Origin of the sequence: Bacillus sp. FSL K6-2869, from assembly GCF_040869405.1 — a bacterium.
Lineage (GTDB): Bacteria > Bacillota > Bacilli > Bacillales > Bacillaceae > Bacillus > Bacillus altitudinis.
Window position 1 is genome coordinate 805,711 of sequence record NZ_CP152035.1, and the last position, 57,671, is coordinate 863,381.

Annotated in this window: 61 protein-coding genes and 1 CRISPR repeat array (2 of these 62 only partly in view); of the genes, 41 read left to right on the top strand and 20 right to left on the bottom strand. The window is 40.0% G+C overall.

The features are described from left to right. From MHI58_RS03950 to MHI58_RS03960, 3 genes are all read right to left on the bottom strand, one after another. A protein-coding gene (locus tag MHI58_RS03950) for a DUF2716 domain-containing protein (protein WP_041506596.1) crosses the window boundary here: on the bottom strand, positions 1–287 show its 5' portion. It extends 37 nt beyond the left edge of the window; 287 of the gene's 324 nt are visible here — the first part of the coding sequence; the start codon lies at positions 285–287; its stop codon lies off the left edge, out of view. Positions 288–319: 32 nt separating this feature from the next. After that, complete coding sequence (gene corA, locus MHI58_RS03955) at positions 320–1,279, bottom strand: magnesium/cobalt transporter CorA (protein ID WP_041506595.1); 960 nt, start codon at positions 1,277–1,279, stop codon at positions 320–322. Positions 1,280–1,410: 131 nt separating this feature from the next. Continuing rightward, positions 1,411–1,917 (bottom strand): hypothetical protein, encoded by a 507-nt coding sequence (locus MHI58_RS03960; RefSeq protein ID WP_024720250.1) that lies wholly within the window; start codon positions 1,915–1,917, stop codon positions 1,411–1,413. A 433-nt stretch (positions 1,918–2,350) separates the two neighbouring features. Between MHI58_RS03960 and MHI58_RS03965 the strand changes: the two genes are divergently transcribed. Further along, positions 2,351–3,220: a DNA-3-methyladenine glycosylase gene (locus MHI58_RS03965; protein ID WP_045034482.1), complete on the top strand. Its 870-nt coding sequence runs from the start codon at positions 2,351–2,353 to the stop codon at positions 3,218–3,220. A gap of 96 nt (positions 3,221–3,316) precedes the next feature. After that, the gene (gene rlmD, locus MHI58_RS03970; RefSeq protein WP_045034519.1) at positions 3,317–4,708 is read left to right on the top strand and encodes a 23S rRNA (uracil(1939)-C(5))-methyltransferase RlmD; all 1,392 of its coding nucleotides are present in this window, start codon (positions 3,317–3,319) and stop codon (positions 4,706–4,708) included. 271 nt (positions 4,709–4,979) lie between these two features. Here the strand turns inward: rlmD and MHI58_RS03975 are convergent, their stop codons facing one another. Further along, entirely contained in the window at positions 4,980–5,342 is a 363-nt protein-coding gene (locus MHI58_RS03975; RefSeq protein WP_041506594.1) for a DUF1433 domain-containing protein, read from the bottom strand. 50 nt (positions 5,343–5,392) lie between these two features. Between MHI58_RS03975 and MHI58_RS03980 the strand changes: the two genes are divergently transcribed. From MHI58_RS03980 to MHI58_RS04025, 10 genes are all read left to right on the top strand, one after another. After that, a complete protein-coding gene (locus tag MHI58_RS03980) occupies positions 5,393–6,808 on the top strand; it encodes a hypothetical protein (RefSeq protein WP_045034483.1) in 1,416 nt (471 codons plus the stop codon). 12 nt (positions 6,809–6,820) lie between these two features. Next, positions 6,821–7,126, top strand: coding sequence for a hypothetical protein (locus tag MHI58_RS03985; RefSeq protein ID WP_045034484.1), 306 nt, complete (start codon positions 6,821–6,823; stop codon positions 7,124–7,126). Positions 7,127–7,446: 320 nt separating this feature from the next. Beyond that, the gene (locus MHI58_RS03990) at positions 7,447–7,857 is read left to right on the top strand and encodes a DUF6508 domain-containing protein (protein ID WP_082055579.1); all 411 of its coding nucleotides are present in this window, start codon (positions 7,447–7,449) and stop codon (positions 7,855–7,857) included. A 26-nt stretch (positions 7,858–7,883) separates the two neighbouring features. After that, positions 7,884–8,402 (top strand): hypothetical protein, encoded by a 519-nt coding sequence (locus MHI58_RS03995; protein ID WP_045034486.1) that lies wholly within the window; start codon positions 7,884–7,886, stop codon positions 8,400–8,402. A 134-nt stretch (positions 8,403–8,536) separates the two neighbouring features. Continuing rightward, on the top strand, positions 8,537–9,364 hold the full coding sequence (locus MHI58_RS04000; protein ID WP_045034487.1) for a MerR family transcriptional regulator: 828 nt from the start codon (positions 8,537–8,539) through the stop codon (positions 9,362–9,364). Between the two features lie 26 nt (positions 9,365–9,390). After that, positions 9,391–10,578 (top strand): MFS transporter, encoded by a 1,188-nt coding sequence (locus MHI58_RS04005; RefSeq protein ID WP_045034488.1) that lies wholly within the window; start codon positions 9,391–9,393, stop codon positions 10,576–10,578. A 190-nt stretch (positions 10,579–10,768) separates the two neighbouring features. Continuing rightward, complete coding sequence (locus MHI58_RS04010; RefSeq protein ID WP_045034489.1) at positions 10,769–11,599, top strand: DNA alkylation repair protein; 831 nt, start codon at positions 10,769–10,771, stop codon at positions 11,597–11,599. A 241-nt stretch (positions 11,600–11,840) separates the two neighbouring features. Further along, complete coding sequence (locus tag MHI58_RS04015; RefSeq protein ID WP_024720260.1) at positions 11,841–12,410, top strand: hypothetical protein; 570 nt, start codon at positions 11,841–11,843, stop codon at positions 12,408–12,410. 31 nt (positions 12,411–12,441) lie between these two features. After that, on the top strand, positions 12,442–13,716 hold the full coding sequence (locus tag MHI58_RS04020) for a hypothetical protein (protein ID WP_045034490.1): 1,275 nt from the start codon (positions 12,442–12,444) through the stop codon (positions 13,714–13,716). Positions 13,717–14,085: 369 nt separating this feature from the next. Next, complete coding sequence (locus MHI58_RS04025; protein WP_024720262.1) at positions 14,086–14,367, top strand: hypothetical protein; 282 nt, start codon at positions 14,086–14,088, stop codon at positions 14,365–14,367. Positions 14,368–14,423: 56 nt separating this feature from the next. Here MHI58_RS04025 and MHI58_RS04030 read toward each other — a convergent pair whose 3' ends face one another. Then, positions 14,424–15,932 (bottom strand): helix-turn-helix domain-containing protein, encoded by a 1,509-nt coding sequence (locus MHI58_RS04030; protein WP_045034491.1) that lies wholly within the window; start codon positions 15,930–15,932, stop codon positions 14,424–14,426. Between the two features lie 699 nt (positions 15,933–16,631). Here MHI58_RS04030 and MHI58_RS04035 point away from each other — a divergent pair. The 4 genes from MHI58_RS04035 (at position 16,632) to MHI58_RS04050 (ending at position 24,954) form a co-directional block, all read left to right on the top strand. Then, positions 16,632–22,784 carry a SpaA isopeptide-forming pilin-related protein gene (locus MHI58_RS04035; protein WP_328702477.1) on the top strand — a complete coding sequence of 2,051 codons (6,153 nt, stop codon included), beginning with the start codon at positions 16,632–16,634 and terminating at the stop codon, positions 22,782–22,784. 21 nt (positions 22,785–22,805) lie between these two features. Then, the gene (locus MHI58_RS04040) at positions 22,806–23,408 is read left to right on the top strand and encodes a class D sortase (RefSeq protein ID WP_041506702.1); all 603 of its coding nucleotides are present in this window, start codon (positions 22,806–22,808) and stop codon (positions 23,406–23,408) included. Next, positions 23,401–23,727 carry a hypothetical protein gene (locus MHI58_RS04045; protein WP_045034493.1) on the top strand — a complete coding sequence of 109 codons (327 nt, stop codon included), beginning with the start codon at positions 23,401–23,403 and terminating at the stop codon, positions 23,725–23,727. Before MHI58_RS04040 ends, MHI58_RS04045 begins: the two co-directional genes overlap by 8 nt. Before the next feature lie 414 nt (positions 23,728–24,141). Beyond that, the gene (locus MHI58_RS04050; protein ID WP_045034494.1) at positions 24,142–24,954 is read left to right on the top strand and encodes a hypothetical protein; all 813 of its coding nucleotides are present in this window, start codon (positions 24,142–24,144) and stop codon (positions 24,952–24,954) included. A gap of 40 nt (positions 24,955–24,994) precedes the next feature. Here the strand turns inward: MHI58_RS04050 and MHI58_RS04055 are convergent, their stop codons facing one another. From MHI58_RS04055 to MHI58_RS04065, 3 genes are all read right to left on the bottom strand, one after another. Further along, complete coding sequence (locus MHI58_RS04055) at positions 24,995–25,309, bottom strand: multidrug efflux SMR transporter (RefSeq protein ID WP_017358818.1); 315 nt, start codon at positions 25,307–25,309, stop codon at positions 24,995–24,997. Further along, positions 25,310–25,654 (bottom strand): multidrug efflux SMR transporter, encoded by a 345-nt coding sequence (locus MHI58_RS04060; RefSeq protein WP_003217798.1) that lies wholly within the window; start codon positions 25,652–25,654, stop codon positions 25,310–25,312. 80 nt (positions 25,655–25,734) lie between these two features. Next, positions 25,735–26,313 (bottom strand): TetR family transcriptional regulator, encoded by a 579-nt coding sequence (locus MHI58_RS04065; RefSeq protein WP_045034520.1) that lies wholly within the window; start codon positions 26,311–26,313, stop codon positions 25,735–25,737. A gap of 173 nt (positions 26,314–26,486) precedes the next feature. Here MHI58_RS04065 and MHI58_RS04070 point away from each other — a divergent pair, with 173 nt between their 5' ends. The 7 genes from MHI58_RS04070 to MHI58_RS04100 all read left to right on the top strand — a co-directional run bounded on the left by MHI58_RS04070 (position 26,487) and on the right by MHI58_RS04100 (position 33,913). Continuing rightward, positions 26,487–27,035 carry a VanZ family protein gene (locus MHI58_RS04070; RefSeq protein ID WP_045034495.1) on the top strand — a complete coding sequence of 183 codons (549 nt, stop codon included), beginning with the start codon at positions 26,487–26,489 and terminating at the stop codon, positions 27,033–27,035. Continuing rightward, a complete protein-coding gene (locus MHI58_RS04075; protein ID WP_025206957.1) occupies positions 27,032–27,496 on the top strand; it encodes a DUF6884 domain-containing protein in 465 nt (154 codons plus the stop codon). Before MHI58_RS04070 ends, MHI58_RS04075 begins: the two co-directional genes overlap by 4 nt. 150 nt (positions 27,497–27,646) lie before the next feature. Continuing rightward, a complete protein-coding gene (locus MHI58_RS04080; RefSeq protein ID WP_039167979.1) occupies positions 27,647–28,276 on the top strand; it encodes a rhamnogalacturonan acetylesterase in 630 nt (209 codons plus the stop codon). 150 nt (positions 28,277–28,426) lie between these two features. Beyond that, the gene (locus MHI58_RS04085) at positions 28,427–29,467 is read left to right on the top strand and encodes an NAD(P)/FAD-dependent oxidoreductase (protein WP_024720272.1); all 1,041 of its coding nucleotides are present in this window, start codon (positions 28,427–28,429) and stop codon (positions 29,465–29,467) included. Between the two features lie 75 nt (positions 29,468–29,542). Next, the gene (locus MHI58_RS04090) at positions 29,543–31,147 is read left to right on the top strand and encodes a helix-turn-helix domain-containing protein (protein ID WP_045034496.1); all 1,605 of its coding nucleotides are present in this window, start codon (positions 29,543–29,545) and stop codon (positions 31,145–31,147) included. Positions 31,148–31,258: 111 nt separating this feature from the next. Then, positions 31,259–32,185 (top strand): ABC transporter substrate-binding protein, encoded by a 927-nt coding sequence (locus MHI58_RS04095; RefSeq protein WP_169476138.1) that lies wholly within the window; start codon positions 31,259–31,261, stop codon positions 32,183–32,185. Between the two features lie 12 nt (positions 32,186–32,197). After that, positions 32,198–33,913, top strand: a complete 1,716-nt coding sequence (locus tag MHI58_RS04100) for an ABC transporter ATP-binding protein (RefSeq protein ID WP_045034497.1) — start codon at positions 32,198–32,200, stop codon at positions 33,911–33,913. Positions 33,914–33,968: 55 nt separating this feature from the next. On the opposite strand, the gene MHI58_RS04105 is transcribed toward MHI58_RS04100, so the two are convergent. Continuing rightward, positions 33,969–34,295, bottom strand: coding sequence for a YnfA family protein (locus MHI58_RS04105; protein ID WP_017358827.1), 327 nt, complete (start codon positions 34,293–34,295; stop codon positions 33,969–33,971). Positions 34,296–34,649: 354 nt separating this feature from the next. Here MHI58_RS04105 and MHI58_RS04110 point away from each other — a divergent pair, with 354 nt between their 5' ends. From MHI58_RS04110 to MHI58_RS04135, 6 genes are all read left to right on the top strand, one after another. Then, positions 34,650–35,216, top strand: a complete 567-nt coding sequence (locus MHI58_RS04110; protein WP_017358828.1) for an RNA polymerase sigma factor — start codon at positions 34,650–34,652, stop codon at positions 35,214–35,216. Further along, positions 35,213–35,971, top strand: coding sequence for an anti-sigma factor (locus MHI58_RS04115; RefSeq protein ID WP_041506580.1), 759 nt, complete (start codon positions 35,213–35,215; stop codon positions 35,969–35,971). The genes MHI58_RS04110 and MHI58_RS04115 overlap by 4 nt, the downstream gene beginning before the upstream one ends. 99 nt (positions 35,972–36,070) lie before the next feature. Then, a complete protein-coding gene (locus tag MHI58_RS04120) occupies positions 36,071–36,568 on the top strand; it encodes a hypothetical protein (protein ID WP_045034498.1) in 498 nt (165 codons plus the stop codon). An 89-nt stretch (positions 36,569–36,657) separates the two neighbouring features. Beyond that, positions 36,658–37,665: a zinc-binding alcohol dehydrogenase family protein gene (locus MHI58_RS04125; protein ID WP_045034499.1), complete on the top strand. Its 1,008-nt coding sequence runs from the start codon at positions 36,658–36,660 to the stop codon at positions 37,663–37,665. Between the two features lie 13 nt (positions 37,666–37,678). Beyond that, positions 37,679–38,206, top strand: a complete 528-nt coding sequence (locus MHI58_RS04130) for a YfiT family bacillithiol transferase (protein ID WP_041506578.1) — start codon at positions 37,679–37,681, stop codon at positions 38,204–38,206. A 12-nt stretch (positions 38,207–38,218) separates the two neighbouring features. Then, on the top strand, positions 38,219–38,503 hold the full coding sequence (locus MHI58_RS04135; RefSeq protein ID WP_041506577.1) for a hypothetical protein: 285 nt from the start codon (positions 38,219–38,221) through the stop codon (positions 38,501–38,503). Positions 38,504–38,520: 17 nt separating this feature from the next. On the opposite strand, the gene MHI58_RS04140 is transcribed toward MHI58_RS04135, so the two are convergent. Continuing rightward, positions 38,521–39,000 carry a MarR family transcriptional regulator gene (locus MHI58_RS04140; protein WP_008341672.1) on the bottom strand — a complete coding sequence of 160 codons (480 nt, stop codon included), beginning with the start codon at positions 38,998–39,000 and terminating at the stop codon, positions 38,521–38,523. Between the two features lie 168 nt (positions 39,001–39,168). Between MHI58_RS04140 and mprF the strand changes: the two genes are divergently transcribed. The 3 genes from mprF (at position 39,169) to MHI58_RS04155 (ending at position 43,187) form a co-directional block, all read left to right on the top strand. Beyond that, positions 39,169–41,739, top strand: a complete 2,571-nt coding sequence (gene mprF / locus MHI58_RS04145; RefSeq protein WP_045034500.1) for a bifunctional lysylphosphatidylglycerol flippase/synthetase MprF — start codon at positions 39,169–39,171, stop codon at positions 41,737–41,739. Positions 41,740–41,832: 93 nt separating this feature from the next. Further along, entirely contained in the window at positions 41,833–42,381 is a 549-nt protein-coding gene (locus tag MHI58_RS04150) for a thioredoxin family protein (protein WP_035703746.1), read from the top strand. Positions 42,382–42,719: 338 nt separating this feature from the next. Further along, on the top strand, positions 42,720–43,187 hold the full coding sequence (locus MHI58_RS04155; RefSeq protein ID WP_024720282.1) for a thiol-disulfide oxidoreductase DCC family protein: 468 nt from the start codon (positions 42,720–42,722) through the stop codon (positions 43,185–43,187). Positions 43,188–43,222: 35 nt separating this feature from the next. Here the strand turns inward: MHI58_RS04155 and MHI58_RS04160 are convergent, their stop codons facing one another. Further along, positions 43,223–44,479, bottom strand: a complete 1,257-nt coding sequence (locus MHI58_RS04160; RefSeq protein ID WP_008341668.1) for a transcriptional regulator — start codon at positions 44,477–44,479, stop codon at positions 43,223–43,225. Positions 44,480–44,749: 270 nt separating this feature from the next. Between MHI58_RS04160 and MHI58_RS04165 the strand changes: the two genes are divergently transcribed. Beyond that, the gene (locus MHI58_RS04165; RefSeq protein WP_024720283.1) at positions 44,750–45,337 is read left to right on the top strand and encodes a nitroreductase; all 588 of its coding nucleotides are present in this window, start codon (positions 44,750–44,752) and stop codon (positions 45,335–45,337) included. Positions 45,338–45,370: 33 nt separating this feature from the next. On the opposite strand, the gene MHI58_RS04170 is transcribed toward MHI58_RS04165, so the two are convergent. From MHI58_RS04170 to MHI58_RS04180, 3 genes are all read right to left on the bottom strand, one after another. Then, complete coding sequence (locus tag MHI58_RS04170; protein ID WP_008341997.1) at positions 45,371–45,526, bottom strand: YfhD family protein; 156 nt, start codon at positions 45,524–45,526, stop codon at positions 45,371–45,373. Between the two features lie 61 nt (positions 45,527–45,587). Next, positions 45,588–45,698 carry a YfhE family protein gene (locus tag MHI58_RS04175; protein ID WP_017358836.1) on the bottom strand — a complete coding sequence of 37 codons (111 nt, stop codon included), beginning with the start codon at positions 45,696–45,698 and terminating at the stop codon, positions 45,588–45,590. A gap of 52 nt (positions 45,699–45,750) precedes the next feature. Beyond that, positions 45,751–46,647: a TIGR01777 family oxidoreductase gene (locus MHI58_RS04180; RefSeq protein ID WP_024720284.1), complete on the bottom strand. Its 897-nt coding sequence runs from the start codon at positions 46,645–46,647 to the stop codon at positions 45,751–45,753. A gap of 95 nt (positions 46,648–46,742) precedes the next feature. On the opposite strand from MHI58_RS04180, the gene recX reads away from it, so the two are divergent. Beyond that, on the top strand, positions 46,743–47,534 hold the full coding sequence (gene recX / locus MHI58_RS04185; protein ID WP_017358838.1) for a recombination regulator RecX: 792 nt from the start codon (positions 46,743–46,745) through the stop codon (positions 47,532–47,534). A gap of 3 nt (positions 47,535–47,537) precedes the next feature. After that, positions 47,538–47,852, top strand: coding sequence for a YfhH family protein (locus MHI58_RS04190; protein ID WP_045034501.1), 315 nt, complete (start codon positions 47,538–47,540; stop codon positions 47,850–47,852). 226 nt (positions 47,853–48,078) lie between these two features. Here MHI58_RS04190 and MHI58_RS04195 read toward each other — a convergent pair whose 3' ends face one another. Together MHI58_RS04195 and MHI58_RS04200 are read right to left on the bottom strand one after the other, a co-directional pair. Further along, entirely contained in the window at positions 48,079–48,252 is a 174-nt protein-coding gene (locus MHI58_RS04195) for a YpzG family protein (RefSeq protein WP_003217811.1), read from the bottom strand. Positions 48,253–48,277: 25 nt separating this feature from the next. Next, positions 48,278–48,427 (bottom strand): small, acid-soluble spore protein K, encoded by a 150-nt coding sequence (locus tag MHI58_RS04200; protein WP_045034502.1) that lies wholly within the window; start codon positions 48,425–48,427, stop codon positions 48,278–48,280. Between the two features lie 116 nt (positions 48,428–48,543). Here MHI58_RS04200 and MHI58_RS04205 point away from each other — a divergent pair, with 116 nt between their 5' ends. The 3 genes from MHI58_RS04205 (at position 48,544) to MHI58_RS04215 (ending at position 52,782) form a co-directional block, all read left to right on the top strand. After that, complete coding sequence (locus tag MHI58_RS04205; RefSeq protein ID WP_017366871.1) at positions 48,544–48,816, top strand: YfhJ family protein; 273 nt, start codon at positions 48,544–48,546, stop codon at positions 48,814–48,816. A gap of 300 nt (positions 48,817–49,116) precedes the next feature. Continuing rightward, positions 49,117–50,100 (top strand): glycosyltransferase family 2 protein, encoded by a 984-nt coding sequence (locus MHI58_RS04210; RefSeq protein ID WP_008341983.1) that lies wholly within the window; start codon positions 49,117–49,119, stop codon positions 50,098–50,100. 87 nt (positions 50,101–50,187) lie between these two features. Beyond that, the gene (locus MHI58_RS04215; protein WP_045034503.1) at positions 50,188–52,782 is read left to right on the top strand and encodes a YfhO family protein; all 2,595 of its coding nucleotides are present in this window, start codon (positions 50,188–50,190) and stop codon (positions 52,780–52,782) included. Between the two features lie 23 nt (positions 52,783–52,805). Here the strand turns inward: MHI58_RS04215 and MHI58_RS04220 are convergent, their stop codons facing one another. Beyond that, entirely contained in the window at positions 52,806–53,939 is a 1,134-nt protein-coding gene (locus MHI58_RS04220; protein WP_045034504.1) for an NAD(P)/FAD-dependent oxidoreductase, read from the bottom strand. A gap of 206 nt (positions 53,940–54,145) precedes the next feature. On the opposite strand from MHI58_RS04220, the gene MHI58_RS04225 reads away from it, so the two are divergent. Further along, positions 54,146–54,613: a DinB family protein gene (locus MHI58_RS04225; RefSeq protein ID WP_025206969.1), complete on the top strand. Its 468-nt coding sequence runs from the start codon at positions 54,146–54,148 to the stop codon at positions 54,611–54,613. A gap of 4 nt (positions 54,614–54,617) precedes the next feature. On the opposite strand, the gene MHI58_RS04230 is transcribed toward MHI58_RS04225, so the two are convergent. The 3 genes from MHI58_RS04230 to MHI58_RS04240 all read right to left on the bottom strand — a co-directional run bounded on the left by MHI58_RS04230 (position 54,618) and on the right by MHI58_RS04240 (position 56,530). Continuing rightward, positions 54,618–55,040, bottom strand: coding sequence for a regulatory YrvL family protein (locus MHI58_RS04230; RefSeq protein WP_045034505.1), 423 nt, complete (start codon positions 55,038–55,040; stop codon positions 54,618–54,620). A gap of 67 nt (positions 55,041–55,107) precedes the next feature. Then, positions 55,108–56,271, bottom strand: a complete 1,164-nt coding sequence (locus tag MHI58_RS04235; RefSeq protein ID WP_045034506.1) for an oxalate decarboxylase family bicupin — start codon at positions 56,269–56,271, stop codon at positions 55,108–55,110. 94 nt (positions 56,272–56,365) lie between these two features. Continuing rightward, complete coding sequence (locus MHI58_RS04240; RefSeq protein WP_073415715.1) at positions 56,366–56,530, bottom strand: YvrJ family protein; 165 nt, start codon at positions 56,528–56,530, stop codon at positions 56,366–56,368. Positions 56,531–56,696: 166 nt separating this feature from the next. Here MHI58_RS04240 and MHI58_RS04245 point away from each other — a divergent pair, with 166 nt between their 5' ends. After that, a complete protein-coding gene (locus MHI58_RS04245; protein ID WP_045034507.1) occupies positions 56,697–57,299 on the top strand; it encodes a sigma-70 family RNA polymerase sigma factor in 603 nt (200 codons plus the stop codon). Beyond that, complete coding sequence (rsoA, locus tag MHI58_RS04250; RefSeq protein WP_038475040.1) at positions 57,247–57,468, top strand: sigma-O factor regulator RsoA; 222 nt, start codon at positions 57,247–57,249, stop codon at positions 57,466–57,468. Before MHI58_RS04245 ends, rsoA begins: the two co-directional genes overlap by 53 nt. A gap of 181 nt (positions 57,469–57,649) precedes the next feature. Next, a CRISPR array of direct repeats spans positions 57,650–57,671; the repeat unit is 32 nt (it continues 1,265 nt past the right edge of the window).

The window sequence follows — 57,671 nt, forward strand, 5'->3', positions numbered from 1 at the left end:
CGATGACGAGTAAAGGAGTCAATCAAGCCCTCACCGAAAATCGTGATGCTCTGCTCCCAAGGATGTCCTAGTAAACCCCAGGTCATCTCTTTTGATAAAAAGAAATAGTCATCTCCATTTGGGAGCACAGGAACTCTCCATTCTCCAGAGATATCATATGTGATGTAAGGAGAGGGTGCTTGAAAACCGGGAAAGCGAGAGATGCTTGGTTTAAATTTAAACTCTTGATCAAATGTCTTCCATGCGTACTTTAGTTCTTTGTCTGTCAGTGGAATCCAGTTTTCCATAGTATCTCCCTTTCAGCACTTCTCTCAAAAAACTATTTAAAAATCCTAAACCATCCTTTATGTTTAAACCACAAAAGCATCCCTGAGACAAGCAAACCCATGAAAATCAGTACGCCAAAATAGCCATATTTCCAGTGTAATTCAGGCATGTTATCAAAGTTCATCCCATACACCCCTACAATAAAGGTCAGTGGAATAAAAATCGTCGAGACAATGGTCAGTGTCATCATGATGGCATTCATTCGATTGGAATTTAGTGTTTGATAGCTGTCTCGTAAATCGGCTGTCATATCACGGTTTGACTCAACGATCTCTGTTAGTTTCAATAGATGATCATAAATATCATTAAAATATGCTTGCCGGTTTGCATCGCTTTTCATCATATTCGTGTTCACAATTCGATATAAGAGGTCCCTCATCGGGATAATGGTTCTGCGCAGTTTGAGCAAATCGGATCGAATACCGAATACTTCGTTCATTAATGTACCATACGTTTTATGCCCTTCTTCATCCTCGATTTCATTGAGCCTGTCCTCAATTTGATAAATAATAGGAAAATAATCATCGACGAGCTGGTCAATCAGCATATAAGCCATATGCTCTGGACCGCTCTTTCGTGCTTTATCAGACCCTTTGAGCTTTCGAATGACTCGATCAATGTAGGGTGCTTCCTTCAAATGAAAAGTAACGATATAGTTTTCTCCAACAAACAGGTCGACTTCTTCAGATCGAAGTGTTTTTTGATTGAGGGCATGAAGGACGAAAAATAAATACCCTTCATAAAAATCAAGCTTTGGCCGCTGTAAATAATGGAAGCAATCTTCAATCGCAAGCGGATGGAACTGAAAAAATTCCTTTAACAGTGCTGCTTCCTTTTCCGTTGGCGCATAAAAATCAATCCAATACCAGGCAATATCGGGGCTTGAAAGCTGCTGCAATGTTGCATGTTCAATCAAGTCGCCGTTTTTTGTCACTGCAAGTTTTTTCAGCATGTGCACCCCTCCAGACTTGCATTATATCATGAAGCAGCAGCGGTGAACTTATACGTTTTCACCATAAAAAAGCCGATCTCATCGCTGAGATCGGTCCAATGTGCGTGTATGATTGATGGATAAAGCGAGAATTAAGGACGACGGAAGTTGACGAAACCACCGTTACGGTCGAACCAACCTCTAAATGCCCAGTTGATATAACCGCCATCACCTTTGTTTGTGAAAGATCCATTTTCAAATACCCAAACTCCGTACGTAATGCTTCCGTATTTAACAGTAGCAAACGTTTTAACACCGTTGAAACGAGTCTCATAGCCTTGGCTTAAGTTAAAGACCATGACATTGTATTTTGCGCCAGCAGCATAGAAAGCAGACTCCATTAATCCTTTGACAAAGCCTTCACGGTTCGTGTTAGCATTTGCAGCATTAATTAATGCATTGGCAATTCCAAGTACGTCAAAGTTAATGTTAACATTTGTCGCATTTGTTGAAGCTTTACCTTCAGCAGCTTTGTTTAACACAGTTTGCTGAATAGTTGTTGAAACTGGAGCAGTTTTTTGCTCAGCAGCGTCAGCGAATACTGGTAGTGTCGAAGAAACAGCAGTGGCAAGGGCAACAGAAAGAATTGTTTTTTTCATTGGTCGGATCTCCTTTGTTTTTAAATTTTGGGTCTTCTTTTAGTAAAACGTGAAACTAGGTGAAGCCGGTTATCAATGAGGTAAATATGTTCCTGCAAGATGAAACAAATGATTGCCTAATCCGCTAATTCCTTTGTTCACCTCCTTGATATGTCATAATTATACAAATATTTTTGAAATAGAAGATATCACCCATAGGTTCTATTTCTAATTTAAGGAAAATGATCCTAAAATGTTGAAGATTGCTGTCGAATTTTAGCTGAATTCGACTAAAAATTTTCATCTATCCAAAAGGAGAATGACCATAAATAAGGAAGATATAACTGATAAATTCTTGTACTCTTTATATTTAAAAGTATTCAATATAGAGAATCATTCATGCAAAGTGAAACAATCACATCTGCGTGTGTTGGCAGAAAGGAAGAGGAAAAACATGTGGGAAAAACACTTATTGGTTGAACCGCCCTATCACTTCGATCAAGTGCTGAGACGTTTGTCGAGCGATCCATTAAAGGCGGTCGATCTGGATAAAAGAGAAATCAAAGTACCGATGAGGCTGAATCATAAACCGTACATTGCAGTCGTTCAAGCGACAGGAACAAAAGAAGCACCTTCGTTCCGGGTACAGGCAAACGGGCCGGAGGAAGCCATCCTTTCTGAGGTGAAGCGGATATTTGGCATGGAACATCAATTACATGCTGTGCATGACCATTTTGCTCAAACAAATCTTGCGCCCATTTTTGAACGTCATATCGGAACGCCGCTTATGCTGGATTTCCATCTATATCATTGCTTGATGAAATGCATCATTCATCAGCAGCTCAATCTTGCATTTGCTTATGAGCTGACGAAACGGTTTGTTCATACGTATGGTGAGCAAATCGACGGCGTCTGGTTTGACCCTTTACCGGAAACCATTGCATCACTTGAAACCGATGATTTGAGAAAACTGCAATTCAGTCAGCGAAAAGCGGAATATGTGATTGATGTCTCAAAGCGAATAGTGAGCGGCTCTCTAAATTTAGAAGAATTACACGACTTAACGGATATTGAAATTGAAGAACGTCTGCTTCCGATTAGAGGGATTGGACCTTGGACGGTTCAAAATGTCCTCATGAATGGACTAGGAAGACCAAATCTCTTTCCAATGGCAGATATCGGGATTCAAAATGCGATCAAACGTCACTTTGACCTGCCAGTAAAGCCAACAAAAGAAGAGATGGCAGTTTTAAGCAAGGAGTGGGCACCGTATTTAAGCTACGCTTCCCTTTATTTATGGAGAAGTATAGAGACAGATAAATAATTGAAAGGCATTTTCTCTCTTCGTCCAAGTCGTGATATACTATTCAGATGGAATAAAATGAGGACAACCGATAAAGGTTTAAATAGAACGGAGAGAATAAACGTGAAAGAAAAACAGCAAGGAGCCCTTCTGCAAAAGGGACAGCAGTTCCCGCTTACCATTAAACGCCTTGGCATTAATGGGGAAGGGGTCGGTTATTTTAAAAAGCAAGTGGTCTTTGTCCCAGGTGCACTTCCAGGTGAGGAAGTAGTAGTTGAAGCAACGAATGTTCAAGCGAAATATGCAGAAGGTACGGTGAGGAAAGTCCGCAAGCGCTCAGAACATCGAGTGAAACCGCCGTGCCCAGTATACGAAGAGTGCGGAGGCTGTCAGCTTCAGCATTTGGCATACGAGCAGCAATTAAAGGAAAAACGCGATATTGTCATTCAATCAATGGAGCGTCATACAAAGCTGTCGGTTGAAAAGATCGATATTAGACCAACAATCGGTATGGAAGATCCGTGGCACTACCGGAATAAAAGTCAGTTCCAAGTCGGAAGATCACATAGCGGCGACATCATCGCAGGGCTTTATGGGCTGAATTCTCATAAACTTGTTCCGATCAAGGAATGTATCGTCCAGCATCCGAAAACGAACAAAACAACAGGCGTCGTCCGCAAAATTTTAGAGAAATTCGGCGTATCTGTCTACAACGAGCGGACAAGAAAAGGCGACGTGCGCTCGATTGTTGTGCGTGTCGGCTTTGAAACAGGTGAAGTACAAGTCGTCCTTGTCACATCAAAGCCTGAGTTTCCAAAGAAAAAAGAAATCGCCGAAGCCATTCAAAAACGGCTGCCAGAAGTGACGTCTATTATGCACAATATCAATGGCGAAAAAACGTCAGTCATCTTTGGGCATAAAACATCGCACCTAGCTGGCAACATGGTCATCCAAGAATTTTTAGGAGACGTCTCATTTGAATTGAGTGCACGGGCTTTCTTCCAATTGAATCCGAAGCAGACATTAAAGCTTTACGACGAAGCGAAAAAAGCGGCCAAACTAACTGGCAAAGAAAAGGTAGTCGATGCGTATTGCGGCGTTGGAACCATTGGAATGTGGCTCTCAGATGGAGCAAAAGAAGTAAGAGGTATGGATGTCATCAAAGAATCAATTGATGACGCGAAGAAAAATGCCAAAAAACACGGCATGAAAAACGCAACTTATGTGACAGGCACAGCCGAACACTGGCTGCCAAAATGGGTCAAAGAAGGCTTCCGTCCCGATGTTATCGTCGTCGACCCGCCAAGAACAGGCTGTGAACGCACTTTCCTAGACACCGTCAAACAAGTCAAACCAAAACGCTTTGTCTACGTCTCTTGCAACCCATCTACACTAGCAAAAGACCTCGAATACATGTCAAAAGACTACAAAATCGAATACATGCAGCCAGTGGATATGTTTCCGCATACGGCGCATGTGGAGTGTGTGGTGTCTTTAGTCCTTAAATAATAGTGGGCAAAGAACCGCGAAAGGCCATTATGATCATTTAACCTTCTAATATGAAGTAATCACCAAATTTTTTTTAAGTGAGCATAAATATCACCAGTCATGTTTTATCAATGGAAGTTTTATATGAATATATGCATGGTGTTATCGCAGATGGTATATATGGTCCAAAACCAAAGAAAAAGGCGTAGCTCGAAGCCTTCTTGAAGTAAACAAATAGTCCCCTTGAAATTCCAAGGGGACGTTTTTGTTTATTCGATGATTTATCCTCTTTTTAATACTCGCATACTTTATCTTCGCACTCGGGTTTTTCTTTAGCATCTACAGTGAAAGATATGACTTCGTCATTGCCTTTATCATAGATTCCCCATATTTCTTTTTTCTTATTTTCATTGAGATAACCATTAATTTCAATACCGCCCATTGGGTTTATCTCATAATCATCAGTATAATCAATTCGTTTAATATCATTATAGTTTGTTTTAATAAAGTCAGTCATTCTTTTCTTAGCCAAGGAATACAATTCTTCTTTTTTAGCTTCTTGGGCAGCTGTTTTTTGGTCGTGTTGTTCCTTCATAAATATCCCTCCAAGTGTTATAATAACCAAAGTCACAAGGATAATTATGTATTTTTTCATAAAACCATCCTTTCTATCTTAGATTTTACATGAGAGAAGGGGCATTGTACATGAATACAAAGACGGACATACCTAATTTAACAGATAAAGATTATTTTTCTCTGAGCCAAAATACATATAGTGAAAAGAAAATGAGAAAAGCCTATGAGAATAAGACACCACTTGTAAATGATTCAAAAAAAGCTTTTTATGTAGACAAAATCAAAAAAGACCCAGACACAGGCCTAGATGTTTACGTATTTGTCCAAGCCAAGAAAAAAGAAGGTAAATGGGTTAAACCAAAAGAACCTGAGAATGTTGTCGTAGGTTTTCAAGGAACAAATCAAGAACAAATCAAAGCTGACGTGATAAGTGCAGATGGCGGCAACGTGGTAATGGGTCAAGACCCGAAAAAGAAAGTCAAATACATCATGAAAAAAGAGGCACCTGAAAACTCTAAAGCGATTACCAAGTATAACGGTAGTATGGAACAAGCCATGTTGTTGAAAAGTGGAGATTACAAAATTGTCACTAAGACATCTCAATTTGATCAAGGTGATAAGCTCGTCGCCAATGAAGTGAAAAAGTATGCTGGCACTAATACAGTGATTTCAACAACGGGTCACTCACTTGGAGGGGCAGATGCGGAATACGCTGGTGTAAACAATCATGTTTACAGTGTAGCCTTTAACAACCCTTCCATTGTTAAGCTGCATGATGAAGAAACTCAGAAGAAAATCAGAAACGGTGAATTTGATTTGTATCATAAAGCCATCATTAATCCCGATGATATGGTGGGGGCAGGTTGGTTATTAGAATATGACAGGCACAACGGAACGACAATTTATACGAAAAATCCTAGTCAATCACGAAGAGAGCGTATAGATCGGTTTGTGTCACCGCTTGGTGTTCCTGGGGTTTTAGGAAATTTGATTACTTCCTTCTATGGCCAAGCATTCGCAAAAAATCCGGATACTCATAGTTTAAATGAGTCGAACTTTACTTTTGATAAGAATGGTCATATCAAAAGTGTGGATGGAAGCAAAGGTGTTTATAACCAGAATATCGAATCGTTCTCATCTTATTCAGGTATGAATGGACAAACCATCAAAGTGGATGCCAAATATGCAAAAGAATTAGCTCGTCGATTACAGGCAGCTATCGAAGACTTAAAAACAAAAAAACAAGCAATTGAACAATTCCCTCATGATCACAGCAAAATGGTGTATGACGTGAAATCTATTTGCGGAAAAAGGTTAGGAGAATTCAAGGATTTAGATCCAAGTGACGTTGAAAAAGCTATATTGTTTCACGCCCCTTTTGTGAAAGATGGAGCAGCATTTTATGACTCAGAAGAACAGTATCAAACTGAGGCTTCTCTACATTATTTGATTAGAGATTTAGAGGATATTAGTGAGTTTATTGTGAAAATGGCGGAGGATTTAAAAGATAAGGATAATGAATTAGCAAGATGGTTACGGTTGTAAGGGGGATTTCAATTGCCATATGGAGTTAATATGGATGCAGATGAGTTTTACAGACGATTACAACAGAATGAGGAATTAAAAAAAATTGTAGGTTCAAGTTTAAAAACGCATTGTCAGAATCTAAAAGAAGACACAAAACATGCGTCAGACTTTTCTTCAGCACAACAGGTTGTAGCTGAAGTGTATGTTGCTTTACTCTCTTCATTTGAAGGAAAAGCTAAGGATGCATTGATACAAAGACTCAATGAAAATGCGAAGATGCTGACAAATGCCACAGAGAACAGAAGTGCCTTTCTAAGAACTATAAAGACAAAATAGTGAACATAACCTCTTCGCAACGATGTGACAGAGGTGTTTTTTTATTTGGGAATCGTCTTATAAATTCCTTGACGCTTTATTCACAGCTGGTATCAGCTTATTATTTAATATGACACATAAACGTTGACGAGCAAGATGATTAATACCGTGTATGTGAAGACAGTTCTATCGATGGTACGAGTGTAAAAAGTGAAATGAATAAAAATGGTTCGTGATTTGAATACTGGCTTCTAGTTTGTACGATCATCACGGACTTTTTTATTAACTTATTGAGAGAGATCGATCAAAGAATTTTTAATTCAGAAAGGTGGAGGATGAGATTGAGTCAATTTAACATCTTAATAAACTATATCCCTATGCTTCAAGGCGATGATATTGGTGAATGGGTCATAGATCAAGAAAATGATGGAACAGCGGAACATCCGATTCAGATGCCCTATGTGAATTATTCCGAAACGGTCCGTCGTTTTATCGAGGATGTCTATACCTTTGCAGAACAACATCAAGAAATGGAGCTTACCCGCTACAGTGAGATCCTCAAAGAAAATGGCATTGAGGATGGAACGAACGATATGGAGAATGTGGACATCTCAAATGTAAATGCGCAGTGTGTACTGGCTCTCATCATGGGGGTTCTGAGAGCTGAACGATTTTGCGAGGGTGTCATACTCGATGTCTTTACAAACGGAACTCTTGTCAAGTGGCTTGAAAGATTGGAACATTTGGAGTAATAGAGACTAGATTTCGGGGTGATCAAATGAAAAACAAAACAGATGTAGCCCACATGTTTCCTCCTATGAAAATAGAAGAAATTGATCATATTTTATTATATGATCTTGATGCAATAAAAATGGATAAAGAAGATGAACGTATAAAATTCATTTTACAAGATCCCTATTGTCCTGATAAACATCATATTCACAGTGTGTATGTCATCTATAAAAGGTCTATACTCAATTTACTTGAAGGTAGGATTCGTTCTATTCATAGTCATGAATTCATGACTGCTAAGAAAAAGGATCGAACGATTTCTATAGAAGATATAGAATATGTATTAGAGATCGCTACAGTTGTGGTTCTTGCAAGTGAAAATAATGGAATATTGACGAATTATTTTTATAGTGGGGTCGGAGAAAGGTTAGATTGTATTTTTAATCTATGCTTAGGTTATTCAACACATTTACAAAAGAAAGAGCATAAAGTAAGTTTGCAACGATTTATGAATGATATAAAGATTGTTGAAGAGATGGGATTGTTAGAAAAAATAGTAGGATAATGAGCAAAACCTAGATTTTAGAGAAATCTAGGTTTTTTCGTGCTTTTGAAAAATTTAATCAACTTCATGTTGACCTTCCCCTTAACTGAAAGGTTTATACTGTGATCAGATCAACAAATCGGAGGAGATGCAGGATGTTCAAGATCGGCGATTTTTCTATGTTAAGTAAAGTGCCTGTCAAAACCTTAAGATATTATGACCAAATTGATTTATTAAAGCCTCAGCAGATCGATCAAGATTCGGGATACCGTTATTACTCAGCTGAGCAGTTACTTGAGGTCAATCGAATTTTTCTTTATAAGGAATTAGGCTTTACGTTAAAACAAATGGGGCAGCTTCTTCGTGAAGATATCTCAGTAGAGCAAATTCAGGGCATGTTTCTCTTGAAAGAGAGTGAGATTCAGCAATTGATCGAAAGAGAACAACAGAAATTAGCCCGTATTAAGGAGCGAATGCACCTCATCAAACGAGAGGGGTGTGTTGAAAAAGAACAGGAGGTCATCATCAAATCTGTTGAAAGCAAACGCATCATGTCTTTTCAATCCAACGGAACTGTTGAAGAAATCCCTTCATTCTTTCAAATGTTTCATCATTTATTACATAAACATCAACAAGAATCGATCTCGGGACCACAAGTGGTGCTATGGAGAGAATCACTGGATAAAGAAAGTGAGTTCGAATTTGAGGTGGGGTATTCTGTCAAATCGTTAAGGTGCTCGCTTCCTCAGAGAATGACAATTCGCACGTTACCTGCAGAAGACACCATGGCAACACTTTTATTTCATTCACATTCTCCATCCGCACAAACTGCTTGTGTTGACCTGGCGACATGGATCGAACATAACGGATACCGCGTGAAAGATGATCAGCCGGGCCGAGAAATCTATTACCCATTGTCAGAAAATGAAGAGGGCAGACTCATTGAAATTCAAATTCCTATTAAAAATGAAATCAAATTGTAAACATGGCCCAAAGGAGAAACGTCACGATGAAAAATAAAACCGTTGTCTATTTACTTGCATTAGCAGCTTTTTTAATTGGAACAATCGAATATATCATTACAGGCATTATTCAAATGGTCGCACATGATTTACATGTCACAACGTCTACTGCTGGCTTATTGGTCACATCTTTAGCACTTTCGGCCGCAATCGGTGCACCGATTGTCATCGCACTAACCATCAATATGGACCGCAGAAAAATATTAACATGGACGCTGATCATTTTTATTTTAAGTAACTTCATCACAAGTATCAGCCATTCGTTTGAAATGGTTATGATCACAAGAATTTTACAAGGAATCAGTGGGGGAACGGCGATTGTAGTGGCGATGGCGGTTGCAACTCGTCTTGTAGAACGGGAAAAAAGAGGAACAGCGATTGGCATCATTTTAATGGGATTAAGCAGCTCCTTGGTTTTAGGCGTTCCAATCGGGACATTTCTAAGCAGTATGATCGGATGGAAAGCATTATTCGCAGCCATTGGAGTGATCATGCTTATTCAGCTGATTGTGGTGTATAGGCGGATCCCTTCTATGAAAGAACAAGAACCGGTGACGCTTCGTATGCAATTATCGATTTTAAAAGACAGGCGAATATTGCTTGCAGTGGCAGTCACGTTATTCTATGTAGGGGGATATTCGACTTTATTTACCTATTTAACGCCTTTCCTGCAACAGTCAGCCAACCTAAGCATCACAGAAATCAGTGGCATTTTGTTACTAGCGGGAATATGCAGCTTTTTAGGGTCAAGCCTTGGAGGGGTGGCAGCAGATAAAAAAGGACCCATCTTCACGATTTTTTCTGGCATCACTTTGCAAATCATGATGCTCATGCTACTAGCATTTGTCACAGGGAATCTCGTGGTCATGGTGGCTGTTATCATGATATGGATGATCGCAACATGGAGTACATCACCAGCTCAGCAGCTATATCTAGTAACCCTTGTTCCGAAATCTCCTGATATCGCATTAAGTGTCAATACATCATTTATTCAATTCGGATTTGCTTTAGGCTCGGGGTTAGGGGGGATTGTATTGAGCAGGACATCTATATTGCACCTGAGCTGGATCAGTGCTGGAACGGTTCTTCTCGCTTTACTCATGACCATCTTGATGGTGGCGTTTGACAGAATCTCTCAGCAGAAGAGTTTGAAGGTGATCGAACAAGGAAGGTAACTTAAATTCAATTTTGTATGGAAGGGACTACTTATTTCGGTTAGTTCCTTTTTAATTTGAAGAATGCACCAGTAAAGTTGTTTATTTGATACAATAGGGGGCAATATCCAAAGATTGAAGGCATTCATATATTTCTTTTAAAAACGATGAATATCAAACAAAAGCACCACTAGACGAGGAGAGAAAATAAATGCAAATAAGCGAAGAGATCATCAATCGAAAAGGTGCTCGAAAGGGGACTGATATCCCTCATGACGTCTTGTTCCTTTTGAATCAGGGAAAAATAGAGAGTGTGAATTTAACTGAATGGCTGGCTGTCAATCATATGACGTTATTACGTCATGTTTTGCCATCCGTTGGTTTAGACCATCATTTAGACGGCTTAACATCTAAGATCACTCAACAAAAGGCTGAGTCTGGAATGAAAGCAATTCGTCTTATCGGTCAATTGTTAGATGAATGGCTACAGAAAGAGAATGGGGAAAAACAAGCGGAAGTGCTACAGGCATTTACTCACCATGTATCTGATAGCGTCCGCTGTTGGGCTGCTTATATGAACAAACACCGTTTATCAACTTTGGAAGAGAAATTGGCGTACATTCAGCCATTTGCAGCTGATCATCATTTTGGAGTTAGAGAAATTGCGTGGATGTCAGTGAGAGAAAGCCTAACGGATCAGCTTGATCAAAGTATAGAACATTTAACAGCATGGGCTAAAAGTAAAGATGAAAATATTCGCCGATTCTCAGTAGAAGCTATTCGCCCAAGAGGTGTTTGGACAAAGCATATTGAGTCATTAAAACAAGAGCCAATGAGGGCACAGCCTATTCTAGACTTGCTCAAATCTGATCCATCAACATATGTTCAAGATTCTGTTGGAAACTGGCTCAATGACGCTAGTAAAACACAACCAAATTGGGTCATAAACCTGTGTGAACAGTGGTTAAAAGATTCTGATACAAAAGCAACCAGCAGAATTGTCAAGAAAGCCAAAAGAACGATTGTGAAGGGGAATTTTTAAACACTAATATGAACTGATTAGACAGTTCATGAAAATGAGTAAGCAGTCAATTCAGCGGTTTGAGAATAGGACTAAACCCATAGAGGCAAGCGAAAAAGTAAAGGGAATTACTCTTTACTTTTTTCGTGTGTGAAAAACCAAATTCACAATAGAAAGGAAAAATATTGAAACATTTTTCCGATAAAAACGTAGTACAGATAGAGCTTTTATTAGAACCAATAGAGAAGGAGAGGAGTATTGTATGGAACAAGTAGCACTGAAAAAGATGAGAACAAACCAATTAGTCACATGTAATTTAATAGCTGGCATCATGATCGTGACGTTTTCAATCTTTTTTCAAATCTTACATATTCAATTAACTCATTTGTTTTTTTGTCTAGGAATTGTTATGCTCTTTCAAAGTATTTTAGGATTCTTTAAAAGGAAATCAACAAAATCTTTCATTCCCATTTTTGAGCAGGTAGCTATTTATGAAAAAGAGAAGTTAGGAAAAGAGTGGGAGAAAGAACAGAGAACAGAAAATATTTCGAGAGTAGTATTGAGTGGTCTGATGTTTTTTCAGTCATTTAGCTTCCGAGATGTAACGAACCCATTCTTTGAAATACAACCTGCATTTCTATTTTTCTTAGTGGCTATGTTTCTAGTTATTATGAATGTAAGCATGCTTTTTCGCTTTAGAAAAATTGATCGATCTACTGAGGAACACGAATTAAAAGGGTATACAAAGGAATCAAATATGATGGGTTTGGTTTTAGGCCTTTTATCAGCTATCATCCTATTCGGCTTTATCATTATTTTCGTCCTTCCATAAGATAATCACTTAACAGATTGAGGTGAAACAAATGAATGAAACTCTACAGCATCTAATAGATGATACAAGAAAGAAGTTCGGCTTAGATGATTATCGTTTAAAAAACTACGAGTATTACCGAAATGTGAATATGTTTAATGAAACAATTTATAAATTGTGTATGGAATGGTTTCCTCCACATGAAACGGAACCTGTGGACGAAGATTTAAACCCGGATGGCACAGCCGTGATAGAAGTGAATTTGAATACAGGAAAGGTTGAGAGTGCTGTTTTTGTCATGGGTAAAACATATGCAAAGGAGGGTGTGTGGTTTGATAGCGGCCAGAATGACGCCATCAAATGGATTGAACAAGAAACAGGGTTGATATATGGAGAGCACTTTCACTTGCATAAGGAGGAAAAAGGGGAGCTTATTTTTGAGGGAAAAATTGCTGGTGTACCAGTGACCCCTTCGGGCATGATTGATGTGAAATGGGATGAACATGGACAACTCATTTACTTTGTTCGTCACGGCCCATTTGTCTCAATAAAAAAGCACAGGGCTGAAAAATATACGCTGCTCATTGAGAAGATTGAAAGCTTAGCCCTTCAGCAAGTGCAACGAATCGAATGGCCTTCCTTTGATCAGAATAAAATTCGTCCAATTTATGCGTTAGAAGAAGTGTATGTAAAGAATGATGGAACCGGAATCCTCCCGTTTGAAGGTACGATACAGGAACATCAATGTCTCAATATCAACCAAATCATCAAATGGGATGAACCAATAACTGAACCTTTTGTAAGAAAGGAATTAAATATTCAAGAAGACATCTCAGATGATCAAGCCTTTTCAATTGAACCCTCACCAGATACAATGCCAATAACAGAGGAAGAAAAAGATAAGTGTTTGAAAGCAGTTCAAAACTTGTTGAGTCAGGAATATCCTAACGACACTGGAAAATGGGTTTGCATTTCTCTTCATCGTGATCATTACATTCATGCAACAGTAAAAGCAAATAGACAAGAGAGAAGCTTGCTTACAGATAAAATCTTGATATTCATTGATGCCCTTACATTTGAAGCCGTTAATTACATAGATAGAAAAGAAATGTTTAAGGAGTGTGGCATGTTGGATGAACTCCAACCTCCTGGTAAAATCACCATGACAAAACAAGAAGCCTTCGAAAAATTAAAAGATCGGTTAGAGCTGACCCCCATCTATGTATATGATTTTACAGAAAAGCAGTATGTCTTATGTGGAAAACTAGATTGTCATGATGGAGTGGATGCAGTGAGCGGGGAAGTCATTCCTTTACAGGATATTTGAATTGACACTTTACGCTATTGAAAGAACAGTCAGTGCTGTTCTTTTTTTTGTCCCATCTCCCTCTTTTTTGCAGAAAAATGGAATTTTGTAGCAGGAAGTTGTCGTTTCATCACGAAAGAAAACAGGTAAGAATATGATCATAGGTCCATTGTTTGAATTCGTGGTGGAGTCAATGAGATGACATAGGAAACGTTATACATATTGAACATTCGTGACAGTACAGTTGATCTACAGTTCATGTCTAAAAAGTGAGTGATCATGTCTCAAGCCGTATGCGAAAATACGTGTACCGAGATCATATGATGAGTTGGTTCCGTTTGTTTTTAGGTGAGTTTGAAGCCAAGTTAGAAGAAAGTGAGGATATCTACCTTGAGTACATTGGAAGTGTTTCGTCAGTTTTTGGTTGACCATTATCCTGCGTTACAAGATGAGCTTTGGCTGAAAGATGTTGATACCCTTCGAATCTCTCCTATTCTTCATCCTTTTCTGAAAAGCAAGCTGCCAGAAGGGATTGAAAAATTCACTTGTGTCCTATTCACGCAGCAAACAGATCAAACCACTGCCCCGCTCAAAGTATACCTTCTATTAGATGAATATGGGCAATCGCTTTACGCCATTGATTTAATGAATGAACAAATCGTGCTTCATTAATACAGAACCAAAAAGCTGCTTGAGAATGTCTCAGCAGCTTTTTTTTATGATGAACATTAGTTTGTCATATCAATCAATCTTCGGTGTAAGTTGTCCAATTCTTTTTTTGTTGGAAAAGAGCTGATCAGCAGCGTAGATCGACCGAATTGAAGAGGAAGCTCAGTATCGGTCACAATCATATCAACCCCAAGTTGATCCATCGTGACATCATTTAACGAATTTTCTGGACTTGTGAAAATGTGAATGAGAGGAGGCACGCTTAATTTAATTAAATCAGCAATAAACAAACTATGATAATAACCTAATGTTGAAATAACAAAAATGTTCAGCACGTTTCTCCGTTCCATCTCCAAATGAACAAGCCCTCTCCAAGAAGATGTAATGATACGAATCAATTCCCGTTCATTTTTCACAAAAGAAGCAAGGATATCGTCTGTTTTTAACTCTTGGATGATATGACTAATCCTCGAATAGAAGTAGGGAAACTGTTTTTTCACCTCTGATAAATAGCTCGATTTCTTTTTGAAAAGGAATCCATCTCTCACGGTAATTTCATTGGAATACACATAATATTGGAGAAGAACGAGTGTCATCACCTTACGATTCGCTATTTCTTGATGAAAAATCGACTCCAACTGGGTGATAAATGAATAAATGGCATCATAGAGGCGTGGTGTATGCGACTGAAAGAACGTCAATTTTTCTTCGACAGTTTCAATTGATTTAAAGTGTCCAATAGCTGGTTCGATCAATAGCAAAAAGACAAATTCATGATGATCCAGCGTCACATCAAATACGTCTTTGGCCATTCGGCAGATGTGCTCTTCCCATCTTCTAATTTGATCATAGATTCCTTTAGCCGTAGAGGTTTGTTTTTCTTCATTCATTGAGTATGTATATTTACGGCTGATTGTAAAACCTTTTCGCATTCGGTGAATGGAAACGCCGAGCCACAGGCAGTATTTATCTATCGCGACATCTGGTACATTGACTTCGAGCACCTGAAATAGTTCTTGTAATAAATGAACTGCGTCTTGTTTTTGAATATCATCAAATGGCCAAAGCCGGCTTCCATACACTTCAAATAAAAATTCAACAAAGAATTGACGAATTTCCTTCTCATTCCCATGAAACTGCATACTATCTGGACGTAACTCAATGTCATAGGATGTAAGGATCGAGTTGATTTTATGAATCGTGTTATACAATGTGGATCTACTGATATTCAGCGTGTCCATCCATTCATAGAAAGATCTATTTTCTTCAAAAAAAATGCCGTCAATCAATCGAATTTCAATCGTATCCTTTAGAATTTCTTTGATATAGTAATCCACTCGTATCGTCTGCGTATTACAAATGGATATGCCTTGTCTTGGCTTTATGTGGATTAACGGCTCTCCATTCTCTGTTTGGAACGATTTCATTTGTTCTAAATCGCTTTGAATCGCACGAATCGAGCCGATATTTTCATTCGATATCTCTTGAAGGCTCCACCACTTATTTTTGGATACAAGCAATTTTAAAATGTTTATCCATCTCTTTGATTTATTATCAATGAGCTCCATCAAACAACTAACTCCTTCCTTTGACTTGCCTCTATATATTATGAAGTTCAGATGAAGAACATTTGAGCTCAAAATAGGCATGAAATGATTGTAATGTTTTGCCTAAATCGTTTTGTCTTCACTTTTGACGATAAAAGAGAAAAAAATTAGACGAAAACAAATGTTATTCGCTGATTCTCCATATTTTTCTTTTAAAAGGTGATAAGTATGCCATGAATCCTATAAAAATGGATCATTTTGTTTATTTTTTTGCTGCTCAAACGGTAAATGTAAGAATAAAAAGCATCGGCTTTTTGATTACCATATGGAAGGGAGTAGAAGGAATGCGATCTATATGATGCTGAACTATCTCACCATACATACCATATGAGTCATGCTTGTTTTATATGAACGTTCTATATGTGAATACATGCTTATATATGCATGTACTAATCATTTGTTGTTCGTTCCAGTATAAATAGAAAAATTCACATGTCTTCTTTTCATGTTCCCTCTCACTATTCCCCATTGCTATAGACCCCTATCCAGCTACTATATCTACTACTCATGATGACCTTTCAAACTCATGATTGACCAACTCATTTTATTCATTGGGTCTTAAGGTGCAATTTTTAGAAAAATTTGATAGAAGCGGAGTGATTGATCAGACAGTATACAAATGATTTTTTAATCGTTGTTGAAAAATAATTGTAGAAAAGGGTGGATGTATTGAAAAGAATATTGTCGGTGGCACTGATGACCATGTTAGTCATACAGTCTAGTATATTAGGAATCTTGCCTTTAGCAGGGGCACAAGCTAAAGACATTCAAGAGAATATTTATGGGAATATTGAGTTTGCTGATAGCGAAGGCAACAAGTTATCAAGCATAGAAGATCAGCAAGTCAGAAAGGCCATTGTGCATTGGTCTATTAAAGGAATTGATCTCAAAAAGCAATATCCTTATATTCTCTCTCTTCCTTCAGTCATTCAGGTAGAGAAGGAGCAGAAAGAACTCATTACTGTCGATGACATACCTGTTGGTGAGTATACCGTTTCGAAACAAAATGAAGTGACGGTCACATTCAATGAGGAAATTAAGCTTGATCCGAATTTAGAAGGATCTATAGATATTGACGTCACCAGTATAGCTGAGAAAAAAGAGAAAACAAAGCAAAATGAGCATAAAGAAAATCTTTCAAAAGATGATTCAACCTCATCGGAAAAAGACAAAGTTGCTAACAATCAAGAAACTGTTCAAAAGACACAAAGCGATGAAGATGAGTTACTTAAAAACAAAGTGAACGTGTCTAATCGTGTAGGATTGCAAAGTGTCTCAAAACAAATGCAGATACAAGAAAATCTCCTTACTGATGCCAAATTAATTTTTGAAGATCAGGAAGGTAATTCAGTTGATAAGCCAGACGTCAACTCACTGATTTCCATTAACTATAAGTGGGCCATCCCGAATGGTCATAACTATAATGGCGGCGATGAATTCCATTTCAAGGTTCCAGAGGAATTAGTCATTTACGAAAAAATCGATCGACTCGAGATGAAATTTAATCAATCGATCATTGGTTATTTTTCTGTAGATGAAAGCGGAAATGCCTCCATCGAGTTCACAGATTTTATTAAACAATATTCAAATATCCAAGGAACACTTCAAGTATGGACACAATTAGATAAAAAAACAGTGATCACTGAAGAAAAAGAAGTGGTGATTACCCCTATTGAAGGCAAAGATACGATATCGATTCCGATTCAATACATTCCAAATGGTCCAAATGTCTCTAAAAAGGGAGAACCCAATCGATCTTACAATGCTGAAACCATTCAATGGACAGTCGATTTTAATATGGACTTAGATGATGTCAAACAAGCGAAACTGTTAGATCCGATTCAAGAAGGTCAAGCGTTAAAAAAAGATTCAATCAAGCTTTATCGTGTAGATACAAAGCTAAATGGTGAAACATCGCTTGGACAGCTGCTTGACGAAAACCACTACACAATTGGCCAAACAGCAGATGGTCAAGATTTCACGATTGAATTTAAAGATGACGTGCATCTCGCTTACCGTTTAATGTATGAAACGGACATTACGAATCAAGATCAGTCTGCGTTTCGTAATAAAGCGTCCCTTGTTTCTGCTGATAAAGTGATTAGTTCAGCAGAAGGAACAGTGAATGTGACAAGAGGCAGTCCTTTAAATAAAAAAGCCGCCCACTACGATCCAGTCACTCAAACGATTACTTGGGAAATTCGGTATAACTATAACGAAAAAAAGCTGGCTCAAAAGGATGCTTTAATAGAAGACTTCTTTAACGGTACACAGGCGCTAATATCTGACTCAATTCAAGTCAAAGAAGTCACAATTGATCAGAACGGCAACGAAGCAGGAACAAAAGCATTTGAAAATTACGTGGTTCAACCTCAAAAAAAGGATGAACAAAACGGGTTTACCTTGCAATTCAATCAAGATACTCAATCGGCTTATCTCATCACATATCAAACAAAAGCAACCGAGCGGATTTTCGAAGCTGAAGACATTATCAATACTGTAACAGCTGGCAAAGAGAGCAAACAAGCGAAGCAAAGAATTGATCAGCAAATCCTAACGAAAAACCACGGAACACCGAATTACAAGAACAAGACCATTCCATGGCGTATCACCTTCAACAAAGATCAACAAACCATGAACAACGTGATATTAAAAGATACGTTTACAAACGAAGGATTGACGTTGCAAAAAGATAGTTTAAAAGTGACGACAGGTAATACAGTGCTTGAAGAAGGCACAGATTATCAAATCGTTGAACATGCAAATGGATTTGATATTCAATTTATGAAAGAAATCAAGACAGAACATACCATCACATATACAACGTCTTTTGATTATGAAAAAAGAGCAGATAAAGATCAAAAGAACCTACGTAACCATGTAAAACTTGAATGGGTAAATGAAGATGGCAAGGATTTGACGAAGGAAAATCAATCTGTCTTTACGCCTGACACATACACGCAGTCAAATGGATTCAAGAACGGAACATATGATGCAAAGAAAAAAGAGATCACATGGAATATTGGTGTGAACTATAATTTGAAACATCTAGAAGAGGCGAAAATCGAGGATTTCATTCAAGGAAATCAGCGTTTGCTTAAAGATTCAATTATCGTCTACTCGCTTGATTTACAAGGCGGGGAAAATGGTGCGGAAGAAAAAGAAGTATTAGCGAAAGAACATTATGACATCAAATTCCTTGAAAATGAAAAGGGAGAATCAGGCTTCGAAGTCATTTTCAAACATGCCATTGATTCCCCATACAAAATCACGTATCAAACAAGTGTTGAAGGAATGGATTTAGTACAGAAAACCTACGAAAATAAAGCGACCCTTTATGATGGAAAGACGAAAGAATCAGACGTGAATGCTGTGGTGTCCATTCCAAATGGAGGGAAATACACGAGCAAATCAGGAAATCAACAAGGGAAAGTCATTGATTGGAAACTGAATATCAACTTTGGTCAATCAACAGTCCAAGATGCGACGATTATAGACCATCCGAGCAGTAACCAAGCCATAATAGAAAACTCATTTCATCTGTATTCGACAACAATAGATGAAAAAGGGCAAGTGACCAAAAAGGAAGAACTGGAAAAAGGGAAGGATTATGAACTAGACCTTGAATTCGATCCAGATTCTTTTCAAATCAAATTTAAAGAAGAAATCACGAGACCCTATATTTTAGAATACCAATCTCTCATTTTAGATAAGGTGGGAAGTACACTTCAAAACGAAGTAACGTTTAGAGGTGAAAATGTAAAAGAAATCAAAAAGGAATCCGAAGCCTCAGTTGTGGTCAAACGTACCGCTGGCATGGGAGATGGCACAGGAGCGATTGGCGCTTTAACCATTCATAAGGTAGATGCGAGTAGTGGAAAAGCGCTAAAAGGAGCAACCTTTTCTCTGACAGATGCTGCGAGCGGTATCGTCATTGGAACAAAGACAACAGATGAAGAAGGAGGTCTTCGATTTGATCGTCTTCTGTATGGTGACTATATCGTGACAGAAGAGAAAGCACCTGATGGTTATTTGAAAACGAAGGAACCGATCAATGTCACGATTGATCAGCCTTACGAATCAGGAGATCAAACGAAAACAGGAAATAGCATGACGGTGCAAAACCAAGAAATTCGCCAGCATGTGAAACTCACAAAAAAAGACAAAGAAACGGGTACGGCATTAGAAAATGCAGAATTTGAACTGAAAAATGAATCTGGAGATACCGTCCAAACCGATTTGAAAACGGACGAAAAAGGAGAAATCCTTTTCAAACATCTTGAGCCAGGTTCCTATTATTTTGTTGAGACAAACGCACCAAAAGGCTATCAATTAAATCAGCAAAAATGGCCGTTCACCATTAAAGAAAATCAAACAGAAACAACAGTTGTCACCGCTGTAAATGACATCATCAAAGGCTCTGCAGAATTGAGCAAAATAGGTGAAGGCGGAGAGAGACTAGAAGGTGCACAGTTCAAGCTCTTAGATCAAGATGGGCATGAGCTAAATGGTGCGCTTGTCACAGGAAAAGATGGCAAGATCACGATCAACGAACTAAGACCGGGTACGTATCAGCTCATTGAAACAAACGCACCAGACGGTTATGTATTAGATGAAACACCCATCACATTTGAAGTACCACTCGATCCAAAAGAACCAGTCATCATTTCACAAAAGAACCTCTATGAAACAAGTGCATTAGAAGTGATGAAAGAAGGGGAAGATGGCAAGAAGCTTCAAGGTGTTCGATTTGAAGTCTTGGATCAAAATGACAAAGTCGTGCGTAAAGATTTGACAACAGATGAAGATGGGAAGCTGTTGGTCGATGACCTCAAACCGGGCAAATATCAGCTTGTGGAGACAGAGAGTATTGATGGTTACCAAAAGAAAAATAAACCTTATCCGTTTACCATCGAAATCGCACAAAAAAAACCGACAGAGATCAAAGTGATTAATGATCTCAAAACTGGAGCTGTCCAGCTCACGAAACTCGGTGAAAAGAATGATGTGCTTGAAGGAGCAGAATTCAAGCTAGTAGATGCAAATGGAAAAGAAATAAAAACAGGTCTCGTCACAGATGAGAACGGGGAAATCATCGTCAACGATCTGAAACCTGGAACCTATCAGTTTGTTGAAACGAAGGCGCCATTCGGTCATGAGCTTGACGAAACACCTGTCACTTTTGCTATGCCATTTAACCCTGAGAAGCTGGTCAGTGTGACAAAAGAAAATAGCCGCACAACTGGCGGAGTGCTGTTACACAAAAAAGGTGAAGATGGGAAATCATTAGAAGGGGTTGTCTTTGATCTATCTGATGCCAAAGGAAAGATAGTGGCAGGAGGAGAAGGGATTACAACCAATCAGGATGGAAAGATTACCTTCACAGGTCTAAAACCTGGAACCTATCAATTTGTTGAAAGAAAGAGTCTTGAAGGCTATGAATTGAGTGCGAAACCACTTGTCTTTGAAGTTGAATTAGGTCAAAAAGAATTGATTCAAGTGGAAGCCATCAATCAGCTCAAGAAAGGCTCTGTAGAACTCACAAAAATAGGGGAAGAAAAAGAAAGATTGAAAGGTGCAGAATTTACCCTGTTCAATGACGATGGTAAAGAATTGATGTCAGGTTTAACAACCAACGAAAAAGGCATCATCACTGTCAACGATTTGAAACCAGGCGCTTACCAATTGGTTGAAACGAAGGCTCCTTTTGGACATCAACTTGATGCAGAACCAGTAGACTTCAAGATTGATTTCAATCCAAATCAACTGGTGAAAGTGACAAAAGAAAATATTCGGACGACAAGTGCTGTGAAGCTTGAGAAAAAAGGGGAGGATGGTCAATTACTCGCTGGCGTGACCTTTGACCTGATTGATGCGCACGGTCAGCGTGTGAAGAAAGACTTAAAGACAGACAAAAACGGTCAACTGACAGTCGATCAACTGAAGCCAGGAACCTACCAATTTGTCGAAACAGCAAGCATTGCCGGCTATGAATTGGATCAGACACCTGTCTCATTTACGATTCGATTAGGTCAAGACAAACCAGCAAAAGTAGAAATGATCAACAAACTGACGCGTGGAGCAGTGGAACTGACCAAAGTAGATGATGAGGGACATACGCTCGAACATGCAGAGTTCACGCTTATGAGTAAAGACGGGAAAACGTTGAAGAAATCACTTGTAACGGATCAAAAAGGAAAGCTTCACATCAACGATCTAAAACCGGGAGAATATCAATTCGTTGAAACGAAAGCGCCTCACGGCTATGAATTAGATGATCAGCCGATCCGGTTTACGATTGAGAAAAATCAGCAGAAGCCTCTTCAATTAACAGCGAAGAATCACTTGATTTTAGGAAGTCTGCGTATCATAAAGGTAGACCAGCAGACAGATAGAACCTTAAAAGGTGCAGCCTTTGAAATTCGTACAAAAGCTGGGAAAACGATAAAATCTGTGACAACAGGAAAAGACGGAGAAGCCATTGTCAAAGGGCTTAAACCTGGTGATTATACACTCACAGAGACGAAAGCTCCAAATGGTTATGTAGCGTTAAAAAAACCACTCGCTTTTACAATTCAAATGGGCGAAGTGGAGATCAAGACATTGATTGTGAAAAATGCTCCAATGAAGAATGAAGGGGACCACACGAATCCTCCAGCCTCAGATCAAGGGGATCAACATCCGCCTCATGACTCAAACGGTGAATTGCCAAAGACTGGAGAAGAATGGCTACGTTATTTGATGTATGCAGGGATTTTACTAGTAGTGTCTGGAACTGTTCTTCTTGTAGTCAGAAGAAGAACCATTCAGTAAAAGGAAGGAACGAGTGTATTGATGAAAAAAAGAACCTTATTAGGCAGCTTTTTGGTGGTCGCGGGACTAATGCTCATCTCCGTTCCTTTTCTATATGAGTGGCGAACTTCTCAGGAGACAGCAGCCATGGAACAGGCATTGAAAATGATTGAAGAAAATGACAGTGATGCCCTTTCTTCTATTCCACATTTAACAGTGTCCGAAGAAGACCTGCGAGATACGATGGAGCTTGAGATCCCGTCAATTGATTTAAACGAAAAAGTGCTTCCTGTTACAACAAAAGAAAATTTAGGGATTGCACTGACTCAAATCAAATCTCATCAAATGCCAGGTGAAGGAAATTTCACGATTGCAGGCCATAGAGGGTATAGAGGCGACCGGCTTTTCCGGCAGCTGCCAGAGGTACCTAAAGGAGAAAAAGTCGTCTTACATCATCAAGCAGAAACATACGAATATAAAATTGTCAGCTCAGCTACGATAGAACCGACGGATGTTGATGTACTAAAGGATCGCGGGAAAAATGAACTGACATTAATCACTTGTACTCTTGATGGCCAAAAACGATTTGTCTTAAAAGGAATACGAATCAATGCTTCAAAGGATAAGCAACCGTCGGATGTATAACACCAACATAATAGATGATGGGTATGCTGGAAAAGCAACGCTCACGACCGACATGTTACACCAACTGTTAGTAGAGCATTATCCCACTTTAAAAAACGAACGTTGGGATGTGGATATAGATACAATTCGGACTTCGCCTATTCTTCATCCTTTATTAAGAAGAAAGATTCCGATAGGTATTGAAAAATTCACATGTGTTTTGTTCACGCAGCAGACAGAGTCCTTTGGAGAGCCTTTGATTGTGTACTTTTTATTGGATGAAAAAGGCGAATCGATTTACGCAATGGATCTCTTGCTAGAGCAGCATGATCCACATTAGACGAGAAATAAAAAAGGAAGGTCTTTAATTAACGGGTACGGTTTTAAGGTGGGAAAATTGTATTAGTCATATAATGAGGACTCTAATTCGTATATGAATTGGAGTTCTTTTATTTGTTTATATGTAAGAGTAGGAGCCATCGTCAAGACCTGTTCAGAATATATGGAGTATAGTGAAAGCGAAGTCGTTGATATGTTGTTGCTTCATATTTTAGATGATAAAGATTTTATAAAATGGATTGAAAACAGACGTAATAACTAGCTGATTGTGGTTAAACGGACAAAGAAGATCATCTAGTTTTTATCCCTTCCCCTATTTCTTCGGCAGAAATATCGGAAAGAATAATGTCTTGATTTCAAAACTCTGATAAAATTCATTTAGATATCCATCATTCGTAGGTGTGGAGGTAAAAGAATGCACAAAGAAGACCCTGAATATATTTTTCGTCATGATGCACGACCAGAAGCTGTTCATGATTTAGCCGACGTAGATGAAAATTCCACAGAGTTGTTAATCACAGGAAAAACAAAAAATATTGAAAGGTTGAACTCTTTTTCTAACCTGACGAAATTGTGGATTTACAAAGTGGGCCAAAAGGAATTCAATACGATCTTGAGCTTAGTTAACCCTAAAATGCTCTATATGCGTGAACTGAGAGTAGAAGATTTATCAATCATCAGTTCTCTTCAAGATGTTGAGGTATTGGCAGTTGAATGGAATACAAAGGCACAAAGTTTATGGGATTTATCAAAAAATACTTTTTTGAAATCTTTATCCATAACAGATTTTTCAAAGTTGAATGACATAGCTCCTTTGCAAAAAAACACTGGTTTAGAATGGTTGCAATTGTCAGGTGGGATTTGGAATTCATTAAACTTAAATACTCTACAACCTTTAAGATACCTCAAGAATTTAAAATATCTGTGCTTATCAAATATAAAAGTGAAGGACGAGTCTTTAGAGCCAATATCGGCATTAGAGGGACTCAAGGAACTTGACATTTCAAACCAATTCCCGACAGAAGAATATGCTAGATTATCCGTCACCCTTCCAAATACGAAGTGTGATCGTTTTGCACCATACATCTTTTTATCAAGTCCTATTGTAGATAAAGATGTAATGGTAATTGGAAAGCGGAAACCGAAATTAAATTCAAAAGTCGATGTGAAAAAGTTACAAAAATACGAAGAACAATTTAAAGCGTACCAAGAAAAGTATAAAAATTAACTTAAAAAGCAATGGATAATCTATTCCATTGCTTTTTCTATTACGCAAACAACTTCAGCCCAACCACACCAATCACAATCAGCAGCAAGCTGAGGATACGAATCATGTTTTTTGGCTCTTTAAATAGAATCATATTAAACAAGACAGAACCCGCTGTTCCAAGTCCAATCCAAACCGTATAAGCAACGGAGACTTGAACGGAAGAGAACGAGGCGTACAAAAACAAAAAGGATAAGGCAAATCCGCCGACAAATATAATGCCTGTCGTGAGTTGCTTTTTCTTACTGAACATATTGAGACCAATGGTTCCGCCAATTTCGCAGGCAGAGGCTAACAGTACAAAAAACCAGCCCATTTATACCGCTTCTCCTTTCTGCTCATGTGCATCTCCATCAGACACTTTCAGTCCAATAATTCCGAGAATTAAAATGCCCATAAATAAAAGCTTTTCTAATGAAAACGAACCGCCGAACAGCGCATAATCCATCAAAGACGTACCAATCGTTCCAACTCCGGCAAACACGGCGTACACAGTCCCAGTCGGCAGCTTCTCGCAAGCTTTCATTAAAAAATAAAAATCAACCGGGATCAGGCAGATAATGATCGCCCACTCCCACACAGCATCAGCTCTATTTAAACCAAACACCCAAAGTAATTCAAATAAACATGTGAGTGCAACATACATCCAGCTTTTTTTCATCGTATTTCCTCCTAAAACTGAAAACTGACGATTCGTCATTTTGAAACCAAAAAAGAGCGTACAGCAAGTGCTGTACTAAGTTAAGGTGTCTCTATGCCAAGTGCGTAAAGGAGAAATTGCTTCACCTCTCGCTTTTGAATCAGAACCTCTTCTGTATCTGTTTCTGTAAATAAGTACATTTGCTCAGCTGATGATTCAAGTAAACCGATAATGAATTTCGCAGCATATTGACAGTTCAAGTTCGCACGGACTCTTTTGTCCTGCTTTGCCTTTTCTAAAAAAGAAGCGACCCATTTGTAAATCGGTTCATAAATATCTTCCCATTCCTTTAAATGCTCGGTGGCAGCTAAACCTGAATACGTTAGGGCAAGAACATCACGGTATTGTCTTGTAAAAGAGAAAATAAATTCAACTAGCGCATCTGCTTGATCAAGTACATCCGCATGCTGAGTGAGTTCCTTTTCAATGGCAGGTACCATCTGTGCGATCAGATGTTCAGCGATAGCAGGCATGACGGAAAGCTTTGAAGGGAAATATAAATAAAACGTTCCTTGCGCTACTCCTGCTGTTTTCACAATATCCGATATGGTCGTCTTTTCAATTCCTTTTTCTTTAAACGCGTCAATGGCAGCAAGCATAATCTTATCTCGTTTCGACACATCATCACCGACCTTAAATGACTGAATGTCAGTCAGTTTAGCGGAAAAATGACGATTTGTCAATATGGGTTTCTCGTCATTGAATAGGAGAATAAGTGATGAATAGATGCGGGCAGGCCTGAATAAGCTGTAAATATGGTCAAGCATGATGTGAGAAAGGGGCAGCTCTCCGTATGACATTCAGTGCGATGTTTTCCATGACTTATTTTCTCTTGCTCGTCCCGCTCTATTTACATATGAGATACAGACAGGCGAAAAAACAAAAACGATTTATCTATTTACGAACTGAAATCGTTCTTGCCTGTCTGTTTATGTATACAAATGTTTTATTATATTTGACGGTCTTTCCTAATCGTTTTTCCGCACCAAGGGATCAGGTGAGTGTCAACCTCATGCCTTTGCAGTCCATTTATCAAAATCTCCATGCCTATCATCATGGCTATCCCAATCTTGTTTTTTTAAATTTGGCAGGGAACATTTTGTTATTTGTGCCACTTGGTTTTTTTCTTTATCAAGCATTCCGAACCTTGCGCTGGCAAAAGGCAATTCTTGCTGGCTTTTTCTTGTCAACAATAATTGAAGTGCTTCAATGGATATTCTCGCAATCTGGTATGATTACAAGAAGCAGCGATATTGATGATATTCTCTTAAATACACTTGGCACAGCGCTAGGTTGTATGTTGTATCGGATGTATCAACGAAGGAAGGAGAAAATCAAGTGAAGCGAGTTTGTATCATTCCATGTGGGGCGAAGAAAATATGGGACGTCCATCCAGAGGCAGGGAGCCAGCCGGCGAACCTCGTTTATTTAAGTCCGCTGCATCAGCGTACGAAAAGCTATGCCCGAACGTTCTTTTCAGACTACCTAATCATTTCAGCGAAGCATGGATTCTTAAAGGCAGATGATATTATTCATGAAAATTATGATGTGGCTTTTGGTACACCGCATACTGATCAGATAACAAGAGAAGCACTAAGTCAGCAATTTCATGAAAAACATCTCACTGCATATGATGAATTAGTGATACTAGGTGGAAAGAAATATCGAAAGGTAATCGATCCGTTATTACTTCCTCATCAGACAGCGATTTATCCGCTGGCTCCATATAAAGGAATTGGCTATATGCTTCAGGCGTTAAAGCAAGCCGTTGAGACAAAAGTAGAACTTCCGCCGCATATTTAACGTATTCACATCTACCGGTAAGCAGGGTTTTGATCATTCAAAAGAGAATGAATGAAGTAGCGATGCTGATTGTTTCATATCTTTTCAGCAGCCACTTGGATGTCCGCATCGCTTATTAGAGTGGCTATATGAAAAAGGGGGCGTATGAACATGACAACCATCTATTTAGCTGGTGATTCAACCGTTTCATCTTATCCAGATCGTCCTGTTCAAGGAGGATGGGGAGAGTTTTTACATCGCTACACAGCGCAGGGTGTGAGCGTCGACAACCGCGCAATCGGTGGAAGAAGCTCAAAAACATTCATTGAAGAAGGACGGCTTGATAAAATATTGGCTGACATTCAGCCTGGGGACTGGCTGTTTACACAAATGGGGCACAATGATGCTTCAACGGAGAAGCCCGAACGGCATACAGATCCTTTCACAACGTATAAAAGCTATTTGTCTCAATATATTCACGGAGCAAGAGCGAAAGGAGCTACACCGCTTTTATTAACGCCAGTCGGCCGCTTTCATGAAAAAGACGGAGAATATATCAATGATTTCCCTGATTACTGTGCCGCTATGAAAGAACTAGCTGATGAAGAAGAAGTCCTTCTTGTAGATTTAAATACGGCAAGCCTTCAGTTTTATCAAATTTCCGGCATAGAGAAAACGACTTCTTACTTTATGCTGTCAACAGGCATAGAGGATCGCACGCACTTTACAAAAGAAGGAGCAGATGCGATTGCAAGACTTGTTTCGCTGGAATTAAAGGACCTTGGATTAACGATTGTGTGAGATGACAGGACGAGAAAGCGCTCGTCCTGTTCTTTTTTTATAGAAAGCTATTGATTCCCTTCGCTAGAGTAGACTACAATAGATACATATGATAATGAGAATCAATATCAATGATAAATAGATCATTCAATGAAAAACGGAGGGACTCAAATGACAGATCAGCTTGAATTGTTTGACGTCACCATTATTGGTGGCGGTCCAGCAGGAATGTACACCGCCTTTTATAGTGGGATGCGGGATTTAAAGACGAAGGTACTGGAGTATAACGAAAGTCTTGGCGGAAAAATCCTTCTATATCCTGAAAAAGTCATTTGGGATGTGGGCGGTTTGCCGCCAACAAGAGGTGAACAGCTGATTCAGCAGCTAGAAACACAGGCGAAAACATTTGAACCAGAGATTGCGTTGAATCAAAAAATCACGCAATTCGAGCGGGATGAGAATGGTCATATCCTGCTGACGGCTGAAAATGGGGATCGTCATTTGACAAAGACCCTCATCTTAGCCATGGGTCACGGAATTCCAGTTCAGCGAAAACTTGAAATCGAGCATGCAGACCGTTATGAGGTAACAAACCTTTATTACACCGTGCAGGAGCTAAAGACGTTTGCAGGAAAGCGGGTAGTCATCTCTGGAGGCGGAGATTCAGCTGTTGATTGGGCAAATGCCCTCGTTCCAATTGCTGAAAGTGTGACGGTTGTGCATCGTCGTGATATGTTTGGCGGACATGAAAAAAACGTCGCCAACATGAAAGCATCTAGTGCTCGCATTCTCACACCGCATGAACTCACAGAGCTTCATGGTCAAGGTGACAAAATTGAAGCCGTCACCATTCAGCACTTAGAAACAGGCGACATCGAACGAATCGAAACCGATGCTGTCATCGTCAACCATGGCATGAAAGGTGATTTAAGTGTTCTATCAGAATGGGGACTCAAGCAAGGTGAGTGGGGACTCATCGAGGTCAATGAAAAGATGGAAACCAATTTACCTGGCGTCTATGCAGTTGGCGACTTATGCACACATAAAAGTAAAGTGCGTTTAATTGCCGGTACGTTTGTTGATGGAGTTAATGCACTCAATAGCGCAAAGCTTTACATCGAACCAGAAGCAGAAAAAGTAGCGTACGTGTCTTCACATAATGAACGCTTTAAAGAGAAAAACAAAGAATTACAAACGGCTGGAGCGCGATAATCACCATTCAGTCAGACATTGAAGTGCTAAAATGGTTTATTTTAGCACTTTTTTATATGGAAGGAGAAAGAGAAAATGACCGCCTATACTCATACAATTCTTCGCATGAAAGAAAGCAGTAAACGATCTCTTTCTGTGAAACAAACGGACTCATGGCAAACATCTTCACTGATGTTCTTGACAACGGACGGTGCGGTGAGACTTGACATGGAAGGAATTCGATATGAGCTAAACGCCAAAGACAGTGTATTGATCCGCTCAGGTATAGATGTCATGATTCAATCTTTGTCCAGCGAGCAAGTGGTGATCTATACTGTTACATTTGACCAATTCACTCTGGCACATGATGCACAAAATGAATTGGTCTATAAGGTGAATCACGATGACCTCCCTGATAACGGTGAAGTGGTGAAAGGCTCTGCCGTCCTTTTTTCTTACATCAAACAAATACAGACGAGCCAAATCGTACAAGAACAGGCGAAATGGCTGGAAGAAATCATGTTCATTTTCCGCAAACAATCCAAGCCATACAACGAAAAAGTGCATTATTCGATTAACATGATCTTGCAGTATATGGCTGAGCATTATGATCAAAAACTAACAAGAAAAGACTTAGCTCATAAGATGGGGTTTCATGAGAGTTACTTTTCTACCTTTTTCAAACAAAGTATGGGGATGAGTGTGACAGAATACATTGCACAAATTCGAATAGACGAAGCCAAAAAACGTCTTTTACAAACAGACGATCAAATTCAAATCATAGCACGGCAAGTCGGGTATGCAGACAGTTTATATTTCAGCAGGAAGTTCCGTCAAAAAACAGGGAGAACGCCCAGTCAGTTTCGAATGAACCGAAGACCAGAGCGGATTGCTGCTTTTCAATTTGTCGGGTCATTGGTTGCAATAGGCATTGAGCCTGTTTGTATTGACGAAGAAACCGATCTCCATTCAGATATACTGAAAGAACATCTGGCTAGTTCGCTCGTCATAAATGAACATACGCCTGATGACGTCTTTAAATCACTTCAATTAGATGTCATCATCGTCCCTAACTATTATTATTCAAAACCTACATTGATCAAGCGATTGGAGCAAATCGCACCTGTTCTTGTTCTGCCATACGCCGGTCATCATGCTGTACAAGATGTACTGTCTATAGGACGCCTTTTAGGAAGAGAAAATGAGGCAAATGATTGGGTGAAGCGATTTGAACAGCATAGTCAACAGGCAAGAAACACCCTGTCTTCCTTTAGAGAAAAAGGCGAGACCGTTGCAATCTATGAAATGAGAGGACATGACAAAGTGTATATGTGGTCCTATGAGGCAAGAGGAGCCTTTTATCTTTACGAAACGCTTGGCTTAAAACCTCCAAAAGCCATTTTAGAAGAAGTTCTTCTTCCTAATCAACATACAGTCATTCCTTTAGAGAGACTTGGAGAATACGAGGCGGATCATATGTTTTTTATTGTCTCTGACCAATATGGGTGGTATAAGCAAATGGACAAGCGAATGGAAGAAAGTGATGTACTTCGTCAATTATCGGCTGTGAAAAATGGGACCTTTTATCCAGTAAAACTGGAGGAGTTTCGATTTGATGAAGGAGAGCGTGCACTTCTTTTGATGGACCGGTTTGTCTCTCAATTGACACAGCAAGCCTATCCAACAATTGTCCATATGTAAGTTGCGAGAATCCTCCATAGACCACGACAGATGAGGTTGATAGAATACATGAGACTAGTAATTGATAATTATTCTCATTTGTGGTGGCGAAAATGAAGGAGGAATATGGAGATGAAAAAGACGTATTGGATATGTGCTGTCATTCTTCTAATGATATTGACGGCTTGTGGCAATAAAGAACAAGCCAAAACAGCAGAATCAAAGCAAGAAACGAAAACGGTTGAAACAGTGAAAGGAAAGATAGAGATTCCTGCTGAACCTAAACGAATTCTCGTAGATGGATATTTAGGGAGTGTGATTGCACTTGACGTTCAGCCTGTTGGATCGACCACGCAGGATTTAAAGAACGTACACTTAAAGGGCAAGATAAAAGGAATAGAGGACATCAGTGACGAGCGTTCAGCTGAAAAAGCACTTAGCTTAAAGCCTGATCTGATTATCACAGCCGTACAGGATGAAAAAGTCTATGATGTGTACAAAAAAATAGCGCCTACCATCGTGTATCCTTACGGTTCTTTCAAAGATGCACATGAAGAATTAACGACGCTGGCAAAAATTTTAAATAAAGAAGAGGAAGGAAAAGCATTCCTCACCGCCTTCGATCAACGAATCGAGGCTGCTAGGAAAAAAGTGAAGTCTGCTTTAAAAGAGAATGAAACGGTCTCGATCATGGGCGCTTTTAAAAATGATGTCTATGTATATGGTAACGGAATTTATCGAGGCGGGCAGGCATTATATCAGCAATTACAGGTAAACCCGCCAAAACAGGTCAGAGATACAATTTTAAAAAGTAAAACAGGGTATGAAGTCATTTCTTATGAAACCCTTCCTGAATATGCAGGAGACTACATTTTCATTGATGAAAGCAACGGCGGAACATTTGATAAAAACAATTCTATTTGGAAGAGTCTAGAATCTGTCAAAAAAGAGCAGACCTATCAAATGGATACAGAGTTCTTCTGGCCTTACGATCCGATTGCAGTAGCAAATCAAGCGGAAGAGTTTGCTGACATATTGACAGAAATGTCTGATCGGTAGGAGGTCTGTCAATTGTTAAAGCGTTTCTTCTCATACTACAAACCATATATGGGGCTGTTTATATTAGATTTTTCCTGTGCGGTACTGGCAGCCTTACTCGAATTATCCTTTCCCCTTGCCATCAGTAAAGTGATGGACGATTTGCTGCCAAACGGTGATTGGGATGCCATTTGGTTTTGGGGCATTCTGCTCCTCAGTTTATACGTGATCAGCTCTACGATGCATTATGTCGTCACCTATTTTGGGCACAAATTAGGCATTAATATTGAAACGGATATGAGGAATCAGCTATTTTCTCATGTACAAAGAATGTCCTTTCGCTTCTTTGATAAAAAGAAAACGGGAAAACTCGTGTCCCGTATGACAAATGATTTAATGGATATTGGAGAAATTGCGCATCATGGCCCGGAGGATTTATTTATCGCTGTGATGACACTCACGGGTGCCTTTGGCTTGATGCTGTCGATTAATTGGCAGCTGGCAGTTCTCACATTTATTGTCGTTCCATTCTTGATCGGGTTATCCGTCTACTTTACGAAAAAAATGTCTGCTGCTTTTGATAAAATGTTCTCGAGTATTGGTCAATTCCATTCACGTGTGGAAAACAATATTAGTGGCATACGGGTTGTGAAAGCATTCGGAAATGAATCACATGAAATGGACCGATTTATTGAACATAACGAGCAATTTAGAAAGACAAAGCTAACCACATATCAAATGATGGCTGTGCATACCGCTGTCAGTCATTTTCTTATTAAGAGTGTGACAGTGTTTGGCCTTGTATGCGGCGCATGGTTTGTGCTGCAAAAAAATATGACGTATGGGGAATTCGTGTCATTTGTACTGTTAACAGGCATCTTCTTAGGACCCATTCAACAAATCAATGCAGTCATTGAAATGTATCCAAAAGGTGCAGCGGGCTTTAAACGATTTGCAACACTCATCGATCAATCGCCAGATGAAAAGGATGCGGATGATGCGATTGAAGTTGATCAGTTAAATGGAGATATCGTTTTTGAGCACGTGTCTTTTCAATATGAATCAGACAAACCGGTTCTTCATGACATCAATCTTAAGGTGAAACAAGGAGAGACCATTGCGGTCGTAGGTCCCTCTGGTGCTGGGAAATCGACGCTTTGCAGTTTGCTGCCACGTTTTTACGAATGGCAGGAGGGTACCATTACAATTGATGGCATAGAGACAAGAAAGATGACACTGCCTTCGCTGCGGAGACAAATTGGTGTCGTCCAGCAAGATATTTATTTATTCCATGGGACCATCCGAGAAAACATTTTATACGGAAAACTCGATGCATCTGATGAAGAAGTGTGGCAGGCAGTGGAGAAAGCCCAACTGAAGGATCTTGTAAATAGCTTGCCAAATGGGCTTGATACGATCATCGGTGAACGCGGAATGATGTTATCTGGCGGACAAAAACAGCGTATCTCCATTGCACGTATTTTCCTTAAAAATCCGCCAATTTTTATTTTAGATGAAGCCACATCTTCTCTGGATACGGAGACAGAATCCTTTATTCAGGGCTCACTTGAAGAACTATCTGAAGGACGAACCACGTTTATTATTGCGCATCGCCTAGCGACCATCCAGCATGCTGACCGGATTGTGGTTTTAACAAAAGAGGGCATCAAGGAGCAAGGCAGGCATGAAGACCTGCTGGAAATGGACGGGATGTACCGGCGTTTGTATGAAACACAATTTAGAATGTAAAAGAGGAAAAGCCGGCATATTGCCGGCTTTTTAGCGTGAGATCATCATCCGACCATTAACTGCGGGGGGCAAATAACATCACACTGACACCAGCTAAACAGATCAAAGCACCCATCCAGTCATAGAAATCAGGGGTTTTGCGATCGACCCACCAGCCCCAAAACACAGCGAGAACGACAAAAACACCGCCATAGGCCGCATAAACCCGCCCAAAGGTCGGGAACTGCTGGAATGTAGGGATGACGCCGTAAGCGACCAAGATGAGGCTACCTGCGATTCCATAGCTGACGGGTTTTGCTTCACGCAGCCACAGCCAGACAAGATAACCGCCACCTATTTCAGCCAGACCAGCTAATAAAAAAAGAACAATCGTTACAATCATTTTCGGACACTCCAGTTCTCCTGTTTCGTTCTATTATGACATGATGAAAGGGTGCGTTCTACCTGATGTAAATTGAGAGACTAATGAGAGTTTGCTAAAATCAACTGAACAGTGAATGAAACACATGGATTCTTGACTTTCCTTGAGGCGAGTGATCCAAATGGTCAATCCATCCGTTTAGTAAGTACATTCTCATGAGGAACACATTTCCTTTTTCAGCGCTCTTTTTTTCTCCTTGAAAAAAGAGTAAAGTACAAAGGAGGCTTATCTCAGCAATTTGAGAGATGAGCCATACGTGAAGATTTCATGATGAATGCATAATGCTCTTTCTCATGAAAAAGGAAGGAGATGACCATGGACACACTGAAGGATTTTGAGCTGTATCACAAGATCAAACATGATCGACATAAGCCCTCGCTTGAATTATTGTACGATCGCTATGAACGTGTGTTATATTCGTTTATTTATAAAATGACTGGAAACCGTGAGCTGGCGGAGGAAGTGCTTCAAGAAGTCTTTATCAAGCTTTGGCGCGGCATAGGAGAATACAATACAGATAAAGGGAAATTTTCCTCATGGTTATTTATGATGTCACGAAACACGGCAATCGATCTATTAAGGAAACACCGAAATGAAACAGCTCTTGAAGATGAGCATATTGAATACTTGGCAGATCATCAAGAAGATGTGTCAAAAGAAGTAGAATGGAACGAAGAAAAACAAATCATACGTGAAGCAGTATCAACATTGTCGAAAGAACAGCAAACCATCATCGAAGATGTCTATTTTAAAGGAATGACACAAAAGAGCATTGCGGAAAAACTAGGCATCCCTATTGGAACGGTGAAGGGAAGAGTTCGATTGTCATTGAAGCATTTACGAACGAAGCTGTCTCGCGGAGGAAAGGAGGAAGAGGCATGACTCAGTGTAAACATCAAGTCATTGATTACTTTAACGGGCATTTACAAGGAGAAGAAAAGACGCAATTTGAAGAACACATCAAACATTGCTCGGATTGCAAAGAAGAGCTTGAAGAACTGACATCGCTCATGTCTGATATTCCGTTTCTAGCAGAGGACGAAACGCCTCCGGCAGGGATGAAAGACCGCATTTTATCAAGAGTATTTGAAGAAGAGATACGAGAGACAACAATCGCTGCAAAATCGAACCCGCCTCAAGATCTCAAAATAGTTCGTGATGCAAATGAGATGAAACCGCCAATGAAGAAGAAAAATCAATGGCTTTTGCCTCTCGTTGCCGCACTACTTCTCATTTCTGCAGCTGGGAACGTGTATTTCTTAACAAATGGAACAGATCAAGCAGAACAACCTGTCAAAGTTGTTGCGACAAAATCACTGGCATCTGCCGAATCGGCAAAAACAACGGGTGCTTTTTCAGTGATTGAGCATCACGGCAAAAAAGAGCTTGTAGTGAGTGCCGACGGATTAAAAGGCCAGCTTGATTCATCAGCTGTTTATCAAGTATGGCTCATTAAAGGAGATCAGCCCGTTCCGGCCGGTGCCTTTAAAACAGATAGCAAAGGGGAGGGCACCGTCACCTATGCGTTATCTGAAAAAGAAGCAAACGAATCATGGGATACTGTGGCTGTCACCCTTGAACCAAAAAAGGATAACAAGCTTCCGCAAGGCCCTGTCGTACTGAGTGCTGCATTTTAAGCTTGATTCATGAAGGATGCCTTTTTCAGGGCATCCTTTTTTGATAGGCAGAAGGAACCTTATGACAAATGAGACGTACTACATATAGAGGTGAGACACATGCAGCGATACATAGAAAAACAACTATTTCTCTTATCAGCTAGACACGCATTTACCGCATTTTATTTTTTGGTGATCCCATTCATTATAAAAGACCTTTTTAAATCAATTCCTTTATTTATGGTCATGATCGCTCTTTTTATCATTCATCATCTAGTGACAAGTATCGTATGGTTTTATAAATCAAGAAACATTCGAAAGCGTCAATCAGGTGACCTAACCAAACGGGGACATCTCGTTATCCAGATCATGCAGAGGCTCGAACAGCTCATGATGCTCGGTTTTGTGATGTTATTGATCAGTGGATGGATGCAGGGAGACATTGTGACGCTATCATTCACAATTTTTCTGTTCATCGTCGTTTTCTTGCAGCACATCCAGTTTTATTATGTTCAGTACTTTTTTAAATCGAGCGGCTGGTTCACCTATGTCCTCTCTTTACAAAAGGCTCGTCCTTCTTACATCGTGAGGGAACGAAGGGCTTTGAAGAAATCCTAAATGTGCAATCGCTTGCTGACTGATCCATCAGCATCAGAAATGTATGATAAAATGTGGAAAAGAAGCATGGAGAAAGGGAGTGCGAGCGAGTGAAAGCAGTTGGATTATTTGAGTATTTGCCAATTGAGCATGAACAAAGCTTGATCGATCAGGAGGTGGCAAAGCCCAAAGCAGCTGGCAAGGATATTTTGGTGAAAGTAGAGGCTGTGTCGGTGAATCCAGTGGATACAAAAGTGAGGTCACCGAAGAATCAGAAAGAAGAAGAACTGAAAATTCTTGGCTACGATGCAAGCGGTACGGTGGTGGAAGTGGGCGAAGCGTGTACGTTGTTTCAGCCGGGTGACCACGTCTATTACGCAGGAGATATCACGCGACAAGGCTCAAATAGTGAATACCAGCTTGTGGATGAGAGAATTGTGGCGAAAAAGCCTGCAAATCTCTCTTTTGCCGAAGCAGCTGCCATGCCTCTTACAACAATTACGGCATATGAAGCGCTATTTGACCGAATGCATATGAAGCGGAATGCCGAAGGCTCGACCTTGCTGATCATCGGTGGTGCAGGCGGAGTGGGCTCCATCGCCATTCAACTCGCCAAATTAGCAAAGGCGACTGTGATCGCCACTGCATCAAGACCTGAAACAAATGAATGGTGTCTCTCCTTAGGGGCTGATCATATCATTGACCATCATCAGCCGCTCTTAGCGCAGCTTCAGGAAAAAGGGATTGGCGAAGTGGATTACATTTTATGCTTAAATGATACAGATGGCCATTTCAAAGGGATGGCAGAAGCGATTAAACCTCAAGGGACGATCTGTACCATTGTTGAAAATCAGCACCATTTAGACATTCAATTACTCAAAAATAAAAGTGCTGCATTTGTATGGGAATTCATGTTCACACGGCCGATGTACAAAACCTCGGATATGATGAAGCAGCACGAGCTTTTAAAAGAAGCGAGTACATTATTTGAAGAGAAGAAGTTAAAACATACATTAACAAAGGTGCTCACCCCCATCAATGCCGCCAATTTGAAACAGGCACATCAAACACTTGAGCAAGGGAAGATGATAGGTAAATTTGTTCTAGAAGGATTTTAAGGAGGGGCAGCAGATGACATCATTACAATATCCGATTGGCTTATATGAACCGGTGGACCAACAAACGAAAAAGCAGCTGGAGGCATGGATTGATGAGCTGGCACTCATTCCTCAAAAGTATGAAGAGGCAGTTGTCCCATTGACAAATGATCAGCTGGATACCCCCTATCGGCCAGGAGGATGGACCGTTCGTCAGCTCATTCACCACGTAGCGGACAGCCATCTGAACGCTTACTTGCGATTTAAACTTGCGCTAACAGAAGAAACACCGCACATACGTCCATATGATCAGGAGGCATTTGCTTCACTTCCTGACAGCAAGGCGCCTATCAGTCTATCACTGCCGTTAATCAGCAGTCTGCATCGCAGGTGGGTCACATTACTTCGCGAGATGACAGAGGAAGATTTCAACGCTGCATATTACCATCCAGCCGATCAACAAACGGTGTCCTTATATGATGCAACAGGAATGTACGTCTGGCATTCACAGCATCATCTCGCCCATATCACGGAATTAATCAAAAGAAATCAGTGGAAGTAAAGGAGTCAACACATGTCTAGTAGAAGAATTGTCGGCGCTATGTTTATCTGCACGGCGGCATTGTTTTATATAGCAAAATTCGTTTTGTTTGAGATTCGTTACGGTGGAAATGTAGGCGGAGAAAGAACGATCGAGGAACTGGAAGATATACTCCCAGGCGGTACGTGGATCAGCATCATTTTTCTCATTATCGGTTTAGGTTATCTCTTGTGGGATGATCGGGAAGTTATTCGTCAATATCTTTTCACCCCAGATAAACAAGGAAAAGAAGAATTAAAAAAGACGGACCTCAAGTGACCGTCTTTTTTCCTTTTTTAGCCACGTTCAGGACGAAGTGCTTTTTCTAAAATAGCTAGACCTTCATTGACTTTTTCTTTTTCTTCATCATTGAGCCGTTGCAGGGAATTTTTAATTTTTTCATGCCCTTTTTGATAAATACTTCTGAAAATATTTTTCGCTTCCTCTGTCAATTCGACGACAATGATTCGACGGTCACGCTCGGAATGCTTTCGTTCCACAAAGTTCGATTGTTCTAACCGATCAAGCAGCCCTGTCATATTGGACAAAGAAGCCCCCATTTTTTCAGCAATTTCGGACACCTTAAGAGAGCCATGGTTATTGAGCAGCATGAGCACCTTCATTTGAGGCATACTCATATCCAGCTTCATCCATTCAGAAACATCTCCAAGTCCTGCAGCAGTGAGCACTTTCATATACAGCACCCATGTCTTTTTTTCCTCAGGAGATAGGATTTCCTCTTTTAGTACGGTGGTGTCATGAATATTATATTCCACGCTTGTTCACTTCCTTTAAGCGGCTCTTTTCTTTATATTACTGATTTTTACTTCTAATTGAAAGTATCATGAAGCTTTTGAATGTTAAACTGCATGAATTAAGTGGTATTTGTTGTATAATAATGGTCAGTTGAAATTAATGAAGCAACTTAGAAAGTTGGGAGAAACATGTGGAACAAAAAAACGGGTATGACGATCTTAAAAATGCTCTTTCCGATCGTGATCATCCTTGTCTTAGTTTTTGTCGCCAAGCAGGAGCTGAGCGGCCTTTCCATTAAAAAGACGTTTTATATTATTGACAGCTTGAATCGAATGGACTTGTTTATTCTTGTCTTTCTTGGACTTGTCGCTGTTTTATCCATGTCCTTATATGATTTTATTTTAAGAAAGAGCCTTGATATGCCTATCAGCGGCTGGAAAACGATCCGAATTTCTTGGATCGCCAACTCCTTTAATAGTGTACTTGGATTCGGTGGTTTATCAGGAGCAGGGCTTAGAACGCTTCTATACAAGGAATACATAACAGATACGAAAAAACTGCTGAAAGGCATTGCCCTTTTAACATCCTCTGTTCTGCTAGGCTTATCAATTTTCAGTGATTTGATTTTAGTTAGGGTCCTGCCTGTTGAAAGTATTATTAGTCAGGAGCCGTGGTTATGGGCATTTGTCATTATTTTTGCTTGTATTGTGCCCATTTACATCATCATGGCGTCCATTCGAAAAAGCTCGATTGAGAGCGGTGAAAACGGACTGAAGCACCCGATCTATGCTTATATTGGTGCATCGTTTTTAGAGTGGCTGGCAGCTGGTCTTGTCATGTACATGGCTGTTGTCTCTATGGGGATGAACGTTGATGTCCGTATTGTATTAGGCGTCTTTGCGATTGCGTCAATCGGCGGTTTAATCAGTATGGTTCCGGGCGGATTTGGTTCGTTTGATCTGATCTTTTTACTCAGTATGCAATACATTGGGTTTGATAAAGAGATGGTGCTGACAGCGCTTGTATTGTACCGCTTCGTTTACTCCATTTTCCCGTTTATTCTTGGACTTTGTCTAGCGGCATACGATTTAACTGGAACAACACTCAGGCGTCTTGAAGGCAATCCGAGAATGGCGCCTGCTATTGAAACAACAAACGTCTTAATTGTTTTGCACCGAGCTCTGCTCATCCGTTTATTGTACGGATCTTTGTCCATTTTAACGTTTGGAAGCGGTTTGCTCATTATGGCTTCCGTTGTGCTTCCTGTTGATCGTTTAGGTGTGATTACAACCATTCCACGCTTTTTGTTATCAGGATTTAATGGTCTTTCTTTAATGTTCGGGATCATTTTAATGATTTTGTCCATTGAAGTGTATAAAAGAACGAAACGGTCTTATCTATTGACAATGATTGCCCTAGCAGGCGGCTTTGTGTTTACTTTACTAAAAGGGTTTAACCTGAGTTTGATCTTTATATTGCCGGTCATCATGGTGGTATTTTTCTCGCTTCGAAATCAATTTGTGAAGCAGCAGGCCCCTTATTCTTTGAATCAGTTTGTGGCCGCCGCCGCCGGATATTTACTCGTGTTGTTTAACTATAATGTCATTGGGAACTTCATTTGGATGAAAATTGGTCATTTCCTAAGCAAGGACTATTTGGTCCATAATGAACGGCATATCACGATGACCAGTATGATTGCTTTAATTGGCGTCCCTCTTTTCTTTTTCATTAGCAAATTGATTTTTAATAAAAAAGCAGTTCCAATCGGCGAAGAAGCCGATGAAGAAAAATTAAAAACTTTTCTCGAAGAAAAGGGAGGAAATGCTCTTAGTCATCTAGGTTTTTTGGGAGACAAAAAACTGTTTTTCTCAAGTGATGGAGAGGCGATGCTTCAGTTTGGCCGGATTGGCCGTTGCGTAATTGTGCTTGGAGATCCTTCTGGGCGTAAAGCCTCTTATCCGCTTGTACTGGAAGAATTTTTGGAGCAGACAGAAAAAGCAGGCTATCGTGTCGCTTTTTATCAAGTAGAACGTGAAGGAATGGCGCTTTATCATGACCTAGGTTTTCACTTCTTTAAGCTTGGGGAAGAAGCCATGGTCGATTTAGAAACGTTCTCTTTGTCAGGAAAGAAAAAATCAAACTTACGGGCTGTCGCAAATAAATTTGAACGAGAAGGCTATACGTTTGAAATGCTGGAGCCGCCCTTTTCAGAGGAATTGATCTCAACCTTAAAACAAATCTCTGACAGCTGGCTGGGCAAGAAAAAAGAAAAAGGATTTTCATTAGGCTATTTCAATGAAGACTACATTCAAAAAGCACCGATTGCGATTTTAAAGGATGAACAAGGACAGATCATATCTTTTGTGTCCTTAATGCCGATGTATCAAAAAGGAGAGATATCCATCGACCTCATGCGTCATATGCATGATGCACCGAACGGGATGATGGATGCACTCTTTATCCACCTTTTTCAATGGGCGAAAGAAAAAGGCTACACATCCTTTAACATGGGAATGGCGCCATTATCGAATGTAGGCACGTTCCATCAGTCCTTTCTGACAGAACGTTTGGCGAGTGTCATCTTCAATAACGTCAGATATATGTATAGTTTCAGCGGCTTACGGTCGTTTAAACAGAAATATAAACCAGAATGGCGCGGAAAATATTTAGCGTATAAAAAGAATACATCATTGCCTGTCACAATGGTGCTCGTCACTAAGCTGATAGGAATGGACCCAAATCGAAAACGGCGTCCATAAGTCCAAAGAACCTTTACCTTTCACTAGGTGAAGGTTTTTTTAGACAAAAGAATAGCAAAAGTGGTAAAGTTGAAGGGTAAGGGGGATGTTCACATGACACTAAATGAATGGTTTACAAAGGGATTAGCTGAACGTACATATGTACACAACATGGAGAAAAACCGTGAAAACTTACTCACGGTGTATAACCAGTACGCAATTCATCAAAAGGAAAAAGAGCTGCTTCAAAAACTTCAAAAGAAAAAGCTCAGAGCGCTTGTGATTACAGCAGATTGGTGCGGAGATGCGATGGTCAATGTACCTATTTTCATGCGTATTGCAAATGAAGCACTGATTGATGCGCGCTATTTCATTCGGGACGAGCACCTAGACCTGATGGATCAGTATTTAACGAACGGGACCGCAAGATCGATTCCGATTATCGTCATCATTGATCAGGAAGGGAAAGAAGTGGGGAAATGGGGACCTCGCTCAGCAGAAGCTCAGCGCTTTGTCGACGAGAAAAAGCCGGATAAAGATGCACCCGATTTTGAGGAAGCATTTAAAGTGTTTGCGAAAGAAGCCGCACATCACTATACGACAGATCGTTACTTATGGAAAGATATTGAGAAAGAAATAGTAGAAGTTTTGGCAAAAATATAAACCAAAAGACTACTTCGCCGCAATGGGAAGTAGTCTTTTTTTATCTTGTTTTTGCGTTTTACCTACAAAACACCGCATAAAGATGTAGAAAAACCGCAGAATTCTATCAAATACCGCAGAAAACCGCAAAGCATCACGATTTTCCCAACCACTTTTAGTTGAAAAACCTCATATATGCCATGAAATCAGCTATTTTGCCCTTATCTAAAGGCTCATATAACGCACGTCGGATGGCTTTTTCCCAATACAAGAGGCCCAGCAACTATAGTAATCTAGTTGTAATCTCCTTTGAACGAACTAAAAAAAATAAATGAAGGAAAAGGGCTGGCGATCAATTTATGAAAAAAATCATCTATCTCGATCAAGAAAAAAAGAAGCTCGCTGAATCAAAGAAAAGAGAACAGCGTTCCATCAAATCACTCAGACTGCTTGTGTTTTATGACGGACAAAGTCCTTCATGTGCAAAAGCAATTGACCTGTTGAAATCACTCGATTGGAAAAATCGAATTCACTTTGAATCATTTAGAAACTCACAGCTGCTGAGACTGAATAAAATTAGTGAAGAGAAGGCAGAGAAACGAATCGTGTCTATTTCCTTAGCGAAAAATCAAAAAAACTCAGGGATTTATACGTGGCTGAGAATGGCTTGTCACATCCCTGCATTATGGGGAACGGTCCCATTTATTGTACTCAGCATTTGGCTTGGCTTTGGGCAGCATGCTTACGATTATTTTGCGAGAAAACGGTACATTCATTCTGTCGAACAAGTCACCCGTCCCGATACAGATCAACAAAAGACCATCTAATCATAGAAAAAGCATGACCTTCGATCGGCAGAAGGTCATGCTTTTTTATAATACGGGATATATGATGCTAAGTGATCAAGCAGCTTCGTTGTGTAAGACATATATGCACGCTTATCAAGCTCAGAAGCCGCATAGGAAAGCAAGGTTCTAAGAGCAAACAAGTACTCATTGTGGAGCTGATTGTGTTCAAAGTAAGGAATCGCTGCTTCTACTAAATAAGTTTTCAAATCATGAGGATTCTCTTCAATCATCAATTTATAGATTTTAATCATATATAAACAGTTTGGTTGAATACGAGGCTGTTTGAGCAGCTCGTGTATGTATGGAAGCGCCTTTTTGCGATCATATTCCGCATACAATGTCGCGATTTCATAGAGCGTTTCACAGTAACGATCTTCTATCTGTTCTTGATTAAAATAATTGAGTGAATCTAGTAAATAAGGCACAGCGGATGAGAAATCGCCTTGGCGTTTTAAGAGAACCCCGTAATAAAAATAAGCTGTCATCTTAATATAAGCATCAGGGTGAAGCGATGTGTGTAAAATCACTTCTTTTAAATATCTTTTAGCTGTTTGAAAGGCCTTTAATTCCAGTGAGATGACCCCATGAATGAGTGTACAATGAATGACCCGCTTGAAATTATTTTTTTGTCTATACAAATCCATTGCTTGATGTGTGGCCTCAAGCGCATCACCGAGATGCCCCATGGCTCCAAGTGCTTTTGCATAGTGATAATACAGGTCGCTCTGTTCAACAGAAGCGTAAGAAAAGCAGCTTTCAAGTCTTTTCAATCCTTCTTCGAGTTGACCGATTTTAATCTGGTGGATGCCATCTAGATATTCAAACGTTTCTTTTTCTGTGTCAATAAAGGTTTTTTCAAACTTCTTAAGCACGCGGTGCGTTTTTAAGGCAAGCTGCTGTTTTTCTGTTAATAAATAAAATTGAAATAAGGACAAATGATACTGAATCCCTAAATCTAGCGAAAAGAACTGTTCCTCGTGATGAATGATCATTTCTGCATTTTGCTCTGCTTGATCGAGCGCATAGAAATACATGTTCATCTGAAACTCATCGAGTAATGACAACAGATGACGCGCCTTTTGCGACAGCGTTTCTTGACTAATTCCAAGCCGTTCAAGCAAAAGATTGATCGTATCTTGATTGGCCTCTTTTGAGCCATTTTCAATTTTACTTAAATGAGAGACAGAACAAATTCCTTCTGCCAACTCCGATTGGGTCATATTTTGTTTATAACGATAGAGCTTGATGATTTGCCCAATATTGATTTTCATTCCATTCAGAAGCCTCCCTTCCAATCATGGGTTGAAAGCTTTTTGAAAAAATAGCCGCATTTGACAAAGTGGAAATACCTGAAACCATTTCATCATCTTGGCTTTTTTCTCAAAATTTGTTTAAAACGTAATATGATTGTAACATTACTTGAAAAAGTCAAACAACTTTTTAGCAGAGAGGTGAGGTCTTATTTGCAAACAGCACATGATCATGTTTATAATGTGAATGAGAATCAATTTCAATTAAGGTTGATTGAAAGGATGACATATATGCCAGAAACAAAACAACAAACAGAAGCGTTAACGGTTCGAGACGCTGTCAGATATAGACGATCGATTCGAAAATTCAAAGAAACGCCGGTGAGCATTGAACAGCTTCAGCCATTATTAGAGGATGCAGTCTATGCACCCAATCATAAAATCACGGAACCTTGGCGTTTTTTATATGCAGTGACGGATGAAGCGAAAGAGGTATTTGTTGAGCGGTTTATTGCTTTCTTTAAACGCAACAATCCAGACGCAAAAGAAGAAAAGATCAATCAGTACAGAGATTATTTTTCTAAAGTACCAGCACTTTTACTTGTTGTTCTAAAAGAAGACGAAAATCCAGTTGTGAGAAATGATGATTTTGCCGCTGTGAGTGCGCTCATTCAAAACTTCCAGCTGCTGGCTTGGGATCAAGGAATCGGTATGGTATGGAAGAGCGGCCGTATTTTATACGACAAAGGGTTTCAACAGGATATGGGATTAAAGGAAAACGAACGCTTTGCCGCGATTCTTCACATCGGTTATCCAGAAGAGGTGCCTGAGGAAAAGTCACGTCAGAAGGCATCAAGCCTGCTAACTGAAATCAAATAAGAACAGACCTTTTGATAAGGTCTGTTTTTTTACTTATTGTTTTTTGGCACGCTGATCGGCTGCTTTCATACGTGCCATCGCTTTTACGTCATTCGGATCTGCAAGTTCTTTGGAAAATTCAACATATTCGCCATCCGTCTCTTGTGCCGCAAGCTGGTGGTTGGATTTTTTGTGTTGGTCTTTTTTCAAAGCTTTTCCCTCCTTTACAAGATCACTTTAGTTATGGGCTTGTAAAAGAGGAATATCCGTTTTATTTGTTTCTTTTTTCTGCTGCTCTTTCCGCTTTTTTGAATTCCTGCTGATACAGAACTTCCTGGGTTTTCTTCAGTTTTGAAGTCGGCTGGTGTTCTTTTTTCTTCATCAAAATCGCCCCCTCATCTCATTTTTAATAGGATGGGTGTTTTTGACAAAATTTATTCCTCTGAATGCAAAATCGCTTCTTTTAGCTCAGGGTGTAAAAATTCATAAGAAGACAGCAGTGCCTTTTTCGGCAGAGCACGTTGACCTTCTAATACAAGCAATGACATGTCGCCAAGTGCGGTTTTGATGACAAAGGACGGCACCTTCAGCCAGTGAGGGCGATGAAGGGTAGATGCAATAGTTTGTCCCAGCTGCTTCATTTGAACAGGATTTGGAGATGTGACATTGAGTGGACCTGATATGTGTTCATGTTGAATGGCATACGCAATGAGATGTGCTACATCCTCCACGTGAACCCAAGATACCCATTGCGAGCCAGAGCCAATCGTTCCACCGGCAAACAGCTTGTATGGCAAGGTCATAAGAGGAAGTGTGCCTTTTTCTCCTAGCACTACCCCAAAGCGTGTATAAACTGTGCGAATACCGAGCGCCTCAATTTTTTGCCCTTCAGCTTCCCAAAGTTTTGACGTATGACTTAAAAAGTCTGTATCGGCTGGAGGGGCTTCCTCCGTAAAATCCTCTGTCTTAGAAGTGCCGTAGATACCGACAGCACTTGCTTGAATGAGCACAGATGGTTTCGATTCCTGCGCTTCTATAATGCGTCTCACTTCTTGTGTGGATTGAATACGGCTGGAGAGAATGCCTTTTTTTGCTTTGTCCGTCCAGCGTGTGAAAATGGATTTTCCAGCAAGGTTAATCCATACATCAATCGCAGGCAATTCATGTTCAGGCTTAGCACCATCTGTCAGCCACTGCACATAGTGTAAATGATTTTGTTCGGATTCCTTTGGATTTCTTGTTAGAATATATAGATGATGTCCTTCAGCTGCGAGCACCTTTGTGACATGCTGGCCGATAAACCCGGTTCCTCCGGTAATGGCGATATTCAATTGACATCTTCTCCTCTCATATACATACCTATATCTTTCACAATTTTGAATCAGAAGAAACATCCTGACTGTTTGAAAAAAGGAGTGATCACAGGATGCCCTATATTACGAAAATCTCTGCTCAGAAAAACAATACAGAACGCGTGAACATCTTTCTTGATGAAAAGTACGCTTTTAGCGTTGATCTAGATGTGCTCGTCCAGCATGATTTGAAAAAGGGAAAAGAGCTGGACGAAGCCGATATCATAGAGATTCAATTCGGTGATGCAGTAAAAAAAGGATTTCAGCAGGCCGTCGATTATTTATCGTATCGGATGAGATCAGTGAAAGAAGTCACCGATTATTTGACGAAAAAAGACATACCAGCACCTGCTATTAGTGAAATTATACACAAATTAAAACATTATAAGTATGTAAATGATCTTGAATTTGCAGAAGCGTATGTAAGCACCCACCGAAAAACGAATAGCAAAGGCCCGTCAGTGCTAAAAAAAGAATTAAAGCTGAAAGGCATAGACGATGACACCATCGAACAAGCACTATCGCAATATCCGAATGATTTGCAGCTAGAGGAAGCAGTGAAACAAGTGCTAAAGCTGGTTAAGAAAGAGAAAAACCGGTCTGCAAAAGAAATTGAACAGCGTATCAAATTGCAGCTTCAGCGAAAAGGATTTTCATTTGATATCATTGATAAAGCCCTTCAAGAAGCCTATGATGGACAAGAAGAGGAAAAGGAAGAAGAAGCCCTTCACTATATGCTTGAGAAGGCAAAACGCAAGGTAGGTTATGACGGATCATTTGAGAAAAAAATGAAAGTGAAGCAATTCCTTTACCGAAAAGGATTTGATCTTGATACAATTGATCACGTTTTAGACAAAGGGGAATGACAGATGGAAAAACGCTATAGTGAAATGACAGAATACGAATTAAAGCAGGAGATTGCCGCTCTTTCTGAAAAAGCAAGAAAGGCTGAGCAGCTAGGCATTGTGAATGAATATGCCGTGTTGGAGCGGAAAATTGACATGGCGAAAGCCTATTTATTAGATCCAGCTGCTATTCAGACCAAAACGACTTATCACATCAAAGATACAGACGAGCAGTTTTATGTGGATTATTTAAATGGTGTTTTTGCTTGGGGCTACAGAGTATCAGCGCCAAATAAAGAAGATGCCCTGCCGATTTCAATGCTTACGCAAAAGGACTGATCCCTAGAGATCAGTCCTTCAGCGTGTAGACAAACCCTCGCATTCGTTGTCAGTCCTGCGTGCTGGTGCTCACGAATGTCAAATTCGCTCCGCGCCAGTACTCGTCCTTCCTAGACTGCAAAGGTTTTCTATCACGCTGAAAAGAAGACAAAGGGCTAAAATAAAGTTCATTTTAGCCCTTTGTCAACAATCTGAAGGACTGATCGTTAGAGATCAGTCCTTTTCTTTACTTCGAACGTTGTTTACGGACGTTGTTCTGAAGTACGATGTCGTGCTGCGTTTGCTGCGTTTCTCCGTTGACCTGAGAGGCAGAATGTTTAGCATTCGCCCATGGTTGAGGGTAAGCGGTTGTTCTTAATTGAACAAAGTCTTCCATATACGATTTCCCATTTGAACTCATATCTCAAGCACTCCCTTTGGAAAAATTAGTGTTTCCCTGATGCCCTCATACGTTCCTGTGGACGTGTATTCGTCTCACCGTTCGGCCTTTTAGACGCATAAGCATCTGTGGCCCCTGGTTCGCCTTCAAACTTGTGATTCACTTGATTTGGAAAGCCCTTTGCTTTATTACGCATACTGATTCCCTCCAAACAATACAAATCATTTGCGTCTTTTGAAGACGTAAGGGTAGTATATGAAAAAAGAGATTTTTTTAAAAAGGCACTTTCTGCTAGATGAAGGAGGAACCAGTATGGAACAATATTTTGAGCGATTAACCGAACAACTAATGGAAAAAAACAATATGCTCACATATGAAGAAGCACGTACATGGGTAGAGCTCCTTTGGAGTGATTTTGAAACAACCTATGCAAAGGCTGGCCGCAAGTATAAAGGACAAGAAACGACTGAACGGATTGTCCGAGAATGGATCGAAAGCTACGGCGCTCAGCTGCATTTATTTCAAAATAAACAATCGAAGGCAAATGAGCATCTGCAACAAAACGACAAAGGGCTGCTGCATTAAAAGGGTTGCCCTTTTCACTTCCACTCATTTTTTCAATAAACAGGGAAATATATAATTGACCAAACAATTTTATGAAACAATACCCAGTCTGTGATCAAAATTACAGGCTTTTTACAATGGATAAACTTAAAATTACATTAAATTCATGTTGGTGAAAATCACTGGAAATAAAACTCTGATATAATGTAACGATTAAGGATACATGAAATTTATGGATAATAAAAAAGGGTTTCGTTTTCTGACAAAAAAGGAATAATGAACATAACAGACTATGTGAAAAAAGTGAAGAGAAGGTGCGATATGGAACGGGAACTGCTCTCTGTTATAATTCCTTCTTACAATGAAGGTGAAAACATCAGACGAATCTTTGAGGCACTCGAGGAAGAGTTTCGCGATTTTCATTATGACTTTGAAATCATCTTTGTGAATGATGGAAGCAAAGACAATACGCTTCAATACATGAGAGAGCTCTCTCACAAAAGTGCAAAAGTCAAATACATTTCCTTTTCTCGTAACTTTGGGAAAGAAGCTGCAATTTTAGCAGGTCTTGAGCATGCAAAAGGGGAAGCTGCGATCATTATGGACGCCGACCTTCAGCACCCAACGTATTTGATTCAGGATTTTGTTAGAGGCTACGAAGAAGGTTATCATCAAGTCATTGCCAAACGAAACCGTAAAGGGGACAGCAAGCTTCGTTCTTACCTATCATCGATGTATTATAAAGTGATGAACAAGGTGGTCGAAGTGGACTTGCGTGATGGTGTAGGAGATTTCCGCTTAATTTCCCGTCAAGCGATCGACGCATTGCTTCAGCTAAAAGAGGGAAATCGTTTTTCAAAAGGCCTTTTTTGCTGGATTGGCTTTGAAGAAAAGGTCATCTATTATGAAAATGTGGAAAGGCAGCATGGTGATACAAAATGGTCACTAAAGAAATTATTTAACTACGGGATTGATGGTGTCATTTCCTTTAACAACCGCCCGCTGCGTATTTGTTTTTATACGGGTATTTTGATCTTATTTCTCTCTTTGATTTACATCGTGGCGACCTTTATTCAAATCGTCAGAACGGGCATCATGGTACCGGGTTATTTCACTTTAATCTCAGCTGTGCTTTTCCTCGGTGGTGTCCAGCTCTTGAGTCTAGGTGTGATCGGAGAATACATTGGCCGGATTTACTATGAAACGAAAAAGAGGCCGCATTACTTAATTCAAGAATCAAATGTCATGGAACAAGAGACAAGCTCAAAAGAACAAGACCGAGTGTTAACGCAGTTATTTAAATAACGTGGAGTCAAATAACCGGCAAGCACGAATCGCTTGCTGGGTTGTTTTGTTTCAATGAACAGTGGATCTTTTGGAGAAAGGATTTAGATGATGAAACGTAGATGGATACTCATTGGAATGTGCCTCATTCTTGCTTTATTAGGACACTCCTTTTTCTTATATGAATATACGCAAGGCCGATATATGACGGGAGATGGAGATGGCATTTCGCAAATGCTCCCGTTTAAAAAGCTGTTGTATGACGAATACGTCAAAGGAAACTTCTTTTATTCCTATCAATTTGGTCTAGGCGGCGGTACATATACGCAATTAGGTTATTATTTTACAACGTCGATGGTCTTTATGGTCACAGTCGCTGTTGTCTGGCTGTTAAATGCGCTTCACCTTATACAGTCAACAGACATTCACTTTTGGGCAAATGCTGTTATTTGGCTGAGTGTGATCAAGCTGACAGTCATTCTGTTCATCGCATATCGTGTGCTCCTTTCGATTGTGCAACATAGGCTGGGGGCGCTGACAGGTGCCGGTATTTACGGACTGTCTATTGTGTACTTTCGGCATCAAACGTTTTGGGAGTTTTTCACCGACAGCATGATGTGGCTTCCGCTGCTTGTGCTCGGGGTTGAACGGATTTTTAAAACAGGCAAGCCGGCATGGTTTATTGCGGCTTGCAGTCTCATGCTGATCAATAATTTTTACTTTGCTTACATTCACTTTATCTTTTTAGCCATTTATCTCGTCTTCAGATATATGATTAAGCTTCAAAGCGAGGAGCGAGGCTGGAAGGTGTTCTGGACCCTTGCGATCTCTACGTTGTTATCGTTTGGGATCAGTGCTGCCTTTTTTATCCCGTCTGTTTACGGCTTTCTCAATAATGTAAGACCGCCGTATGAACAGGCAATTCCTTGGTTTGCGCTGCATGATCATCTGCTGTTTACAAGCAGGGTGTATTTATTGCCGGTCATCTTTCTGATTTGTCTGTTTCTCGTTCCGCTATACCGGAACAGATGGTTTTTCATGTTCACATCGATCAGTGTTCTGCTGATCATTTTTCACTACAGTCCAAAGATGGCGAGCGTGTTTAATGGTTTTTCTGCACCGCAGTACAGATTTGAATACATTCTTGCTTTTACAGTCGGAGCAGTCGTAGCCATCACCATCAAGCATTTCTCGCAAATGGAGTGGAAGTGGAAAACACGTGCGGTTCTAGGCGCTTGGCTTGTATTCCTTCTCGCAGTCGCCCTTTCAGAACGAGCAAAGGGAAATATGGATGTTGTTGTATTTACCGGAATAGGACTGCTTGTGATCAGCTTGTTCTTCCTCTCGATACATGCGGGGAAACGTCTGCACCTTCGTCTCTTTTCAGCTGTGCTCATCGTTGTGAGCTTACTGACAGCAGGCGTGTATCAGCAGGGCTACTTATTTGAAAGAAGCAATATTAAGAGCGTATCAGATACGTATCTGAATAGTGAGGCGTATGCTGGACATGAGCAAATGAAGCTCATTCAGCAGATTCAAAGCCGCTCAAAAGAAGATCCGCTTGCCCGGATTGATTGGATGAACGGCGTGCGCAACAACACCCCGTTATTTGAAGGCTTTCAAGGCATGAGTGCGTATTCAAGTATATTGAATCAGCATCTGCTCCATTTCTACTGGAATGACCTGCAAATTGATATGGGACGGGAAAGTGTCAGCCGGTATGCAACAATGGGGGACAGAGCGAATTTATACAGTCTGACCTACGGGAAGTATTATATGAGAGACAAATCGATGTCTTTCTCACCGCCGGTTTATTTTAAGCCCATATTGGAAAGCGAACATTATGAAGTGTATGAAAATACACGCCCGCTCCCATTTGCAAGAACAACGAGTACCGTCTATTCAGAAAAGTCACTAGAGCATGCGTCAGCACTTGATAAAGAACATGCGATGTTGCAAGGTGTGATCTTAAACAAAAAAGGAAATGCTGAAATCGACCAATCGCCTGATCGAATAAAGGATACAAACATTCATACTGAACAAGCGGTATACGAAAATGGCGTGCTTGATGTATACGGGAAAACGGGCGGGCTGAATATCACCCTTCCAGATGATATCGCTCGCGTGGGGGATGTGTATGTGAGCTTTTATGTGAAGCGGACCGACCGTAACGAAGGGTTTCAGTTATCTGTAGATGACTACGTCACATCACGCAAAAGCAATACGTCTATCTACAAAACAGGCGTTAATGACGTGACGATCCGAGTCCCTGCGGAAAAAACCCTTTCCATACGAGTTCCAAAAGGGACGTATGAGCTGAGTCAATTAAAGCTGTATCATGAGCCTTACCGCACCCTTGTGCAGGCATATGAAAAAGAAAAACAGGATGATGGCAGCCAGCAGGTGAAACTTAAAAATAACCGCTTTACGATTTCTTATGAGAACAAGCGCGGCGATGATTATATGATTTTGCCTGTTCCATATGAAAAAGGCTGGGAGCTCACGGTGAACGGCCATCAAACCGATATTGAACAAGCCAATTATGCGTTTATCGGTTTTCCAATAGAAAAAGGAAAAAACGAGATCGTGCTAACCTACTATCCGCCTTATATCAGAACTCTCGCATTGATTTCACTCGTCAGTTTGATCGGTGCGATCCTCTATGCACGGAGAAAACACAAGAAACACCACTTTTCATCATAAGTGGTGTTTTTTTATCTTTCATCTCATACGTAAGTTTCTTCATCCCATTCAATCGTGTATTCGTTCATTTTTTTATCAATATCGTTTTGAATACTCATGTGCTGAAATAGCGCATTCAATTCTTCTGTCCTCTTTCTTCGATCCTTTTCATAATAATAGAACGCATCTCGATAATCATGATCCCTTAGCATCTTTGCTATGATCATGGCATCTTCTAGACTATACGATGCCCCTTGACCAACAAAAGGGTTCGCCGTATGTACCGCATCACCTACAAGAACAACACGTCCTTTTGACCACACAGGAAAATCCTTTATTTCATAGATACTTCTTGGAAAGAACATGTTTGTATGATCGATGATGTCAGAAAGATGTTTAGGAATGTTCCAATGTTCCATTTGTTTATATAATAACTGTCGGATGGTTTCTTTATTGGCTTTCTCAAAATGTTTTGTAGGTAACTTCTCAGGACACTGAGAGAAAGCTTGCCATAAAATATTCATTTTATTTGTTGGATGCGCTTTCCCAAAAATGAATTGAAAGTTTCCGTCATTGTAGAAATAACTTGTTGCCTCATCCAATACAAAATCCTTCACAAACGATACTCCTTGTAGTCCCCAAAAACCGCTATAGTCTAATTTAGCATTAAACGCAATAGCCTCTCTTGTTTTAGAAAAAGTTCCATCTGCTCCTATTACGATATCACCTGTTATCACAGTTTCATCATCAAAAAGAACCTGAACGGAATGAGGCAGCTGTGTGATTGAGATGAACTTTTTGTTGTATTTCACTTTTATTCCTTGGCGGTGAACTTCTTTTAAAAGTGATTTGATGATTTGGTCTCTCATGACGTTCAGTAAAGGGGCATCATGATATTTTTCGCTATAATTGTGAAAGATCGCTTCTACTTCATTTTCACTGTTTATTTGCTGGATCTTCTTTATCACTGTTGCATTTGCTATCACTTCATTTTTACACCCGATTCCATCCAAAATCTTTACCCCATTCGGAGACAGTAAAAAACCTGCTCCTGTTTCTAATTCTTCATCTGACCTGCTTTCATAAATCGTACTTTCCATTCCAGCCTTTTTTAAAAATAAAGCAGTAGCCAATCCTGCTACACCACTGCCGATAATGATCACATTTTGAGATTTCATCATTTTTCCTCCCTTTTTATAAACAGACCGGTCGGTTTATTTTGGCGCAAAAAAATAAGCTTTTTCATATAGGACAGCGTATCACAATTCCCCCTTTTCATTTGGTAATTAAAGTATATGATAATATGTTATAAATGATTTAGCAAGAATGAAACTAACCAATTTCTGATCAACTTCTTTTAAAAACATGAAGGGGATAACAAAACATGAACAAAGACACCGTGATAAAACACTATGAACACACCCTTGAATGGGTACAGTCACTAACGGAAGTAACAGAAGAAGAATGGCGTAGCGCCATCGCTGATGGAAAGTGGAGCATTGCTGAGATCATCGCACATTTCGTTCCATGGGATGAATTTATTTTACACGATCGCCTAAAGGAATTTTGGAACAATAAAGCGTTACCTCAGGCACCTGATGTGCATGAAATGAATCAGCAGTCAGCCGAAAGAGCAAGAAAGGAAGAGAGAAGCGAGACGATCGGGCGATTTATTGCTGTTAGAACAAAATTGCTTCAAGAAATGAAGAAAATCGAAGCATCTCGCTGGGCTACACCCTTTCTGATCGGTCAAACCGAGCTGACGTTATCAAGTTATTTTCAAGGTTTGATTAAACATGATCTCCATCATATGGAGCAGGTCAAACAAGCGCTCTCTACAGAAAGACGATAGCGCCTCACGAAGCTTCCTTATCAAACGAAAACGACGCATAATCAAACAAAAAATGAAATAGCCAAAGACTAAGCGCAAAGAGAATTTCTTCAGAAGTAGTCAGCAAAATGCCGTCAACCAATTCATCTGATAAGTAGACAGCACCCCAAATAAAAAAAAGGTGAAATAAAACGGCATAGAAAACGATGGATCGTTTTTTGGACCGACACTTACGAACAAACCGCATGAGCACGTGTTCCAGATGTTCAAAAGAGATCCCAAGTACAACATAGATGCCCATAAACAGAATCAACGATAAAATCGATTGATAAAAAGCACCCGTCAAATGAAAGAACAGCACACAAAACAACAAAAATATGTAACAGACAGCTGATAGCGCCATGAGCCATTTCAGCCCTTGCCATAAAGCGTGAACAGATTGTTGCATGGGTAAACAACACTCCTTTACATGAAGATACCTGCAAAAAGGACAGCCTTTTTGCAGGAAGGTGGAATTAATCCTCTTTTTTAGGGGCAGCGATGACAGGGTGTTTTTCTGTATCAAGCAGTTTTAAGAAATCTTCGCCTTGATCTAAATGATCCAAAACAAGCTGTTTCGGTGTGACCGCAAGCCACTGATTGAGTGAAATGTCTGCATAATGATCGCTCTTAAAGATTTCTAAGAAATAGAGCGGTTCGTCGCCTGTATTTTCTACATAATGCCCCATCGCAAATGGCACATAGCCAACGTCTCCCGCCTGATAGTTGAAGGTTCTCGCATGTCCATCAGAAGCAAAGACCGTCATTCGTGCCTTTCCAGAAATGAAATATTGCCATTCATCCGTATTTGGGTGCCAGTGCAGCTCACGAATGGCACCTGGATCAACTTTCACAAGAGCGGAGGCAATCGTTTTAGACGCTTTGAAATTGGTAGAATCCGCAATCCACACTTGTCCGCCGCTTGACGTAATCGGCTCTTGCTTTAACAGCTCATATTTAAAGGAGTTCGGGACTTCTCCTTGCTCTGTTTTCACCTTGTCACATTCAAGGGAACCAGGAATTCCTTTTTGGAAAATATACTTCTCTTTCTCTGGCAGCTTCTTAAATTGCTCCTTTGTCATTCCAAAGTTTTGGAGAACGACTTCCTCTGGGGTATGGGCAAGCCAATCAGTCAATTGGAACGTACTATTTTCAGAGAAGGAACCATCATCAAACACAAGCAAGAATTCAGCTCCTGGTTCAAGTGCTTGAATAGAGTGCGGCAAGCCAGAAGGGAAGTACCATAAATCTCCCTCAGTCACATCCTCTGTAAAATTCCGCCCCTCTGCATCAACCGATGTAATTCGGGCTTCCCCATAAATCATGTACGCCCATTCCGCTTCCTTATGCCAGTGCAGCTCGCGAATTGCACCAGGTTTTAGCCGCATGTTCACAGAGGCAAGACTTTTAGAGATTGGCAGTTCACGTACCGTGACTTCTCTTGCATAGCCGCCTTTTTCTAAACGGTTGTGCGTATCAGAAAAAGAATATTTCATGTTGGGAACCGTTCCATGATCGGTTTCTGGTGGCGTGAGCATATCTGGGTTTTGCCTGTCTCGCTCGAGATTACGTGGAATTTTGACCGTTGCTCCTTTTTCTCCTCGAATCGGCTGCGGTACCCCATTTTGCTTTTCACTCATGATAAAATCCCCTTTCAACATCGTATTGTGTGAGGTGACAAAAGGCCTTTCATTTCGCCCTCGTTTTCATAAGGTGAAACGAATCAAGAAGATGTCAATCTGATTCATCATTTTTTTGAACAGCGACCAATCGTTGGATGAGCTTGCTTAATTCATCAAACTTTCTTTCAAAACGTGTCAGCAAATAAATCGTTAAAATAGCAGGAAATCCAGCCTGACCGAGCTGCTTCAGCCATTCCTCCGAAAAAAAGGTCTCCATTTGTCTCACCTCCCAGCGGATGCTCGTCTTCTCTATAAGTGGTATGAAAGAAGAAATAGGAAATCAAAAGGGGAGAAAATGAACCATTAGACCCGTTTCACAAAGTTTACTTTTTTTAACTTTTGTCCACTTAATGCAAGTAGAGAGAACAAAGGGGAGGATGCACATGGATTATCGGCTGTTATTGAAAGCAAAATGGAAGGAAATAATTGATCACCCGCTCATTCAGCAATTTTTAAGCAATCCTAAAAACCAGCAGCTGCTCCGGCAAGTCATGGAAGAGCCAAACGAGGAAAATGCGAAAAAACTAGATTCCGAGTTCAAGCAGTTTTATCAAAAAATCCGCATCATCAAGTATATTTCCACAATGATCCGCATCTTTTCAGTCGACTTTGACAAACGAGTGAAAAAAAAGCAGCATCGTTTTCCGCTCATACTCGATCATCCTGATACGCAAGAAGTGAAAGACCCTGTTCAAACAGATACGTATGAAGCTGTGCTCTTTAACCAACAAGACTTAGGGGAGCACCTGCAAGACCCAAGATTGTACAAGGCCTATCAGCAGCTCACAGAAAAACAAAAAATGGTTCTAACCCATATTTATGTCGAAGGCCAAACGATGAAGGAAATAGCCGACCGGCTGGGCGAATCAAGACAAAACATCTCAAACATCCACAAAAAAGCGCTCAACAAACTAAAAGAAGAAACAGGGGGAAATGTCCGTGAACGAAGACAAAATGACCAATGGAGAAATGGAAGAACTCATTGAAACCTTCACACCCATGATCAAAAAGAAACTACAAAACACGGCATATCAAGAAAGAGAAGACCTCGAACAAGAACTCTATATCAAACTCATCGAAAAAGTAGACTGGCTGATTTACCAAGAGGGACCTGGCTTTTGGGAGTTTATTGTGGAATATATGACGAAGATGTAAGAGGAACTGATGGTGCGAATGTCAGGTGAACATAAAATCCCCGGGACATTCGCACCTTTTTATTCGACAAAATTGGGTAAAAATGTATATTTCATGAAGGAGAAAACAAAATTCTTTATTGAAAGTTGAGGATTTTACCTATCATTTCCTAAAAAATGTTACAATTAGGGCAGAAATCGCAGTCGCACTCTACATGAGTGCGT

What these genes read in the sequence shown, in the direction of transcription:
- corA (WP_041506595.1), bottom strand. Translation starts at nt 1,279, where the DNA reads ATGCTGAAAAAACTTGCAGTGACAAAAAACGGCGACTTGATTGAACAT.
- MHI58_RS03960 (WP_024720250.1), bottom strand. Translation starts at nt 1,917, where the DNA reads ATGAAAAAAACAATTCTTTCTGTTGCCCTTGCCACTGCTGTTTCTTCG.
- MHI58_RS03965 (WP_045034482.1), top strand. Translation starts at nt 2,351, where the DNA reads ATGTGGGAAAAACACTTATTGGTTGAACCGCCCTATCACTTCGATCAA.
- MHI58_RS03975 (WP_041506594.1), bottom strand. Translation starts at nt 5,342, where the DNA reads ATGAAAAAATACATAATTATCCTTGTGACTTTGGTTATTATAACACTT.
- MHI58_RS03980 (WP_045034483.1), top strand. Translation starts at nt 5,393, where the DNA reads ATGAATACAAAGACGGACATACCTAATTTAACAGATAAAGATTATTTT.
- MHI58_RS03995 (WP_045034486.1), top strand. Translation starts at nt 7,884, where the DNA reads ATGAAAAACAAAACAGATGTAGCCCACATGTTTCCTCCTATGAAAATA.
- MHI58_RS04000 (WP_045034487.1), top strand. Translation starts at nt 8,537, where the DNA reads ATGTTCAAGATCGGCGATTTTTCTATGTTAAGTAAAGTGCCTGTCAAA.
- MHI58_RS04005 (WP_045034488.1), top strand. Translation starts at nt 9,391, where the DNA reads ATGAAAAATAAAACCGTTGTCTATTTACTTGCATTAGCAGCTTTTTTA.
- MHI58_RS04010 (WP_045034489.1), top strand. Translation starts at nt 10,769, where the DNA reads ATGCAAATAAGCGAAGAGATCATCAATCGAAAAGGTGCTCGAAAGGGG.
- MHI58_RS04015 (WP_024720260.1), top strand. Translation starts at nt 11,841, where the DNA reads ATGGAACAAGTAGCACTGAAAAAGATGAGAACAAACCAATTAGTCACA.
- MHI58_RS04020 (WP_045034490.1), top strand. Translation starts at nt 12,442, where the DNA reads ATGAATGAAACTCTACAGCATCTAATAGATGATACAAGAAAGAAGTTC.
- MHI58_RS04030 (WP_045034491.1), bottom strand. Translation starts at nt 15,932, where the DNA reads ATGGAGCTCATTGATAATAAATCAAAGAGATGGATAAACATTTTAAAA.
- MHI58_RS04040 (WP_041506702.1), top strand. Translation starts at nt 22,806, where the DNA reads ATGAAAAAAAGAACCTTATTAGGCAGCTTTTTGGTGGTCGCGGGACTA.
- MHI58_RS04045 (WP_045034493.1), top strand. Translation starts at nt 23,401, where the DNA reads ATGTATAACACCAACATAATAGATGATGGGTATGCTGGAAAAGCAACG.
- MHI58_RS04050 (WP_045034494.1), top strand. Translation starts at nt 24,142, where the DNA reads ATGCACAAAGAAGACCCTGAATATATTTTTCGTCATGATGCACGACCA.
- MHI58_RS04055 (WP_017358818.1), bottom strand. Translation starts at nt 25,309, where the DNA reads ATGGGCTGGTTTTTTGTACTGTTAGCCTCTGCCTGCGAAATTGGCGGA.
- MHI58_RS04060 (WP_003217798.1), bottom strand. Translation starts at nt 25,654, where the DNA reads ATGAAAAAAAGCTGGATGTATGTTGCACTCACATGTTTATTTGAATTA.
- MHI58_RS04070 (WP_045034495.1), top strand. Translation starts at nt 26,487, where the DNA reads ATGACATTCAGTGCGATGTTTTCCATGACTTATTTTCTCTTGCTCGTC.
- MHI58_RS04080 (WP_039167979.1), top strand. Translation starts at nt 27,647, where the DNA reads ATGACAACCATCTATTTAGCTGGTGATTCAACCGTTTCATCTTATCCA.
- MHI58_RS04085 (WP_024720272.1), top strand. Translation starts at nt 28,427, where the DNA reads ATGACAGATCAGCTTGAATTGTTTGACGTCACCATTATTGGTGGCGGT.
- MHI58_RS04090 (WP_045034496.1), top strand. Translation starts at nt 29,543, where the DNA reads ATGACCGCCTATACTCATACAATTCTTCGCATGAAAGAAAGCAGTAAA.
- MHI58_RS04095 (WP_169476138.1), top strand. Translation starts at nt 31,259, where the DNA reads ATGAAAAAGACGTATTGGATATGTGCTGTCATTCTTCTAATGATATTG.
- MHI58_RS04105 (WP_017358827.1), bottom strand. Translation starts at nt 34,295, where the DNA reads ATGATTGTAACGATTGTTCTTTTTTTATTAGCTGGTCTGGCTGAAATA.
- MHI58_RS04110 (WP_017358828.1), top strand. Translation starts at nt 34,650, where the DNA reads ATGGACACACTGAAGGATTTTGAGCTGTATCACAAGATCAAACATGAT.
- MHI58_RS04115 (WP_041506580.1), top strand. Translation starts at nt 35,213, where the DNA reads ATGACTCAGTGTAAACATCAAGTCATTGATTACTTTAACGGGCATTTA.
- MHI58_RS04120 (WP_045034498.1), top strand. Translation starts at nt 36,071, where the DNA reads ATGCAGCGATACATAGAAAAACAACTATTTCTCTTATCAGCTAGACAC.
- MHI58_RS04130 (WP_041506578.1), top strand. Translation starts at nt 37,679, where the DNA reads ATGACATCATTACAATATCCGATTGGCTTATATGAACCGGTGGACCAA.
- MHI58_RS04135 (WP_041506577.1), top strand. Translation starts at nt 38,219, where the DNA reads ATGTCTAGTAGAAGAATTGTCGGCGCTATGTTTATCTGCACGGCGGCA.
- mprF (WP_045034500.1), top strand. Translation starts at nt 39,169, where the DNA reads ATGTGGAACAAAAAAACGGGTATGACGATCTTAAAAATGCTCTTTCCG.
- MHI58_RS04150 (WP_035703746.1), top strand. Translation starts at nt 41,833, where the DNA reads ATGACACTAAATGAATGGTTTACAAAGGGATTAGCTGAACGTACATAT.
- MHI58_RS04155 (WP_024720282.1), top strand. Translation starts at nt 42,720, where the DNA reads ATGAAAAAAATCATCTATCTCGATCAAGAAAAAAAGAAGCTCGCTGAA.
- MHI58_RS04160 (WP_008341668.1), bottom strand. Translation starts at nt 44,479, where the DNA reads ATGAAAATCAATATTGGGCAAATCATCAAGCTCTATCGTTATAAACAA.
- MHI58_RS04165 (WP_024720283.1), top strand. Translation starts at nt 44,750, where the DNA reads ATGCCAGAAACAAAACAACAAACAGAAGCGTTAACGGTTCGAGACGCT.
- MHI58_RS04175 (WP_017358836.1), bottom strand. Translation starts at nt 45,698, where the DNA reads ATGAAGAAAAAAGAACACCAGCCGACTTCAAAACTGAAGAAAACCCAG.
- recX (WP_017358838.1), top strand. Translation starts at nt 46,743, where the DNA reads ATGCCCTATATTACGAAAATCTCTGCTCAGAAAAACAATACAGAACGC.
- MHI58_RS04190 (WP_045034501.1), top strand. Translation starts at nt 47,538, where the DNA reads ATGGAAAAACGCTATAGTGAAATGACAGAATACGAATTAAAGCAGGAG.
- MHI58_RS04195 (WP_003217811.1), bottom strand. Translation starts at nt 48,252, where the DNA reads ATGAGTTCAAATGGGAAATCGTATATGGAAGACTTTGTTCAATTAAGA.
- MHI58_RS04200 (WP_045034502.1), bottom strand. Translation starts at nt 48,427, where the DNA reads ATGCGTAATAAAGCAAAGGGCTTTCCAAATCAAGTGAATCACAAGTTT.
- MHI58_RS04205 (WP_017366871.1), top strand. Translation starts at nt 48,544, where the DNA reads ATGGAACAATATTTTGAGCGATTAACCGAACAACTAATGGAAAAAAAC.
- MHI58_RS04210 (WP_008341983.1), top strand. Translation starts at nt 49,117, where the DNA reads ATGGAACGGGAACTGCTCTCTGTTATAATTCCTTCTTACAATGAAGGT.
- MHI58_RS04215 (WP_045034503.1), top strand. Translation starts at nt 50,188, where the DNA reads ATGATGAAACGTAGATGGATACTCATTGGAATGTGCCTCATTCTTGCT.
- MHI58_RS04220 (WP_045034504.1), bottom strand. Translation starts at nt 53,939, where the DNA reads ATGAAATCTCAAAATGTGATCATTATCGGCAGTGGTGTAGCAGGATTG.
- MHI58_RS04225 (WP_025206969.1), top strand. Translation starts at nt 54,146, where the DNA reads ATGAACAAAGACACCGTGATAAAACACTATGAACACACCCTTGAATGG.
- MHI58_RS04230 (WP_045034505.1), bottom strand. Translation starts at nt 55,040, where the DNA reads ATGCAACAATCTGTTCACGCTTTATGGCAAGGGCTGAAATGGCTCATG.
- MHI58_RS04235 (WP_045034506.1), bottom strand. Translation starts at nt 56,271, where the DNA reads ATGAGTGAAAAGCAAAATGGGGTACCGCAGCCGATTCGAGGAGAAAAA.
- MHI58_RS04240 (WP_073415715.1), bottom strand. Translation starts at nt 56,530, where the DNA reads ATGGAGACCTTTTTTTCGGAGGAATGGCTGAAGCAGCTCGGTCAGGCT.
- MHI58_RS04245 (WP_045034507.1), top strand. Translation starts at nt 56,697, where the DNA reads ATGGATTATCGGCTGTTATTGAAAGCAAAATGGAAGGAAATAATTGAT.
- rsoA (WP_038475040.1), top strand. Translation starts at nt 57,247, where the DNA reads ATGTCCGTGAACGAAGACAAAATGACCAATGGAGAAATGGAAGAACTC.